Source organism: Cohnella sp. OV330 (assembly GCF_900112065.1).
Classification (GTDB): domain Bacteria; phylum Bacillota; class Bacilli; order Paenibacillales; family Paenibacillaceae; genus Cohnella.
Map to the genome: position 1 here is coordinate 288,358 of NZ_FOKE01000007.1, position 57,671 is coordinate 346,028.

Below are 57,671 nucleotides of genomic sequence, written 5' to 3' on the forward strand. Positions count from 1 at the left end.
ATCTGGACAACCGTCGGATGCTCGAGCTGTCCGGCGCGGTCGGCGCCGACCGCGCCGCGTTGAAGACCGCCCGGCTGGCACGCGCTTCGTTGAGGCGGATCGCCGAGGCGATGGAGGGCGATCCGAGGCTGGCCAAGGTGAAGGGGCTGCTCGGCACGACGCTGCTACACCGCGGACTTGTGCACGGTCTGGGCTTCGAGTGCCGGCCGCTTCCCTCGCGGACGATGGAAAGATGGACCGCCGTTTATTTGCAGACGCTGCTCAGGTTCCTTCATCCTGCCGGCGGACGCCGCACGCGAGGGAGCAAAGGAAAGCTGGTGCCGATGCAGCTCATTCACTCGCGTCAATCGCTCATGCGTTCGATGGGGAGCTTCAAGCCCGCCGCTTCGTGAACGGCCGCCGACAACTTGCGTCCATCATGAATCAAGACTTCGGCAGCCTGACGGCGCATCGCGCGCCGTCAGGTTTTTTGACACGAATTATTTGAATTCGACGGAAGGGAGCGCAGGAAAAATGTCGAATTATGTAGTATTCATCCTCATGCAACTAGATCCGGTAAGCGTGGTGTAAAATGAAAAATAAGCAAAACCGTTATTTCTCCAACCCTTCCTTCGCGGCCATCGAAAATCGGCGCCAGTTCCGGTACGCGCGCGGGTTTATTTGGACCTATTGGTCGGTCATCGGCGCGCATTTTTTGGCCCAGCTTTTCGCGTTTCTTTTCCTCCCTTACGAAGCCGCGGCGAATTATTTTTATTTGCATATCTTGTTCAATCCCACTTTGCTCATGTGCGGCATCACGGCCGTCGCCCATTCGTTTCTCGTCAAAGCCGAACGCTTCTCGTTTCCTTCGATTTTCGTGGCGGGCACGTTGATCTCGATGGTTATCGTCCATTTGAACATGGATATCCGGATTATCGCGGCGGTCATGCTGCTCCCGATTTTCGCCTCTACGCTTTTTTTCAGGCTGAGCTTGACCTGGTTCACCGCAGCGCTTCAAGTCGTCGGCTTCAGCGTCCTGTTTCGGTGGGATATTGGGTTTCGCTCGTTTATGAGCGATTTCGACCTGATTGCGATCGTTCTGTTTTTCGCGCTAAGCACGGTCGCCGCCAGCTTCATCATCGTCAGCGGCCGCGATCTCGTCATCGATCTCGAAGCGGCGATGATCGCTCAGCAGCAGCTGCTGGTAGAAAAAACGGTTATGTCCCAGCGCTCCAAAACGGATGCGTTGACGAACCTGTACAACCATATGTCTTTCCACGATTTTTACGACAAGGCAATCGAGTTCGCGGACAGAGGCGCGCCTTTTCACCTCGCCTTGATCGACATCGACAACTTCAAATCGATCAACGATACGTTCGGGCACCGCGTCGGCGACACGATACTGGCGACCGTAGCGCGCGTCATCAAGGATCGGATCTCCCCTGCGGACATCGCGTCCCGGTACGGCGGAGAGGAGTTCGCCTTGCTGCTGTTCGAGCAATCGTTCGAAGAGGCTTATGCGCTGGTCGACGGGATCCGGGCGGAGCTGGCCGAGTCGTACCATCCCGAATTGGACGGCAGAGCCGTGACCGTGAGCGTCGGGATCAAGAGCTATTCGAACGCGTTCACCAAGGAAAAGCTGTTCGAGGACGTGGATGCATTGCTATACGAAGCGAAGCGGGCTGGGAAAAACAAAGTGGCATCCGAGGCGTTGACCGTCTGATTGGCACGGGTCGACGCCTTTACCGCTTCATTTTCAGCAAACCTTCGTCCTGGATGATGACATGGACCTTGAACTCGATTTTCATGAACGGATAATACTTCGTTCGCCACTGCCGCAGATTTTCCCGTGAGAGCTTGTCGCGGAAATACTGCCCAATTCCTAATATATCGGCTTCTTTGGCTTGTGCGGCCCGGAGCATGGATTGAAAACGCGCCGACAACTGCTCGTCGATTTCCTGCTTGATTTCCGCCTCGGTCGGGGCGCCGACCGTCTCAAGCACGGTCACCTTCAGATGCAGCCGCCCTTTCATCGTCGCTTGGCCTTCTTTCAGCTCGCTGCTGCGGGTCAGCCGATCCGCTACGATTTTCACCGTCGCGTGATTCATGACCTCGATTTTGCCTTGGGTTCCCGTTCCTTTGAACAGATTGTAGAGCAGCGATTCATCCGAATCGATGACGCCGACCATTCTTCCGTTTTTGATTACGGCGGCGCCGTTGCTCTCGATGGTCGTGGAGAGGCCGGGCTGGATGGTCGGGATAACGACATCGCGCGTAAATGAGTCCATGCTTCTGAACACTTCCCAGATTCGGGTTTGCACGACTTCCGGCGACCATCCTGCGTTTTTTTCGAAAAAATCGTACATTTCCGTGCCGTCGCTCGTCGAGGATGACGTCAGCTTATCGAAGAGCGGCTCCAGCGCGCCCACGCTGATCGCGGTTAGCGTCTTGTTGGAGATGTCCCTGGCGCGCATGAAGCTCTCGACGCTCTGGCTCAAACCTTTTTCGGCGACGGACCGTTCGAAAATAATGACCTTCAGATGGAGCAGGTCGACTTTATTTTCCATATTTCTGTCGATTTTATCCAAAATCTCGTCGATCGTGCTTCCCGATTGGGAGATGATCTTCACGTCCGTACGGCTGGGAGTGGCATCCGGAATGAGCAGCAGCACCTTATACGTATCGTCGATCTGTTTAACCCCCATGACGACCGGCAAGGAACGGTGATTGATATCCTTGATGTCCCAACATCCGCTTAGCGCCAACGTACCTGCGAGCACGACCGCGAAGAGGACGAGTCTTCGCGCGCTTATTCTCATGGACGGACGGCCTCCATTCGGCGGCGTCGCGCGCCGAGCGCGAAGACAGCCAGGGGAATGATGAAGGCTGCGTAATAGCGCGGAAGCGTATTCCACCACATCAATCGCTCGACGGCGCTCCAATTCGGTACGAGCAGGCAGACGCTATACACGACCGCAGCCAACAGCAAGCATGCCGTCGGGTCTTTCAAAACGGGAATGCCGCGTTTGATCATGAGCAGGGTCACCCACATTCCGAGCGACAAAAACAAGATGACGAAGCAGAGCATGCTGATCATGAAAAACATCGTGACTCTATCGAACATGAGCCAGCTGACGTCAACCGTATCCACGGCCATAATAAAAGGGAACGGGAACTTGGACGCGGTGTTTTCGCCGAAAGTCAACAGCGGCACGTAAACCGATACGAGAAAAAACGGGATCAGCCCCAAGCTCGCGAGCACGATTTTGCGGCCTTGGAACGGAATGTGAGGCGGAATAAATCCCAAAAACAAAAAACCGCCTACGAACGCGAACAAGCTTTTCAAAAACGGACGGCGAAGCGTATATGCAAACGTAGCGGCATCGCGATCCATCAACGGGAGCATGTAGTGCCAATCCGTGTTTTGAAAAGACAAGACGACAACCAGGATCAGAAACGGGAAAAACAGAAGCGCGACAAGCATGCCCGTTCTAAAAATCGATTCAATGCCTAACAGGCAAATGAAGGTGCTCACCGCGAGAAAAAGCAGCATGATCGTCCAGAGCGGGGTATTGCCCAAAAAGATCACGGTCACGATCTCGGCGTAGGCGCGAATCGTAATAATCATGATCATGATGAAGTAAATCGCCAGCGGGAGCAGCATCGCAAAGGCGAATACGCGACCGACCCCTTGAAAAAGATCGATGACATTGAGCGGCGCGCATTGGCTTAAACCTTTCGTGTACACCGCTAACATGCTGATGTGAATAAGGAAGCCTAACAGCACGGCGCACCAATGCCCGGCGGTTAGGCTGCCGATAATCTCGGTCGGATATAGAAAAAAAATCAGGCCGATGTGAGTGATCCAAAACATCACGATCACTTGGCGGCTTTTATCCATATCGGCGCCCCGCTTTCCAACGCGATAAGTAAGGAACTCCGAACGTGTTGACATGACCGATATACGCGCAGATGACGACGATTCCAACGAACAGCCCGAGGACGCCGAACATCGCCGACAGAACGAGCAGCAAATATTTGCCGAGACGAAGAGCGGTCGCGTTTTGAAATCCGATGACGGTAAAGTTCGCGATCGTCGAAGCGGCCAAAATAATGATGAGCACGTTGCTGACGAGCTTGGCTTGGACGACCGCTTGTCCGAGTATGATGCCGCCGACCATCGTAATCGTCGGTCCGATCGTGGTGGGCAACCGAATCGCGGATTCAAGCGTCAATTCAAGGATCAACAGCAGAAGCAGCGTCTCGACCAGGGCCGGATACGGCACGCCTTCGCGGCTGCCGGCGATCGATAGCGCGATCTCGATCCGCAGAACCTCGGGATTCACCGATACCAACGCGACGTACAACCCCGGCAGCAGCACGTTGACCAATACGCCGAGAACGCGCAAAAGCCGAAAAGAGAACATGATGATCGCAGGGAAATTGCGATCGTTCTGCGAAACGAACATATCGGACAGCAAGCTCGGCAGCACGAGGGCGAACGGAAAACGGTCCAGCAGCAATACCGCCTTGCCGTGTTCCAGCGCGAAGGCGGCTTCCTGAGGCAGTTCGGACGTGTTGTATCGGGTGATCAGCGCCCATTTAGGAAAGCCGAAAAAATCGGACAACGCCTGGAGGTCGGGAATGTCCACGTCGGGCAGCGTCTCGAGCTTCTGCACGATGGATTGCAGGAGCTGCTCGCGAATTTTCCCTTCCGCGTATAGAAGGACGGTCTTTCTGCGCTGGCTTTGTCCTAGCGAATACGATCGAATTCGCAGCGTGTCCGAAGGCAGATGCTTCTTAATGAGTCCGACATTCGTATCGAGATCCTCATTGAAGGCGCTGATGGCGCCCCGAAGCACGTTTTCCGTCGTCGGGGACTCCAGGGCGCGGGACAGCGTCCGGCCGACCGGGATCAGGCGAAGGCATCGGTCGCCGGATTGAGAGCAAATCAGCGCGTCGCCCGCGGCGAGCGCATCCAGTACTTCCTGCTCGCTTGGCTCGCGCATGGGCGTTCCGACGCCGCTATCGCGATCGAACAACGCTTTTCCCGCGCCGGCGGCATTCAGGGCGAGCTGTCTCAGCATTACGATCGACTGCGGCAGATCGATAAGGGATGTGTATCCCGCCAAATAGACCGATTCCCCCGCCAGGAAGAGGCTATGAAGGAACAAATCCGAATCTTTTGCTTGTCTCGATTCCAGGAAAGCAGGCAGTTTCATTAGTCACGCCCCTCGCGATAATTTTCCATTATCCCCCAAGCGAGGGCCGGTAAAACGTTCACGGTCGTAAAAGGGACAAACTAGATCGGTACCTGCCGGGTCGATTAGCGCGATGCCGTGCGCGGGGGAACGGCGGATGTCGTCCTGCGACGCCTGAGCAGCGCAAGGCCGACGTACATCCACGCCGCGAAGGAAGCCGCTGCGACGGCCAATGATGCGACAGCGAAGCGTTTGTATGCGGGCGAACGATCGAAGTGCGCATGCCCGAGCCGCTGCTCCGCTTGCTTCATGAGCGCGACTTGAAGCTCGGGATCGTTGCTCATGCCGCCCGCGTTCATCCGGAAACCGTTCGTCTGGCCGGGCCTGTTCAATCCGCTCTTGACGGTCAGCGTCACGTCGATGCCGCGGTTCTTGCAGATCCGCAGCAGCGGCTTGGAGAAGGCGCCGTAAGGAAAGGCTAGCACGCGGTTGTCTTCGCCCAGCTCCTGTTTAAGCACGTCATTGGCCTGCCGTAGATCCGCGTCCACGCGCGCTTCGTATTCCTTTTCCGTTTCCCTGCGTCCTTTGTCCTTCAGATACAGCCGGCTCGAGAGGGCCGGCTCCGGGTGTTTGCCTCGCGCATCCGTCGGACCATAATAATGTAGATCGTACGTATGGTTAAAGAAGTCGATGCCGCCGCGATGCATCTCTTTGACTTGGTCCCAATTCAGCTTTTCCACGCCCGGCTTCCGCGGGTTGCCGATCGTCCCCACGATCAGGAAGCTGGCGGCCGGCGCCCGATACTTCTCAAGGAGCGGATAAGCGTACTTATAAAAGGATTCATAGCCGTCGTCGAACGTCAGCAAAACCGCGTTATCGGGAACGGAGCTGCCATGAAGGATGAAGTCGCGGTACTGACGCATCGAGATCCAGTGGAAATTGTTGTCCTTCATGAGCCTAAGCTGGCGTTCGAAGTTGGCCGCGGACAGCGAACGGACGTCCTTAGGCGACGCGGTGACGTCATGATACATGAGCACGAGCACGCGATTCCGGTAGTAGTGCCCGTTCGGTTCGTCCGCGCCTGCCTTCAGCCCTGGATAGGGCGAATAATCGGCGTTGGAGGGCTCCCCCGAGCCGCCCGCCGCGGTGCCGTAGAACAGGCGTTGAAGGACAGGATAACGGCTATGATAAGCTTGTACGAAGCTTATATTGAACGTGGCGATCGCCACAATAAGGAAGAGGGACAGAGCGGCAAAACACGTTTTTAGACGCATGGATGATCTCCTCTTGCAGCCGGCCGCTCAAGCGCTCGGCTCCGGCGATTGGGGTACCCGTATAAGACGACGGAACCCGAGAAATGGTTACCGAAAAAAAAGACTTTACATTCTGTCGATCGGCCTATATAATCTTATTTATCGTCTTGCGAGAGAAATTGAACAAGATAGATATGCGGTCGTGGCGGAATTGGCAGACGCGCTGGATTCAGGTTCCAGTGGGCTAACCCCCCGTGGAGGTTCGAGTCCTCTCGACCGCACCACCTTTCATAGGATCAGGCTTCCATTCGCATGATGCGGATCGGAGGCCTTTTTTGTGTCTCATTCGATAATTGAAGTCCGCTCGGCAGGGATTAACCTTCCGGCGCCGTACACCGATAAATAAGCTATATGAATCCTTTGAGGTGAGTCGGGCATGGCGTCGTTTTTGGTCAATCATGTACAGGCCGGCATGAAGGTCGGCATCGATATATTTTCGGACAGCGGGATCAAGCTTCTGGCGAAGGGGACGGCGATCACGGCGCAGCATATCCAGATGCTGCAGAGCCACAAGATCCGGGAGATCGACATCGACGGGGAAGCCCCGGTGGGAGATTATCGCTTGGACAAAGCCCGTCAGATTGATCCTGTCCAACAGGCGAACGAAGAGAAGGCGAAGCTGCGCCAGCTGATGAAGCACATTCCGCTCTTTTCGAGCCTGGCGCCCGAGCATATCGCGCTGTTGGCCGACCGGATGGAAAAGCGGGAGCAAGTAGCGCAGACGATTTTATTTCGGGAGAACGATCCGGGCGATTCGTTTTTTATCGTCCTGTCGGGCACGGTCAAGATCTACAGGACGAGCCCGGAGGGCGACGAGAAAATTTTGGCCGTATTCAATGCGGGGGACAGCTTCGGCGAGCTGTCGCTGATCGACGGCAAGCCGCGCTCCGCCACGGCGCAAACGCTGGAGGACGCGGAGCTGGTCGTCATGTCCCGGGATCACTTTCTGGATATGCTGAAAACCCACTTCGATCTGAATCTCGTCATCATGGCCGAGATCGTCCAGCGCATGCGCGACACGAACGACCAGGTGTCCGACCTGATGTTCTTCGATGTCAGGACGAGAGTCATCAAGAGTCTGGTCAAGCTCGCAAACCGGTTCGGCGAACGGAGCGACCATACGATCGTCGTCCAGATGCCGCTCGACCGGCACGAGCTGTCTCAGATGGCGGGCGTAAAGATCAAGGAGCTGAACGAGGTGCTGTACGATCTGGAAGACCGTCAGCTCGTAAAGATGTACGCAAGCTACTTCGAGCTGAATCTCATCAAGCTGCGCTCGCTGCTCCGTTGACGCAGGACGGAATTTAAGAAATATTTAATATCCGTCCTCCGAATTGTTTAAAATGTTTGTCCTATTCTGTATTCCGGGAATAGGAGGGGATGTAAGAAATGAAATCGCGACTGCTGCTTCTGCTGCTCATCGCCGGATTCGTCTGCGCGGCCATCGAACGCAAAGCCGATCTCGTCCGCGCGGCGGATGCGATTCTGGGCCATCCGACCAAGACGCAAACGGAGCAATTCGGCGCGGCGGACGCCCGCTCGGCGCCGGTTGCAGCGCAGGCAAGCACCTCGGCGGACGAGGCCGGGCCCTCCGCCGAGACCGCGCAGGCCGAAGACGATGCGGCGACTCCCGGCGAGGAGGACGCGGCGGCGAACGAAGGACTGAGCCTCGCCGCCGACAGCTTGCACAGCACCCATGCCATCCTCGTCCGCCTGGACGACGGCCGGGTGCTGATGGACAAAAATATCGAGGATCGCGTATACCCCGCCTCGCTCACGAAGATCATGACGGCGATCCTCGCCATCGAGCGTATCCCCGACCTGAAAAAGACCGTAAAGCTCGAGCCGGACATGTTCGAGACGCTTCGGAAGCAGAACGCCTCGATGGCGGGCTTCCTGCCCGGCGAGCGGGTGAGCGCGATCGACCTGCTGTACGGCGCGATGCTCCCATCGGGCGCGGACGCCAGCGTCGGGCTCGCGACGCGCGTCGCCGGCTCGGAGTCGAAGTTCGCGAAGCTCATGAACGGCAAGGCTAAGGCGATCGGCATGACCGACACGCACTTCGTCAATGCGACGGGACTGCACGATCCCGATCACTATACGACGGTCAAGGATCTGTCGGTATTGCTCGCCTATGCGCTTAAGAACGAGACGTTCCGCCAAGTGTTCACCGCCTCGCGCCATTCGACGGCGCCTACGGACCTGCATCCGGACGGCATTACGCTGCGAAGCTCGATGTTCAAAGAGCTTGGCGAGTCGGGCCTCGCCGGCGAAGAGATCGTGGGCGGAAAGACGGGCTACACCGAAAAGGCGGGACTTTGCCTCGCCAGCCTGGGCCGCCTGCATGGCAAGGAGTATATACTCGTCACGACCGGCGCCCAGGGAGACCGCAAAACGACGGAGGCGTACGATATTGCGGACGCGGTGAACGTCTATAGCGAATTAGGCAACGCGCTGTGACATCCGTTACAATGGGATTGTGAAGGAGCGCGATAGGACATGAATCCCGTCACCATATTGATCGCCGACGACGAAAAGGAAATCGCCGACCTCATCTCGCTGCATTTGCAAAAGGAAGGCTATAAGATCCTGCTCGCGCATGACGGCAAAGAAGCGGTTCGGGCGATCGAAACGCAGGCCGTCGATCTTGCGGTTCTCGATATCATGATGCCCGAACTCGACGGCTTCGAGGTCGTGAGGCAGATCCGCGAGCGGCACCGGCTGCCCGTCCTGTTCGTGAGCGCCAAGACGTCGGACTTCGACAAGATCTCGGGCCTCGTCATCGGGGCGGACGATTATATGACCAAGCCGTTTAACCCGATGGAGCTGGTCGCGCGCGTGCAGGCCTTGCTGCGGCGGTCGACGCGGCTCAATCCGGCGAGGGCGGACGAGCCCGTCACGATCGAGGCCGGCGGACTCGCGATCGTCCCGGACCAGCGGCGCGTCACCATCTACGGCGAGCCGATCGAGCTGACGCCGAAGGAATTCGATATTTTGTGCCTGCTCGCGAGCCACCCCCGCAAGGTATTCGGCGTGGAGCAGATTTTCCAGCAGGTGTGGGGCGAAGCTTACTACGAGGTCGGCAACAATACGGTCATGGTCCACATTCGGACGCTGCGCAAGAAGCTCGGCGAAGACAACAACAAGGACAAGTGGATCAAGACGATCTGGGGAGTGGGATATACGTTTAATGGCTAGCGGCATCAGCTTCAGGTCCAAGATGATCCTGCTGCTCGGACTCAGCATGCTGACGTCCTTCCTCATTACCTATCTCGTTTACAGAGGATTGCAATCCTACTATCGCCAAAATGCCTACTACGGCGATTCTTTGAATGCGTTCCGCAATATCATGCGCAGCATCGGCGACGTCAACGTGTTTTTGATTATTTTTATCCCGTTGTCGGTGTTGTTTTTCTTTTTATACACGAAGCCCTACGCCACGTACTTCAACCGAATCTCGAGCGGCATCCACCGGTTGGCCGTCGGCGATTTCGACACGCCGGTCCGCATCTCCTCTCAGGACGAGTTCCAGGCGATCGCGGAGGACATCAACATGGCCAGCGACAAGCTGCGCCAGGCGATCGCGCGCGGAGACTTCGCGGAGACGAGCAAGGACCAGCTCGTGCTCAACCTCGCCCACGACCTGCGCACGCCGCTTACCTCCGTGACCGGTTACCTCAACTACATGCTGCAAGCCGAAAATCTGTCGGACGATCAAATCCGGCATTTTACGTCGATCGCCTATACGAAGTCCCAACGGCTAGAGAAGCTGATCGACGAGTTGTTCGAGATTACGCGGATGAATTACGGCATGCTGCCGGTCAAGCGCGAGCCGATCAATCTCGGCGAGCTGCTCGTCCAACTCGGCGAGGAGCTGTATCCGATTTTCGAGAAAAACGGGCTGACGCTTCGCTCGGAAGTGATCCCCGACCTGAATATCCAGGGAGACGGCGAGCTCCTCGCGCGGGTGTTCGAGAATTTACTCAGCAACGCCGCGCGTTACGGAGCCGACGGCAAGTACATCGACGTTCGGGGCGAATGGGACGGCCAGGAGGCGGTCATCCGGGTCGACAACTACGGGGATCGCATTCCCGAAGCGGAGCTGCCGCATCTGTTCGAGATGTTTTTCACCGGCGACCGCGCGCGGGTGCAGCGGGAGGGCGGCACGGGCATCGGTCTCTATATCGTCAAAAACATCGTAGAGCGCCACGACGGCACGGTTGAAGCGGAGAGCGGCCCGGTGCTGACGCGGTTTACGGTGCGGCTTCCGAAAGCGTAAACGGCCGGCATCGTTACGCGTGTGGCTTGGGTTGTCGAAGAAGCTGCATCCGCAGAGACGTGGCCCTTTACGCGCCGAAGTCCATGTCCGGATACACGTACGGGTCCTTCGACGGTTCGATCTCGGTTGCGGCGTCAACTTGAAGCATCAGCACTTCGACGCCGTCGACCGTCGTCTTGGCCAGCGTGCCGGAGACGGTCATCCATTTATCGTTCGCATACTTCGCCGCATCCGGCGATTCGACGACGATGCCGTACGGGATCGCGTCGGCCGCGCAGCACTGAACCGCGAACCTGCCGAGCACGAATTGACTTTCTCCGATCGAATCGTCCCGATAGACGAAGCCCGATATCGAAGCGCGCCGTCCCGTGAATGAATCCGGATAAAAAGAAAGCGTCGTCAGCGTTTCAAGATAGCGCCGGTCTGCAATCTCGATCTCGGGCTCGGCGTAGAGCATCTTGCCATAATCCGCATACGGCTTGGTGAGCGAATCGTGCGGGAATAACAGGTCCAGCTCTGCGTCTGTTGCCGACGGTTCGGGGACTGCTTGATTCGCGAGCGCGACGTTGACGCCGCTCAGCTTCATGCCCTTCTGCGCGGCCATCGCGCTGCCGATCGTCGTGTCGGGCGTCAGAAAAAACAAGGCGAGCGGCACGGCGAACAAGACGCCGGCGCGAAGCTGGCGCAGCCAGGAGCCCGCCGGCTCGTGACCGCAAGCCTCCCCGCAGCCGGACGAACGATCGCCGTCCCATGCTTTCAGCGCCTGGTAGACGAGCGCAGCGGCGATGAAGCAGAGTCCGACCGAAGCAAGCTTCGTGTATGCGGCCATGCGCGGCGAGATATAAAGACTAAGGCTTCCGGTCGCGGACAGCCTGGCGATATAGAGTCCGATGCCGGCCAGGACGACGGCGCGCGCTAAATGTCGGGCGATCAGGCTGTATTTCGGACGCTCGTTCATGTTCTTGCATCCCCCATTCCTGTGTCAGCTTGCAGCATTGCGAAGCCACCAGCCGGCCAGCAGCGACAGCGCGAGGACGGCCGCCGTCGCGAGCAAGAGGAGATTCAGCACGAAGCGGGCTTTGAAGGCGGACAACAGCATCAGCGTATTTTTGAAGTCGACCATCGGACCGTATACGAGGAAGGCGAGCAGCGCGCTTGCGGGAAATACGCCGTTAAACGATGCGGCGACGAACGCGTCCGACGTCGAGCAGAGCGAGATGACATAGGCATAGCCCATCATGAGCAGATGAGAACCGAAGACGCCTCCGCCAAGCGCGAGCAGCTCTTCGCGGCTGACGAAGGTCTGGATCAGCGCGGTCAGGAACGCGCCGAGCATCAGGAATTTGCCCATTTCAAAAAATTCGTCGGCCGCGTGCGAGCAAAAGGAGAGAAAACGGGACGACGGTGCGCGGCGGGACGCGCGATGGGCATGCGCTGAGGCCGCTTGATGATGGCTGCCTGGGTGAAGATGGCTACGTACGTGGGGATGGCTATCTGCGAGATGATGGCTGCCAGCGTGTGGATGACTGCCCGTGTCGGCTCTCAGCGGGTAGGCGGTCTTGCCGCTAAACCGATACAGCAGCAGGCCGACGGCGGCCGCAGCGGCGAAGCCGAGCGCGGTTCGGTACAGCGCCATCTCCGGCGCGGCGCGAAAGGCGCTGAAGGTCGCGAGTACCGTGACCGGATTGACGATAGGCGCCGCCAGGATGTAGGTCGTGCCGATATAGGCCGGCATGCCTTTGCGCAGCAGCCTTCGGACGACAGGGATCATTCCGCACTCGCACACGGGCAGCACGATGCCGAGCAGGCAGGCGCAGAGTACGCCGAGCAGCGGATTGCGCGGGATGAGACGAGCGAGCGCCGCCTCGGATACGAACGATTGCAGCACCGACGAGACGAGGACGCCGAGCAGCATGAAGGGGAGGGCCTCCAGAAATAGGCTGACGAACACCGTTTTGACCGAATGCCATTGATCCGCGCCGATGACGGGCGAGCCGAACGGCCAAGACCCTTGCCGCCCCGATGCAACGAAATAGAGCAGCGTCAGCATCAACGCCGCCGATAGCGTCAAAGTCCATTTATTAGCCTCATTCGTCACGTATTTTCACCTCGTTCATGGAATCGCGATTGCTTCTATCAATTTATGCGAGAGTTTGTTTGACAGAACCTGCGCTGCTAGTTTTCTAGATTGATAGCTGATAGCAGGCGGGGGTATGAATTTTTCTCTTGCGTTTGTTAAACGTAATAATTACAATATAGAGGCGGTCACGAGCATTATACATAGCAGGTCGTATTTTTTATACTTATTATCGTAATATTTACGAATAAAGGAGACGGGGATGAACCGCATGAAAAAAAACTTGAAGAAAACGCTGGCGATATCCGCGAGCCTGGCGCTGCTGCTGGCGGCTTGCGGCAAAAGCGAGCCAAACGACGCGAACGAATCGGACGCCAAACTTAGCGTCGTAACGACCTTTTATCCGATGTACGAATTCAGCAGGCAAGTCGCGGGCGATCTCGCGAACGTCGTCGCCTTGATCCCGGCCGGGGCCGAGCCGCACGATTGGGAGCCGAGCGCGCAGGATATGGCGAAGGTAAAGGATGCGGACGTGTTCGTCTACAACGGAATCGTCGAAGGCTGGGTCGATGCGGCGCTCTCGAGCGCGTCCAGCGACAAGCGCGTCGTCGTGCGGGCGAGCGAAGGATTGACGACGCTGGAGGGCGCGGCGGAAGAAGAAGAGGGAGAAGAGGCGCACGAACACGGGCATACGGGAGGCGAACATGCGGAGGATCCGCACGTATGGCTCGATCCGGGACTGGCGCAGCGGGAGGTCGCCGCGATCGAAGCGGCGTTCGAGAAGGCGGATCCCGCGAACAAGGACACGTACAAGAAGAACGCCGATGCCTACATCGCCGAATTGAAGGCGTTGGACGAGGCTTACCGGGAAGGGCTGAAGGACGTGAAGACGATTCAGTTCGTCACGCAGCATGCGGCCTTCGGTTACTTGGCGCATGCCTACGGCCTGGAGCAGGTGCCGATCGCCGGGCTGTCGCCCGAACAGGAGCCTTCCCCCGGCAAGATGGCCGAGATCGTGGAGTTCGCGAAGGCGCATCAGGTCAAGACGATTTTCTTCGAGACGCTGGTCGATCCCCAGGTCGCCAGGACGGTAGCGGACGAGATCGGCGCCAAGACGGACGTGCTGAATCCGCTGGAGGGCCTGACGGAAGAGGACAAGAAAAACGGACTCGATTATATCGGCATTATGAAAAAGAACCTGGAAGCTCTGGTCGAGGCGTTGAACGCGTAATCGGAAGCTAATGAATAGCGGTGGCAGCAAAAGGGATGAAGCAGATTCGTTATCTGCTTTATCCTTTTTTATTTTGGTGAACCGAGTTGGCGGACGGATGCTCCAAACCATTCCTCGCTGATGATTCCGCAAGGCCGCTGCATGGAATGGAATGGAATGGAAGTTACCCGGTAAAACCGTGTAACTCGGTCGAAATCGCCGCCTGGAAGCGCCGTTGCCCGACAAAACCGTGTAACTCTGTCAAAAGTGCCGCCCGGAAGCGCCGTTGCCCGGTAAAACCATGTAACTCCCCATAATCGAACACTTAGCCACGCAGCAAGCGAGAAAAACGCGGTTACGGCGGCTGCGGAAGCACCGACGAGGGCTGTAAGCGCGGAAAGCAACGCTGCTGTGCCGGCGTCGTTCAGCAAGCGACATGTTACATAGTCAAAAATGAATTTACAACATCGATGACGATACGTGATTCTCTTTTTCAACTCTGTCATTCTGGACAATCCGCCCAAAAAAAGGATTGACAAATTGCCCCTGGGTAATTATTTTGTAGTTAACAACAAAAGTTTCCCGTAGGAAACAAAATTGTTGTCGTACAAGTGTTTGACGGGAGGAACGACCAAAATAGGGAGGCCCGTAATGCTGACCAAACGGCTGGAAAGAGTGGTACTGGTATTTTTGTTTTTAGCGATTTTAGTCGTTATCAACACCGCATGCGCGAGCGGCGGGAAGCAGGCAGGCGAAGGCGGCCAGTCAGGCAAAATCCGGATCGTCACGACGATCGCGCAAATCGCGGAGCCGCTCGCCGTTATCGGCGGAGACAAGGTTGAGGTCGACAGCCTAATGGGACCGGGCGTGGATCCGCATCTGTACGCGGCGACGCAAGGAGACATCAAGAAACTGCAGAGCGGCGATATCGTGTTTTACAGCGGGCTCCATCTTGAAGCGAACATGGTGAAGGTTTTCGAGCAGATCGGCAAGGAGCGGCCGGTGCTGGCCATCGGGGAGACGCTGCCGAAGGAGCGGCTGCTGAAGGATCCGAAGGGCGCGACCGACCCGCATATCTGGTTCGACATCGACTTGTGGAAGCAGGCGTTAGGCGCGGCGACGGAGGAATTGAAGAAGTATTCCGCGGCCGACGCGGCGTACTTCGAGACGAATAAGATCGCCTATTTCAAGCAGCTCGACGAGCTGAAGGCAGAAGCGCTGGAAAAGCTGGGGCGCATTCCGGAGGAGCGGCGAGTGCTCGTCACCGCGCACGACGCGTTCGGCTACTTTGGGCGCTTGCTAGGTCTTCAGGTCGTCGGCCTGCAGGGGCTTAGCACGGAAGACGAAATCGGGCTGTCCGACATCGAGGACACGATCGACCTGCTGGTGGATCGCGGCGTGCCGGCCGTTTTCGTAGAGAGCAGCATCAATCCCGCATCGATCGAGGCGGTCATCGAAGGAGCCAAGAAGCGTGGACTCGACGTCCAGCTCGGCGGTCAGCTGTATTCGGACGCGATGGGCGACGGCGGAACGGAGGAAGGCACGTACCTCGGCATGTACCGGCACAATGTGAACACGATCGGCGAGGCGCTTGCCTCGAAGGAGGGTTGATATGGCGGCAGTGCTCGAGGTAACGGATCTGAACGCTTCTTATCGGAAAAACGCGGTGCTGGAACGCGTGACGTTCGAAATCCAGCCGGGGACGCTGACGGCGATCGTCGGACCGAACGGCGCGGGCAAATCGACGCTGCTCAAGACGCTGCTGGATCAGCATCCGCGGCTTTCCGGCGACGTTGCCTTTTTCGGCTCGGCCTTCCGGAAGGTCAAGTCGCGTATCGGCTACGTGCCGCAGCGCGGCTCGGTGGACTGGGACTTCCCGACCGACGCGCTGGACGTCGTCACGATGGGATTGTACGGCAAGATCGGATGGCTTCGCCGCCCCGGGCGGACGCACAAAGAACAGGCGATGCGCGCGCTATCCGAGATGGGCATGGCCGATTATGCGGGGCGCCAGATCAGCCAGCTCTCCGGCGGCCAGCAGCAGCGGGTATTCCTTGCGCGGGCGCTCGCGCAGGATGCCGATCTCTATATGCTCGACGAGCCGCTGGCAGGCGTGGACGCCGTGACGGAGCGGGTGATTATGGATACGCTGCAGCGACTCAAGCGACAGGGCAAGACGGTGATGGTCGTCCACCACGACTTGCAGACGGTAGAGGATTACTTCGACCGCGTGCTGCTGCTGAACCGGACCGTCATCGCGCACGGCACGACGGCGGAAGCCTTTACCCGGGAGAAGCTCAGCGCGGCTTATGGCGGCATGCTCCGCTGGCTGGAGGGGAAATCCGGATGAACACGTTGCTCTCGCACAATGCGCAGTGGGTGCTCTTAAGCACGTTGATCCTCGGGATGGCCGCGGGTATTATAGGCAGCTTCGCCTACTGGAAGCGGCAGAGCCTCATGAGCGATGCCTTGTCGCATGCCGCGCTGCCCGGCGTCATCGTCGGCTTCGTGCTTATGGGCACCAAAAATCTGCCCGTCATGATCGCGGGCGCCGCGGCCAGCGCGCTGCTCGGGGCGCTCCTGATCGATTGGATCCGCTCGTCGACCCGCATCAAGGAAGACGCCGCGATGGGCATCGTGCTGTCGGTCTTTTTCGGTCTCGGCATCATGCTGCTGACCTTCGTGAACCGGACGGCGGGCGGCAGCCAGAGCGGCCTCGACAGCTTCATTTTCGGGCAGGCGGCTTCGATGGTCGGCGACGACGTCAGGCTCATGGCGGGGACCGCAGGAGTCGTGCTGCTCGTCGCGCTCCTCGGATACAAAGAGTGGAAGCTGTTCCTGTTCGATCCCGCTTACGCGGCCGGCCTCGGATTGTCCGTGCGCCTGATGAACGGTATCTACCTGGCCGTGCTGGTGCTCGTCATCGTCGTCGGCATCCAGGCCGCGGGCGTCGTACTGATGGCGGCCCTGCTGATCATTCCCGCCGTCAGCGCCCGTTACTGGACGCATTCGTTCAAGTGGACGGTCGTGCTGGCGGCCGCGTTCGGCGGGGGCGCCGGCGCGGCGGGGACGCTGCTCAGCGCTGCGGGCGCCGGCTGGCCGACAGGGCCGTTCATCGTGCTCGCGGCGTCCGCGACATTTGCGGTATCGTTATTTTTCGGCGCGAGCAAGGGCTTGCTCATCCTCTATATCGGCCAAAGAGCGAGCAGGCGAAGGTTGACGTCTCAAACGGTCGGCCCGGTCGCGGCGCGCGAGGGGGCGGGACGATGAGCTACTCCGGATGGATCCTCCTGACCGCTTCGCTCGTCGGGGTATCCTGCGGGTTGATCGGCGTGCTGCTCATCCTGCGCCGCATGGCGATGATGGCCGACGCGATCAGCCATACGGTGCTGCTAGGCATCGTCGTGGCCTACATGGCGACCCGCGAGCTTAGCGGCGTGCACATGCTGATCGGCGCGGTGTGCGCCGGTTTGCTGACCGCCGTGCTCGTGCAATGGTTCCAATCCCGCGGCGTACAGCAGGAGGCATCGATCGGCATCGTGTTCACGACGTTATTCGCGGTCGGCGTCGTGCTGATCGCCACGCAGGTCGGCAACGCGCACCTCGACGTCAAACATACGCTGATGGGCGAGATTACCTTTATCCCTTGGGAAACGGTGGCACTCCCGCTCGTCGGCGAAGTGCCGGAGGCGGTGGCGATGCTCGCGCTCGTGCTCGCGATCGCGGTCGCCGCGATCGTCGCCTTCTACAAGGAATGGAAGATCACGTCGTTCGACCCCGCGCTGGCCGCAAGCCTAGGCATTCCCGCCGTGCTCATGCACTACGCGTTCATGTCGCTCGTGTCGGTGACGACGGTCGCATCGTTCGACGCGGTCGGCGCGATCATGGTCGTCGCGATGCTAATCACGCCAGCCTCAGCAGCTTATCTGTGGACCGACCGGCTGTCCGTGATGCTGTCGCTGGGCGCCGCTTTCGGCGCGCTGTCCGCCTGGATCGGCTACGGGATCGCGACCTGGCTCGATACGTCGATCTCGGGATCGATGGCGTTCGCGACCGGTATCCTGTTTGCGGCAAGCTTCCTCGGTTCCCCGCGGTACGGCGCGCTCTCGCGGCTTCGGAAGGGAATCGCTTCAAGGCGCGATCCCGCAGCGTCCGACAGCGCAGATTAAACCTGAGAGAAGACAATAATCCTGCGGCTGCGATGCGTCGGAAAAATGACGCGTCGCAGCCGCCTCTTTTTATTAATTTCATTGACACCTAAAATGATCGCTCCTATAATGCTTAATATTGAGAATCATTTTCAAGTGGGATGAATTAAGGCTCATGGAGGCGACTATTTACATTGAAGGGGCATAGATGGTCTTCCGCAAAAACGATCTTCGCGAGGATCTTATTGCTTGCCATGCTCGCCTGGGCGATCGGGCCAATCGCTTCCGTAGCGGCCGCGGCCGAGCCGACGCATGCGGACGAGGCGGCCTTGCAGGCTGGAGCGTTAGTCTCGCACCTCGATGCCGGCGATTCCGATGCGGCTGCCCAGGACCTGGCTGCGATCAAAAAGTGGTGGGCGAAAGACAAAAACGACGTCAAGCAGCAATCGCTCGACCTCGCGCTGGAGATCGACGGGCAGATCGCGGCCCTCTCGCTGGCGATGGTGAGCGGCAAGCTGGACGAAGCATCGTCGCAGGCCGGCAATCTCAGGTTTTCGGTCACCAATCTGCGCGACGGCGCCTTCGCCGACAACGACGGAAATAGCCGGATGACGCTGTCTACCTACATCCTTAAGCTTCGCGAGGCCGGGGACCTGGCCAAGCATCAGCAATGGGACGAGGCGGGACTAAGCGTCAAACAGCTGCAGCAGCAGTGGTTGTCCGTCGAAGGCGACGTGGTGAGCCAATCGCAGCGCGTGTACAACGACACCGAGCGCGATTTGGTGATGCTGGACGGCTACTTGAGCAATCCGGATCAAAGAGAGCTTGCGGCACCTATCATCGACCGGTTGGTCGAGGGGCTGGCGCCCCTTGCGGATGCGCAATATTCGTGGTGGGACGCGGCGCTCATTCCGATCCGCGAAGGGATGGAGGGGCTGCTGGTCGTCGGCGCGCTGCTCATGTACGCCAAGCGAGCCGGCTCCAAGCCGGCAAAGCGCTGGGTCGTCGGCGGCTCCGTCACGGGACTGTTGGCCAGCATCTGCGCGGGGTTCGCGGTCGTTCTGCTGCTGTCTTCAAGCGCCTTCGGGCACAACAACCTGCTCATTAACGGCTGGACGGGCGTGTGCGCCAGCGTGATGCTGCTGTACGTCAGCTATTGGCTGCACCGCCACTCGGATACCAAGCGCTTCAACCGACTGCTCGCCGAGCGGAGCACGCGCGCGCTTTCCGGCGGGCATATGTTTTCGCTCGCGCTGCTCTCATTTTTCTCGATCGTCCGCGAGGGGCTCGAGACGGTCATCTTCCTGATCGGCATGGCCAGCAAGATGTCCGCTACGGAGCTCGTCGCCGGCATCGCCGCCGGGTTTCTTGTCCTCGCTGTCGCGGCCGCGGTAATCGCCAAGGCCGGCTCGAGACTGCCGATCCGTCCTTTCTTTCTGGGGTCCAGCGTGATCGTGTTCTATCTTTGCTTCAAATTCATGGGCTCGGGCATCCACAGCTTGCAGATGGCCGGGGTGCTGCCGTCCACGGTGAACGAAGCGCTGCCGGACTTTACGACGCTCAGCCTGTATCCTTCGTGGTACAGCACCTTGCCCCAGCTCGTTTTCCTGGCTTGCGGCTGCACCGCGGTCGTATGGTCCTTGCTGAGGAGCAAGCGCCGTAGCGCCGTTCAGCTTTCCTAAGTTTCAAAACCTAATTTTGCGCATAGCGCTCGATGATCGGAGATCGTTATAATGATGAAGAAGACGTCCATTGGCATTGTTACTATCGCAGGTATGCTGGCATTATCCGCGTGCAACAGCGGATCGAACAACGACGGCGCATCGGCTACCGCATCGGCTTCCGTTGCCGCTGCGACGACGGCTGCTTCTCCGGCCTCCGCGTCGGCAAGCGCCGACGGATCCAGCGCGATACAGACGGGCACGGCTCAATTGCTCGATCAAACGAAGCAGCTGCAAGGTCTCATCGAGAAGAAAGACGCTGACGGCGTCAAAACCCTCGGCAAGACGATCAACGAAACCTGGCTGTCGTTCGAAAACGCCGTGCGCCAAACGTTCCCGCTCGAGTATACGGACGTTGAAAAATACGAGATGCCGATCTTTTCCGCATCGGCTTACGATAAGATCGATTTCGACGCGCTTAAGGCCAACGCGGACGGCTTGGTCGATGCGCTGACGAAGCTGCAAAGCGCCAAGCCGTCGACGGCGAGCTCATCCGAGCTGTTGAAGGAAGCCGTCAAAAAATATCAGCAATACGTCGTCGACCAGACGAACAAGCTGACCGATCAGACCCAAGCTTTCGTGGACGCCGTCAAGGCGGGCAACGTAGACGCAGCCAAGGCCGAATACGTGAAAGCGCGCGTATATTACGAGACCATCGAACCGATCGCCGAGAGCTTCGGCGAACTGGATCCGAAGATCGACGCCCGTCTGGCCGACGTGGACGATCCGAGCACCTGGACCGGCTTCCATGAGATCGAGAAGGCGCTGTGGGTCGACAAATCGCTGGCGGGCCAGGATAAATTCGCCGATCAACTCATCGCCGACGTGAAGGCGCTGCAGGCCGAGGTTCAGAAGCTCGAGCTCGAGCCTAAAACGGTCGTCGCCGGCGCGATGGAGCTGCTGAACGAAGCGGCTACGTCAAAGATTACCGGCGAAGAAGAACTTTATTCGCACATCGATCTCGTCGACCTCGCAGCCAACGTAGACGGCTCGAAGACGGTTTATCTGTCGATCATCCCGGCGCTGAACGAGAGCAACGTCGAATTGGCCGACAAGCTCGACCAGGCATTTCAGGATATGGAAAAGGCGCTGTCCGCCTTCATCAAGGACGGTCAGTACGTGGCCTATACCGAGTTGACGACGGATCAGATCCGCGAGATCAGCGACCGCCTCAGCGCGCTGTCCGAGCTGATGTCGCAAACCGCCGCCATCCTCTAAATAACGGAGGGAGCCCAAACTTATTATGGAACCGAACCGGACAGGCATGACGCGCAAGGATTTTCTGAAGCTGTCGGCCACCGTCGGTGCCGGAATCGCGATCGGTGCCTCCGGCATCGGCGCGATTCTTGGCATTCCCAAGCCGCAAGCGGATCGCTCGAAGGCATCGGCCCAATCGGAAGAAGACATCGTCCCGCTGTATGCCGATCACCAGCCGGGCATCGTGACGCCGCAGCAGACGTATTTGTACCTGGCGGCGTTCGACATTACGACCGGCAGCAAAAAAGACTTGATCGCGATGCTGAAGGATTGGACGAGATTCTGCGATCTGAGCGCGAAGGGCGGGACGATGAGCCTGGGCGACAACCCGCTCGTGCCGCCGACCGATACGGGCGAAACGCTCGAGCTGCCGCCTTCCAGATTGACGGTCACGCTCGGCTTCGGCCCTTCGTTTTTCGTCAAAGACGGCGTCGACCGCTTCGGCGCCGCGAAAGCTTTGCCGCTGCATCTGAAGGATATCCCGCGCATGGCCCGCGAAAATATCGATCCGGACATTTCGGGCGGGGACGTATGCCTGCAAATCTGCGCGGACGATCAGCAGGTCGCCTTCCATGCGGTACGTAACCTGATCCGGCTGTCGACCGGCCGCGCCTCGCTCAAGTGGATGCAGGAAGGCTTCGCCAGCGGGACGCCGGGCAAGACGCCGCGCAATTTGTTCGGCTTCAAGGACGGCACGGCGAATCAGCTGCACGACTCGGCGCAAGGCTACGACGAGGTCGTATGGGCGGGGGCCGACGAGCCCGCATGGATGCGGGGCGGTTCCTATCTGGCTTATCGCAAGATTCAGATGAAGCTGGAGAGCTGGGATCGTACATCGCTCTCCGACCAGGAAGCGACGTTCGGCAGAAGCAAAGTATCCGGCGCGGCTTTCGGCGCGAAGGGCGAATTCGACGCCGTCGACGCCGCCAAGCTGCCGGAGCATTCGCACGTTCGACTGGCCAAAGACGCCAAGCAGCAGATTCACCGGCGCGCGTACTCTTATACGGATAAAGTGGATCCGCGGACGGGCAACGTCGATGCAGGGTTGCTGTTCATCAGCTATCAGCGCGATCCTGACCGGCAGTTCGTGCCGATGCTTCGTTTGATGCAGAATAACGATGCCTTGAACGCTTATGTTTCCCATATCGCCAGCGCGATGTTCGCCTGCCAGGCAGGCTTGCAGCCCGGACAATATTTCGGACAGCGCATCCTTGAGAGCTAGCCCGCCATTCGGCGGGCTTTTTTTATTGGGAGGGTTGACTCGTCGGCAAACCGTTTGCTATCTTTGTAAATAGTAATAATTACGAATAAGGAGCGTGTGCAATGCTTAACGATCGAATCATTCCCGTTACCGTGCTCAGCGGGTACCTGGGCGCAGGGAAAACGACGGTGCTGAACTATGTAATGAACAACCGGGACGGATTAAAGGTCGCGGTCATCGTCAACGACCTGAGCGAGGTGAATATCGACGCCGACCTCATCAGGGACGGCGGAGGCGTCTCCCGAACGGACGAGACGCTCGTCGAGATGTCGAACGGCTGCATCTGCTGCACGCTGCGCGAGGATCTGCTGCGGGAGGTGGAGCGACTTGCGCGGCTCGAGAAATTCGACTACATACTGATCGAGTCGACCGGCATCGGCGAGCCTTTGCCTGTCGCGCAAACCTTCAGCTACATCGACGAGGAGCTCGGCATCGATCTGACGAAGCTGTGCCGTCTGGATACGATGGTCACGGTCGTGGACGCGAACCGCTTCTGGCACGATTATTCGTCCGGCGAGACGCTGCTCGAACGAAGCCAGGCCGCCGGAGAGGACGACGTCAGAGAAGTGTCCGACCTGCTGATCGACCAGATCGAATTTTGCGACGTGCTGCTGCTCAACAAATGCGACATGCTGGACGCGGACAGCCTGGACGAGCTGGAGAAGGTGTTTCGGGCGCTGCAGCCGACGGCGCGGTTCATTCGCGCGACGAACGGCCAAGTCGAGCCTGCCGCGATCCTGAACACCGGCTTGTTCGACTTCGAGCGAGCCAGCTTGTCGGCGGGTTGGATCCGGGAGCTGGAGAAGCCGCATCATACGCCGGAGACGGAAGAGTACGGGATTTCCTCGTTTGTCTATGAACGCAAGCTCCCTTTTCACCCGGCACGGCTGATGGCATGGATGTCCGAGTGGCCGACTGAGGTCGTTCGGGCGAAGGGGACGCTATGGCTGGCGACCCGCCACGCGATCGCCCAGTCGTTCAGCCAGGCCGGCCCGTCCATTCAGGTCGGTCCCGCCGGCTGGTGGATCGCCGCGCTTCCGGAACAAGAGCGCGAGCAGGTGCTCAGCGAGGAACCTCATCTGGTGCAAGACTGGCATGCCGTTTACGGAGATCGCGTCAACCGGCTGGTATTGATCGGCATCGAGATGGACCGCCGGGCGCTCGAAGAGGAGTTGGACGACTGCCTGCTGACGAACGAGGAGCTGGACGCGGACTGGCGGCTGCTCGCCGATCCGTTCCCCCAAGCGCCGGGAGAGCTGTCTGCGCAGGGCTGACGGCACAGGGCTGACAGCGTTAGAGGGGCCCAGCGCATCCGCGTATAGGCTGACCGGGATGTCAAGTCATGATATCATAAGGTCAAACGGGCCCGGACAGGACAGGAAGGATATCGATGCCATGACGCTTCAGCAATTGCGCTATATTATCGAGGTCGCGAACCGCGGTTCGATGAACGAAGCCGCCAAGCGCCTTTTTATATCGCAGCCCAGCCTCTCCAACGCGATCAAGGATCTGGAGGAGGAGCTTCGCATCACGATTTTCGAGCGCACGAACAAAGGAATCTCGCTTTCGAAGGCCGGCGCGGAGTTCCTAGGCTATGCGCGGCAGGTCATCGAGCAAGCCGAGCTGCTGGAAAACCGCTATCTGGGCGCGAAGCCCGCGCCGCAGCATTTCTCCGTGTCGACCCAGCACTATGCGTTCGCGGTGAACGCGTTCGTCCAGCTCGTCCGCGAGCACGGCCATGACGAGTACGAGCTGGCGCTCCGGGAGACGAAGACGCACGAGATCATCCAGGACGTCAAAAGCCAGCGCAGCGAGATCGGCATCCTGTATATCAACGAATTCAACGCCAAAGTCATCAAGCGGCTGCTGCGCGATGCGAACCTGAAGTTTACGAGCCTGTTTACCGCCAAGGCGCATATTTTCGTCAGCGTGAACAATCCTTTGGCGAGGCATCCGGTCGTGACGATCGACCAGCTCGACGACTATCCGTATCTGCACTTCGAGCAGGGCGAGTACAATTCGTTTCATTTTTCCGAGGAGATTCTGAGCACGCTGTCGCACAAAAAAAGCATCAAGGTGAACGACCGCGCGACGCTCTTTAACCTGCTCATCGGATTGAACGGCTACACGATCTCGACCGGCGTGCTGAGCGCGGACCTGAACGGGAACGAGATCATCCCGGTTCCGCTCGCCAGCGAAGAGACGCTGCATGTCGGCTGGATCAGCCATCAGAACGCCGCGCTCTCGAAGCTTGCCGTAGCCTACGTCGAGGCGCTGGAGCAGGCGATCGCGGTTGAATGAGCCCACGCCCGCATCGGCATCCGCTATAGCCGGCGGCTATAGCCGGCAATAGTATATTGAAGTTACGCTATACCCGGAAGCCTGTGCTATCTTTCAATTAGCAGTCGAAGCGGTCGCCGATAGAACCGGCGAGAGTCGCTTTGCTCCATATTGGAAGGCAGAGGAGAAGGCATATGAAGAGCGGCAATCTGGGGTATCCCCGCATCGGGCAAGACCGCGAATGGAAAAAAGCGTTGGAAGCGTATTGGGCCGGCAAGCTGGACGAAGGAACGCTGCATGCGACGCTCAAGGAAATCCGGCTGGAAAACCTGAGGAAGCAGCGCGACCAAGGCATCGACGTCATACCGGTCGGCGACTTCACGTATTACGACCATATCCTGGACACGTCGGCGATGTTCGGCATCGTGCCCGAACGGTTCGGCTACGCAGGAGGCGAAGTCGACCTGCCGACCTACTACGCGGTAGCGCGGGGCAACCGGGCGTCGGCGGCGAGCGAGATGACCAAGTGGTTTAACACGAACTACCACTACATCGTGCCCGAGCTGGGCGCAGGCGTCAGCCCGCAGCTGACGGTCAACCGTCCGCTCGAGGCCTATCGCGAAGCCAAGTCGGAGCTTGGAATCGAAGGAAGGCCGGTCGTCGTCGGACCTTATACGTACCTGAAGCTTTCCAAGGGTTATGTCGCCGAGGAGCTGGATGACTGGATCGACCGTCTTCTGCCGCTTTATGCGCAGGTGCTGCGCGAGCTCGAAGCCGAAGGCGCCCGATGGGTGCAGGTGGACGAGCCGATCCTGGCGACGAGCTTGACGGAGGACGACCTGACCCGCGTACGGCGCATCTATGATGCCTTGACGAGCGAAGCGCCGGGGATCCGGATCATGCTGCAGACGTATTTCGAATCGGTCGACGCGTACGGCTTCGTCGTCTCGCTGCCGGTCCACGGCATCGGGCTCGACTTCGTTCACGACGGGGGCCGCAACCTCGCGGCGGTACGCGAGCAGGGCTTCCCGGCCGACAAGACGCTCGGCGCCGGCCTGATCGACGGCCGCGGCATCTGGAAGGCCGACCTGCGCGGCAAATGGGCGACGCTCAGCGCGCTACGCGGGGCCGTGCCGGCAGACCGGATCGTCGTGCAGCCGTCGTCGAGCCTGCTGCACGTGCCGGTCAGCGCGGCGCGCGAGACCGCGCTGCCGGCCGAGCTGCAAGGCGCGCTTGCCTTTTCCGACGAGAAGCTCGCAGAGCTCGTCCTGCTCGCGAAGGCCGGCCGTCAAGGCGTCGACGCGATCGCCGCCGACCTGGAAGCGGCCGAGCGCAGCCGCGACGCGCTGCAGCGGTCTTCCGCGCGCACGAACGAGCGCGTCCGCGCGCGCATGGCATCCCTGGCGTCGGAGCCGGCGGCGCGCGCGAGCGCTTTCGACGCCCGCCGCGCGGTCCAGGATGCCAAGTGGCAGCTGCCGCCGCTGCCGACGACGACGATCGGCAGCTTCCCGCAGACGCCTGAAGTGCGCGGCGCGCGGCAGAAATGGCGCAAGGGCGAGTGGTCGCCATCGCAGTACGAGTCCTTCATTCAAGCGCAGATTCGCGAATGGATCGACATTCAGAACGAGATCGGACTCGACGTGCTCGTGCACGGCGAATTCGAGCGCACCGACATGGTCGAGTTTTTCGGCGAGAAGCTTGCCGGGTTCGCCTTCACGGCGAAGGGCTGGGTGCAATCTTATGGTTCACGCTGCGTGAAGCCGCCGGTCATCTATGGCGACGTGGAGCTGCCGGAGCCCATGACCGTCGCCGAGACCGTCTATGCGCAATCGCTGACGTCGAAGCCCGTGAAGGGCATGCTGACCGGACCGATCACGATCCTTAACTGGTCGTTCGTTCGCGACGACAAGACGCGCGAGGAAGTCGCTTACCAGATCGCGCTGGCGCTCCGGGACGAGGTCGAGGCGCTCGAAGCTGCAGGCATCGGCATGATCCAGGTCGACGAGCCGGCGCTGCGCGAAGGATTGCCGCTGAAGCGCGAACAATGGGCGCATTACCTGGACTGGGCGGTGCGCGCGTTCCGCTTGTCCACCTCGACGGTGAAGGACGAGACGCAGATTCACACGCATATGTGCTACAGCGAGTTCCACGATATCATCGAATCGATCAGCGCGCTGGACGCCGACGTTATCTCCATCGAGACATCGCGCAGCCATGGCGAGTTGATCGGCATTTTCGAGGAGCATACGTACGACAAGGGCATCGGGCTCGGCGTCTACGATATTCACAGCCCTCGCGTGCCTTCGGCGGACGAGATGACCCAAATGATCGATCGCGCGCTTCGCGTGCTCGACCCGGGCTTGTTCTGGATCAACCCCGACTGCGGCCTCAAGACGCGCGGTCGTACGGAGACGGTCGAGTCGCTGCGACACATGGTGGAGGCGACCGAAGCCGCCCGCGAACGGTATGCGGTCAAGCAGGTTTAAAGGAATGCATTCACGATTAGTTTAAGGAATGCATTAGCGATTAATATGAAGAAAGACGTTTGAAGAGAGCGCGACGGCGCTCTCTTTTTTGTGCTGTAGCGGCAGCGACATGCATTGACGGAACTCCCTTCGGATAGCTAAGATGAACCTATTCGACCGATGACGGAGGTAGTTCATGAAGTACGGATGGGCGGTCGGCTTGGCCGGCAGCGTCGGCGCTTTGCTTCGGTACGAGGCAGGGCAGTGGACGCATTCTTGGTGGCATTTTACGTTTCCGCTAGCGACGCTTGCGATCAATTTGTCGGGATGTCTCGTGCTTGGCTGGTTTACGGCTTGGGCGACGACGCGCCCGGGCCTGCCGGAATGGCTGCGGCTTGGGATCGGTACCGGCTTGATCGGCGCGTATACGACCTTTTCCACGTTCAGCGTGGAGACGTTGTCGCTGCTTCGCGATGGACGGGCCGGAGAGGCAGCGCTCTATGTCGGCGCGAGCCTGGTCGGCGGGCTGCTTTTCGCATGGGCCGGCTTCAGGCTTGGCGAGCGACGTCCGGCAGCTAAAAACCGCGAGGCGGTGGGACCGTGACGTTCGGGCACGAAGGTTTGGTGGCGCTGGGCGGATTTTTCGGCGCCTGCGCGAGATATGGCATCGGGTTATGGGGAAAAAAGAGATTCCAAGCAAGACTGCCAGTCGCTACGATGCTTATCAATCTATCGGGTTCGTTTCTGCTCGGCATCGTTGCGGCTGCCGGCGGAGCCGAGGTTTCGCTGCTTGTAGGGACAGGTTTCATGGGCGCTTACACGACGTTTTCTACCTTTAACGCGGAAAACGTTCAGCTATGGCGAAACCGGGCGTGGCGCACGCTGACGGTTTACGTGGCCGGCAGCTATGTGCTCGGCATTGCGCTGGCATGGGCCGGTTATGCGCTTGGCGGCCTTATGTAAGGAAGGGGCTTTGGTCGGGATCGCCGACATTTCTTCTGTTTTGCGGGTATGCACAGCTATGCGCACTATTCATAGTTTAGCTTTGGTCCGTGCCGTGCTTTAATGTTGCCGTTCTGATAGATCGACAGAGGAGCGGATGACATGGAGCTTCAATCGGCGCGGGACAACAACCAGATTCGGCAGGCGGCCGCGGCACTCGAGAGCGCGGGTATCCGGATCGCTTTCGTATCCAACCAATTCGATGGCTCGAGCCGGACAGGCATGAGCCGGGCCGACTGGAAAGGACCGGCCAACGAGATCGCGGGAACGGCGCTTGACAGCGGCGCGGGCGGCGAATGGCTGATCCGGACGCACGGCACCGTATTGGCCGGCCCCTACGGCGGATTCGCGCTCGAGACGGACTGGCTGCACTGCGGCGCGTCTCGGGATACGGCGGCCGAAGTGCGCTTCGAGATCGGCGCTTGGTCGCCATCGGCGTACGTGCTCGTACCCGGCGCCGTCTACGGCGGCAATCGCTTCAAGGCGCGCAAGCTCGGTTATGCGCCTTGCTGGACGTCGATCGAGGAGCGGGGACCGAATGCGCCGGCGCTTATCACGGACATCCCGAGGCTCGCGGCGGGCGAAGGACCTTCGTCGCTCCATCTGCTGACCGGAGACGCAGCGACGCCCGCCGTCGCCTATTACGACCCCGAACGGGGGAGAGGCTGCATCCTGCTTGCGGAGCAGCGCACCGATTTCGGGGAAACGTCGATCCATATCGAAGAGTCGCTGGACCGGCGCGCAGCGGCGATATCCTTTCGCGCGCCAGGGGTGCGCGAAGACGCGAAGTACGAGATGTGCACGACAACGGCGGCATCTACCGACAGAGGGGCGGATTACGCCAACGGCGACCGCCTGTCTTTAAAGTTTCACGTCTTTCTGTTTGCTTGCGGCAGCGTGCGGCGATTATTCGCCGCGTTCGCGTCCGTGCGGCATTCGTTGACCGGATGCGCGGAACCGGTCGCTTCGCTGCCCTTTTCCGCGGCCTGGGCGATTCAGGAGGCCAAGTTCAACGCGATGAACTGGAACGAAACCCATGGCTATTATGCGGTCGGCACGGTGGACGAAAAGCACCAGGACTGGCAGCTGGGCTGGGTCGGAGGCGGCATGTCGAGCTATGCGCTGCTGCTGGAGGGGGGCGCTGCGTCGCGGGAGCGGGCGCTGCGAACCCTCGATTTTATATTCGGCGGGCAGACGGCGGCCGGCTTTTTTCCCGGCGTTTTCTATCGGGGCAGCTGGTACGGCGACGAATTCGGGACCGATCCGGGCCGGGAAGCGCCGGAGCGGTGGCATATCGTTCGCAAAAGCGCGGACGCGCTGTATTTCGCAGCCAAGCATGTGATGGCGCTGGAAGCGATCGAACCCGGACGCAAGGCAAGCGATTCATGGCTGCTCGGGCTGAGAAGGCTGGCCGACGCGTTCGTTCGCCTGTGGAATACATACGGCCAATTCGGCCAGTGGGCGAACCACGACACCGGCGAGCTGCTGGTCGGCGGCTCAGCGGGCGGCGCGATGGCCGTCGGCGGCCTCGCGCTCTGCGGCCGGCTGCTGGACGAAGCGCGATACGTGTCGGTCGCGCAGGCGGCTGGCGAAGACTATTACCGGCGGTTCACGTATGCCGGCGTCACGACCGGCGGTCCGGGCGAGATTCTTCAATGTCCGGACAGCGAGTCCGCTTTTGCGCTGCTCGAATCTTACATGGCGCTTTACGAGACGACGGGCGACCGACTATGGATCGGCAGGGCGGAGGAAGCCGCGGACCAATGCTTGACCTGGTGCGTTTCGTACGATTTCGTTTTCCCGGCGTCGTCGACGTTCGGCAAGCTTGGCATGCGCACCGCAGGCTCGGTCATCGCCAACGCGCAGAACAAGCACAGCGCGCCCGGCATCTGCACGCTGTCGGGAGACGCATTATTCAAGCTGTTCCGCGCGACGGGCCGCAGGCGCTTTATGGATCAGCTGACGGAGACGGCGCGGAACATGAACCAATATTTGTCCCGCGCGGACCGTCCGATCATGGGTTGGGACGGCAAGGACATGCCGCCCGGCTATATGAGCGAGCGCGTGAACATGAGCGATTGGGAGGGCGCGGACCTGGTGGGCGAAGCGCTGCCGCTCTCCTGCTGGTGCGAGACGTCGAACATGCTTACGTACGCCGAGGTTCCGGGCATCTACGTTCAGCGCGATACGGGGCTCGTATGGTCGCCCGATCATGTGACGTGCGCGCTGGAAACGACGCCGGAGGGCGCCGCTGCGCTGCGGGTGACGAATCCGACGACTTGGCCGGCTTCGGTGAAGCTGTTGTCGGAGACGTCGGCCGAGGCGGCGCTGCCGCTTAGCGTATGCGCTAGCGCGACCTGGCCGCGCATCCGGCTTGCGCCGGGCGAGACGCGGGTCGTGCGGTTGACCGAATAGCGCGGTTATTGCTTGGCGGTCCTATCGGCGTACGCATGCTCGAACATGCTGAACCATAACGCTTCATCTGGCAGCCGGCTTCCCGGCAGTCCCGATCGCCTCGCGGCGACCGGGGCTTTTCGTCTTTTTCACCCCTCAAATCCTTTCAAAAGGCGGGGATTCCGCGTCTGAGCAGCATTTCGAACATTGTACAGTAGAGCGCCCGGCGGCAGTATGAGATGCTGAATATCGCTGGCACGTACTCGATCCGGTGGGAGGAAAGCGCCCGTGAAGATGCTCCAAGCCTACAAGTCCAAAAAGTATCTGACGCGTTTGCTGCTGTCCGTCAGCGTGCTGATGATCGCCGTGCTGGTCTTCGCTTCGCTGGCGCTGCAGTACAATGCCGAGCGGAGCTCGGTCCGCATGCAGCAGGATTCGTCCCGCAAGGTCATGAACCAGATCCAGTACAACGTCTCGTACATGACGGAGGTGCTGAACAATCTGGCCGTTTCGCTTTTTATGGATCCGAATATTTCGCCGCTCTTTACGCTGCCGAGCTACGACGAGATGACCGTCATCCGTTCGATGAACTCGCTGAAGCAGGCGTATTTGTCTTCGTCTTTTCTCCATTCGATCGTCGTCTATAACGGCTATGACGACCAGGTCTATCCGGTCGGCCAACTCAGCCTGAACAAGCCCGACGCCGCGATGGCGGACGGACTCGTCTCGCTGCTGAAGCGCGAGGATAAGCTGCCCAGGATGAAGCTGCTGCCCATGAATTTTAGCGGCATCGCGGGGAAGGTCGACTTTTTCTCGATCGTGCTCTATCAGAACTTCGGCGCCGTCCGCAGCGGTCGGGAGAGCGCGCTCGTCGTCAATATCAAGCCGCAGTGGCTGTACGACAATTTGCAAACGGTAAACGTCTTCGACGATCCGGCCCGGTCCGGCCTCTATATGCTGGACGGGTCCGGCGATTTGATGATGTCGGGCGGCGGTGCGGCGACGGCCGATACGAAGCGGCTTGCCGAGGCGTTGGCGCAGCGGTCGAATACGGGCCGGACGTCCTTCGGCTCCTTCACCGGCAAGCTTGGTGGTTCGGAAAAGCAACTTGTCACCTATATGAGCATGAAGGATACGGATTGGAAAATCGTCAGCGTGCAGCCCTACGACGTGGTGACCGGCGGCATCCGCGAGATGCGCGCGACTTCTGTCGTCATGATCGCCGTCGTACTATTCTTGGGCGTTCTGCTGTCCTTCTTGATCGCCCACAAGCTGTACCGGCCGATCGAACGAATGTTCAACCAGATCGGGATCAAGCCGGGAGAGCCGCAGGCGAGCGATACCGGCGCGCGGCGGAACGACGAGTTCGAGGCCGTGGCGACCGTCTACAGCTCGATGCTGGAGAAGCTGCACTGGGCGTCTAGCGAGCAGGACAAGCAGAAGCGGATCGTGCGCAACTACCATCTCCGCACGCTCGTCGCCAACAGCCCGTCGCTGTCGCGCGAAGAATTTCAGGAAAACATCGCTTTGAACGGTCTCGATATCGATCCGTCAGGGCCGTACCGGCTGGTGGTCGTCAAGGTGGACGGCTTCGCCGAATACGAGCGGACGACGACGCCCGGTCAACGCGCGCTCCATACGTTCGCGATCGGCAACATCGCGGAGGAGATCATGCGGCCCGGTCCATACCGGTGCGAGATCGCGGACATGCGCGGCGATCATGTGGCGATGCTGGTCAGCCCGGCGGGCGAAGGAGCGGATACGGACACGCTGACGCGGCTGCTGCGCCGCATTCAGGAGGTCGTCGGCAGCTATTACAAGCTGTCCCTGTCGCTGACGGTCAGCGGCAGCTGCGACAGCCATGTCGGCATCACCGAGCGTTATGGCGAAGCGATCCGGCTGTCTCAATATAAGCTTTTGTTCGGCCATCGCGCGATTCTGACGCCGGAGGCGGTCGGCGAGCGGAAGAGGCAGACCGAGTACGATTTTCCCGCGGAAGCGGAAAAGAAGCTCGTCGAAAGCATCCGCGCCAACCATCCCGCAGAGAGCGTCGATGCGGCGGATGCGATCCTTCAGGGACTCGAAGCCTGCCACTTCGACCATATCGTACACGGCATCCTTCATCTCGTCGACCTGCTCAAATCGGCCGTCCGGGATCTCAACCGCAACCGCCTCATCTCGCTGCCCGTCGATCTGGGCTCGCTCAGCCGGGAGGCGCTCGAGAAGGAGACGATGGAAGAGGTGCGCGAGCTGATCGGCGCCGCGATCCGCGAGATCCACGACAAGCTGTCCCGCACGGACGCGGATAAAAACGCTGCCTTGACCGACGCGATCAAGGAAATGATCCAGTCGAACTACAAGGACAGCAACCTGAGCCTTCAGGGGATCGCGGCGATGCTGCACCTGACGCCGGCTTATGTGGGACGCATCTTCAAGACGAGCGAGTTCGTGTCGGTGGGGGAGTATATGAACGAAGTCCGTCTGCGGCACGCGCAGGCGTATCTGGAGACGAAGGGCTTCAGCATCAAGGAAGTGATGGAGATGGTCGGCTACGTGAACGAGAGCACCTTCTTCAAGCTGTTCAAAAAGACGTTCGGCGTGACGCCGAAGGAGTACCGGCTGAAGAAGGTGCTGGAGTAGGGGGAAGGCCGGGTTGGTAAACTGATGGTTTGCCTGGTGGTGTTGTGCCCAGTGAACGCGAACCGCCTTCACTAGAAGAGGCGATGGGCGGAGCGGGGGCGCGAAAAGGCGAATCGCCTTCACTAGGAGAGGCGATGGGTGGAGCGGGAGCGTGACAAAGCAAATCGCCTTCACTAGGAGAGGCGATGGGCGGAGCGGGGGCGCGAAAAGGCGAATCGCCTTCACTAGGAAAGGCGATGGGCGAAACGGGGGCGCGAAAAGGCGAATCGCCTTCACTAGAAGAGGCGATGGGCGGAGCGGGGGCGTGAAAAGGCGAATCGCCTTTACTAGGAGAGGCGATGGGCGGAGCGGGGGCGTGAAAAGGCGAATCGCCTTCACTACGAGAGGCGATGGGCGCGCGACCGTGAGGACCGGCTTATAAAAAATACTTGTAAAAAATTTCAATAATAAGTATGATTACTTTACAAATATCGTTGCCTGAAGCACAGGCCGTTCTTTCCGATTGAATTCGGAGGAGCGGCCTTTTCTATTTCTAAGGAGGTAATGAAGTGTCTGATGTGTTGTTTCAAAAAGCCTACGACGAATGGATGACGCGCGTTATTCGCCAATGCCAAGGTGAAAGGAAAAGGCGATTATTGGAGATGGATTCGTACAATGAGCGATTGCTGCTTAAAAATCTTTGGTGGCCGGCGCTTGGCAGTTTCGATCATCTGCATCCGGAGTGGGAAGTGTCTGACTTTAAGGACGGACAACGATTTGTCGATTTCGCCTACATGCCTTTTGGATTGCATCGAGGTCTAATATTGGAAGCCGATGCTTACGGCACGCATCTCCGCGATGTGAGCCGCTTCCGATTTGGCGATAATCTTGAGAGACAAAATTATTTGCTTATGGACGGTTGGCACATGCTTCGCTTCTCAAGGGACGATTTGCTGGAAAAACCGAAGCGCTGTCAACAGACGCTGTTGGCGGCACTATCGGTATGGGGATACGGAGCGGGATCGGACGTGATCTCACTCACGTTGTATGAGCGAGCTATTCTCCATTGGATTGGAAGGCATTGCAGTGAAATAAAGCCAATAGAAGTAATGGCTGCACTCAAAATTAGCTTTTATCAAACTAGTGCCAGTTTACAGTCGCTGGAGACTAAAGGTTACTTAAGATCAAACCGGTCCGCGCAAGGTAAAGCAATGAGTTATTCGGTTTTGCCGAAGGTGAATAAGGTGAATTGAAATTTGGTTTAATCGGCTACATCAGCAGGGGATGGGCGAAACAATTGTCGAGAAAGAAGTCCATCCAACCAAAACCAACAAGCGACCGTCCTCCCGGACGGCCGCTCGCGCGAATCGGTTTACGCGTTTTCTTTCGATTTCGCTTGCCGTTAACGCATTCCCTTGCCCTTCAAGAAGGCGTCCCATTGCGTGGCGACTTCGGCTTCGTATTTTTCGAGGCCGGAGGCTTTGAGTTTGTTCTCGAACTCGGGCAGCATCTTGGCCGGATCGACGGCGCCGGTCTCGAGCGCGGTCGAATATTCGTTGCCTACCGCATTCAGGTTGGCGCCTTCTGCCTTGATCTTTTCTTCGTTGATCGAGAAGCCGTTGCTGACAGGCACGACGGCGCTGTCGTTCAGCTTGATCGTCTTCTCCCAAGTATCGGGATCCATGCCTGGCTTCAAGAAGGCGTTGAACTGGTTGCCGAACACCCAGTCGCCGTTCGGCGCATAGCCCGAGCCATCGATCGGCGCGATGAACTTGTCGTCCGTCTTCGTGTAGTGCTTGCCTTCGATGCCGTTGCAGATCAAATTATAAAGATACTTGTCAGTGTTGAGCAGATTAATCAGCATGAGCGCGCGCTCGGGGTTTTTAGAGTTTTTGTTAATGACGTGCATGGCGCTCGCGATACCGGTGAAGTAGCTGTCCGAGATCGGAACGTAGACGACGTCGTTGCCGCCGTTGATCGCCTTTTCGCCGATCTCGCCGCCCGGCTTGGACGTGAATTCGAGCGATACGGCGACGTTGCCTTTGCCCTTCAGGTCGTTGATGTTCTGGAGCACGGGCGCGTCCTTGTTGATGTAGCCGGCTTGGTACCAGTTATGCATTGTCGCGTAAAAGTCCTTTTTGGCTTCGAGCGTATCAATCTTGCCGATCATGGCATAAGACGCATCGTCCTTCTTGTAGCCGACTGCCGCGCCGTCCGGCGCCACGGCGTTCGGATCGACGAACAGGCCGTTGGAGTTTTGTGCGAGACCGAGCGGCACGATGCCTTTTTCGTTGTCCTTGAGCGTCTTCAGGAACGGCTCGATGTCTTTGTACGAGTGGATCGTGCTCACGTCAAGGTTATATTTGTCGACGAAGCGCTTTTGGATGATCAAGCTCTTTTGCTTGGCCGCGATTTGATAGATCGGGAAGCCGTATACCTTGCCGTCGGCGGCTTTCATGTCCGGCCAGAATTTGTCGGGGATGTTGGCGCGCGCATCCGGCGCGTACTTGGCGATCATGTCGTCCGGCAGTTCGAGGTAGGCGCCCTTATCGATGTAGGGTTGATAGTTGCCAAGCCAGCCTTTGGAGCTCCAAGCGATATCGAACGCCTCGCCGGCCGCGAGCATCGCGTTCAGCTTCGGCTCGTATTCGTCGAATGTCAGCGGTTTCAAATCGACGGTCGCATTGATCTTTTCTTTCAAATATTTGTTGATCTCGTCGTTGACCAGCTTCTGGTCGGGACCCGGATTGGCGGCGACTGGATAGATAAACGTCAGGTTGACTTCGGGCAGCTCCGCAGGCGTTGCCTCGGCACTGGCGGACGCGCTAGCGGAAGCGCTCGCCGAAGGGGAGGCGCTGTCGCTTGCCGATGCGCTCGGGCTGGCCGTGTTCCCGTTGTTGTTATTGCTGCAAGCCGCCAGCGCGGCCAGCGAGAGTAGCAGCATGTATTGCGGAATCCGTTTTCCTTTTCTCATCTCTTAACCCTCCGTTGAATGGTCCGTTATTATTTAATACGCCGTACTCCCGTGCCTGACCTGCTGCCGCCCAAAAAGCCGATCACCTCCCTCGAATGCAGCAGCAGCGCTTTATCGATTCATGCCGACTCTAGCCCTTGAGCGAGCCGACCGTGATGCCTTTGACGAAGTATTTCTGGAAAAAGGGGAAGACGAGCAGCATCGGCCCGCTGGCGACGATCGCCATCGCCATTCGGACGGACAACGTCGGGAACTGCGCGAACTGGAGCTTGTCGGACACCTGCGCCATCGGCGAATTCGCGAGGAATTCGGCCTGCGACAAAATGCGGACGAGCAGCAGCTGCAGCGGAATGTACTTGTCGTTGTCGATGAACAGCAGCGCGTTGTACCATTCGTTCCAATAACCGAAGGCGATGAACAGTCCGAGCGTCGCGAGCGCCGGCGTCGAGAGGGGAAGGATGATCCGGAAGAAGATCCGGAATTCGCGCGCCCCGTCGATTTTGGCCGATTCGACGATCTCGGGCGAGATTTTGTCCAGGAACCCCTTCATGATCATGATGTTGAACGGGCTCATGAGCGCGGGGATGATCAAGGCGGCGAGCGAATTTTTGAGATGCAGGTATTGCGTCATCAGAATGTAGAAAGGGATCAGGCCGCCGTTGAACAGCATCGTGAAGAACACGTAAAACGTGAGTGGCCGGTTGTACCTGAAGTCGCGGCGCGAAATGGGATAGGCCATGAGCGCGGTGAGCAGCAGCGACAGAAACGTTCCGATGATGGTGATCATGATCGTGACGCCATAGCCGCGCAAAATCGTGTCCGGCTTTTCGAATACGATCCGGTACGCTTCTCCGCTCCATACTCTCGGGATGAACTGGTAGCCGTATTCGAACAGGCTGTCCTCCGAGGAGAGCGAGATCGAGACGACAAGAATGAAGGGCGCCACGATCAACAGGCAGACGACGATAAAGAAAGCATTAATGAACCAATTGTTCGATTTGAGCGTCATAGCGGATTCGCCTCCGGTTTAGAAAAGCGCGTTGTCGCGGTCGATGCGGCGGACGATATAGTTGGCGGACACGACGGTAATGAGGCCGACGAACGATTGCAGGAATCCGACGGCGGCCGCCGAGTTGATGTCGCCGAGCTTCGTTAGCGCGCGATAGACGTAAGTGTCGATGATGTCCGTCGTCGGGAAGTTCGGTCCGACATTGTTCGGGATGAAGTAGTGAAGCCCGAAGTCTCCGCGGAATATGTTGCCGAGTCCGAGAATGAACAGGATGATGACGAGCGGCTTGAGCAGCGGGAGCGTGATCCGGGTCATCATCTGGATGCGGGTCGCGCCGTCGAGCTTGGCGGCCTCATAGTATTCCGTGCTGATGCCCGTCATGCCGGCATAGTAGACGAGCGTAGAGAAGCCTACGCCTTTCCACAGCGCGATTAACGGCAAAATGTAAATCCACGGCGCCGTCTCCAAATACCAGTTGTGCTCGGGCAAGCCAAGAAACGCGAGCACTTTGTTGGCGAAGCCGTTCTCGAAGTCGAGAAACGCGTTGCCGATGTAGCCGACGAGCACCATCGAGAGGAAAAAGGGGAGGAACAGCACCGTCTGGTAGATTTTCATCAGTCGTCCCGACAGCTCGTTCAGCAGCAGCGCCAGCAGCAGCGCCGCGATCGTCCCCGTAATAATGTAGGCGAAGTTGTACAGAAGCGTATTGCGAATGATCCGGTACGCGTCCTCCGCCTTGAACAAAAACTCGAAATTGCGAAACCCTACCCACTCGCTTCCGAAAATGCCGCGGTCATATCTGAAGTTTTTGAACGCCAGAATGAGGCCGATCATCGGCAGGTACGCGATGACGAGCTTGAATAGAATGCCGGGCAGCGCGAGGATGAGCAGCTCCCGGTTTTTGCGGAACAACCGGATCTCGTTGCGAATCCAGCTTGTTCGCCTTGCCTGCGGATCGCCCGGGACGGGGGAATCCGCGGCGCTAAGCTTGACGGGTTGGGTCTTGGCCATGGGGATCACCTCCATCTTGGATATGTCCCCATCATGCCATGCGCCGAATGCCGATTATACGATTCGATGTTCGAATAACTGTTCAGAGGGCGTGTATTAAATGCGAATTCATATGTTTTTTGGGAAAAAGGAAGCGGGATGGGGGAGTGGAGGCGGCAAATTAACGTAAAAAAGAACGAAGCGGCATCGCGCCGGCATCGTTCTTTATGTTTTGATTCATGAACTCAGCGACCGCTTAATTCGATATTCCTTGGGCGTACTTCCGAATTTGCCCTTGAACAGGCGGAAAAAGTAGCTTTGGTTCGAGTAGCCGCATTTGTCCATGATGTCCGCGATCGTATCGTCGGTCTGGAGCAGCAGCATGCGCGCATGGGCAAGCCGCACCTCGTTCATATACTCCGTGACCGTCGTGCCGCATTGGTCCTTGAACAGCTTGCCCACGTAGGCCGAGGTCAGCTTGACGGTGGAAGCGATCGACTGCTGGCTGAGATTCGGATCCTGAAACTTCTGCTCGATGAGCGTCTTGATCGTTCCGACGATCCATTCGTAGCGCTCCGCGCCGGGCGCGCGCTGCGCATCGCAGATTTGGGCGCATGCGGACAGGAAGGACATATAGATGTCCTCTAGCGAACGATCGCCCTCCGTGATCCTCGGGATTTGCTCGGGATCGACGGAGATGGAGGCGAGCCTGTTGTTGATCATGTCTGTCGCCGTATTTTTAACGGCCCACGCGAGATCGGATACGGCGCGCAGCATGTCGTCGTACTGAAAATCAGCGAGCAGGGCGAACGCCTTTTCGAGCTCGCCGCCCGCGTTCGTCAATTGTCCCTTTTTCAGCGCTTCGGTCAATCTCCGCTCGATGTCCGGAGGCAGCGTCCGCCGCCCGCCGGATAGATTGGCGCGCACGTCCTCGGGCAGAATGATCGACTTGTAGCCCTGGGCGAACATATACAAGCAAAGCTGGTAGGACTGGCGGTACGCGGCGGAGAGCTGACTCAGCCTGGAGACGGGCTCGCCGATGCCGCAGGTCACCGACAGTCCGTAATACCGCTCGATCGTATCCTGGATATCCCGCACGATCGGCCGCGCCGCCTCCATGCCCGCATCTACGCCGGGACCGGACAGAATGAGCACCGATTGCCCGTCGTGCATATCGACGGTTTCGCAGCGGTACGCGGCGGATAGCTGTTCATGGGCGATATTGAGGATGGCGAAGGCATGGAGCCTTCGGGCGGAAGGCGTCGTCGCGCGCGCGTAGTCGGCGTACCGGTCGATCCGAAGGACGCAGGCGCAGTAGGGGCCGACGCTAGCGAGCTGCAGACCGTGGCGTTCGATCAGCTGGGCCATGTCCGCTTCGGGGATGCTGCCGCCGTCCGATAGAAACGTCCGCAAATAATGCTTTTCGACGATCTGCTCGGCGCTGATCTCCCGTAGCTTCTCCGACAGCCGCAGCACGTTGTCCCCCATGAGGTCGAGCTCGTTCGCGCCGCCGCCCGTCGCCCCGACCTTGAGGTGCGGACGAATTCGGTGCAGCATCGCGTCGATCGGACCGTACAGCTTGAACGACAGCCAAAAGGATACGGCCGCCGCGATCAACAGAAAAGCGCCCGTCACGAGCAGCGCCTTTTCGCGCGATTCCCGGACTTCCTTCATGAGCGGCGCGTAGGGCTGAATGTACAGTATCGTCCAGTCGCCGATCCCCCGCATAAAGGTGACGATGCTCTTGCCGTCGCCCGCGTTGCCGACGACGAATCCGGACGACGCGTCCCGATCGGGAGCGGTCCCGGCGACCAGCGCCGTCACGGCTTCAGGCTTAGGCGCGTACACGCCGCCCGATTGACCGTCCGACAGCAGTCGGCCGTCCGGCGTACGGATGAAGATCGCGCCCTGGCCGCTGCCGGTCCCGTTCATCCGGCGCAGGCTGTCGAACACCCAATCCGGCTTGATATAGAGGATAAGCGCGGATTCCTTGCCGTCATAGGCTCGGAGCGCGTCCGTGACGATAAACGCGAACGCGTCGACGCCTCCGCTTGCTCGGCCCAGGCTGACGGGGATGAGCCTTGAGGTCGGCAGCGGCTCGGGCGAACGGAGCAGCCAATCGAGCATCCTTCGCTTCGTCTCGCCCCCGTCCACGAGAAATTCGCTCGAGGAGCCGTACAGCTCGCCGCTTCCCGCGTTATAGACGGCCATCGAATGCAGGAAGGAGGAGCTCTCCATCAGCTTTTCCATTTCGTTGTAACCGCGAATGTAATCCATCGGCGGGAGCGGCTCCGAGTACATGAGCGGAATCAGAAAGTTGTCGCCGTATGCGAACGTGGACAGCCGCACGATAATCTCGTTCATATAGGACAGATTGTATTGAATCTGCGTCAACACCTTCAGGTTGGAATCCTCCTGCACGCTTCGGACGGATCGCTCGAGCACGTAGGAATTGACGGCGGACAGGCCTGTCAGGATGAGCGCCATGGCGATCATGATCGAGAACAGGACGCGTTGAAAATATCGCCTGGACTTATAAAACCCGAATCCGAACCCGAATCCTTTCATCGCTTCGCACTCCTTCCCGCCGCGGGCCTGATTTCTCTATTTTTAAATGGAAACGCTTTGAATTGCAACCGGTTGCTTGAAAGAATTTCGCAGGATGCTCGGCAGGCGGAACGGAGTTATTGATGGATTTCATAGCCCCATTGGCTTGCTTTTCCAACTTTGTACAGTTTCTCCGCGGACCGCGCCGTGGCACGATGGAGTCACGGAGGAGGTGAGTGCGGCGCCGTCGAATATAAAGCCCGCAGCGCGGGCTAGCGACACGGAGCGAAGCGAAGCCATGCCATCTTAATTTGAAAAGAGGGATTCGTGAAGATGTCCAAGAGGAACGGTTTGTCGGCCAGATTCAATCGTAAAGCTGCCGGCGTGTTCTGCGCACTGACGATCCTGGCGCCGGTGATTCCGGCACCTGCCGCGTTTGCCGCCACGGTTAATGTAACCGCTTACGGCGCGAACGGAGGAGATTCCGCGGACGATCTGACGGCCATTCAAAACGCGATCAATGCCGCGGCGAGCGGCGACACGGTCTACGTCCCGTCCGGTACCTACTATTTATCCGGGAGCCTCCAAGGCAAGACGGGGATCAAGCTCCTCGGCCAGGGCCGGGACACGACGATCCTCAAGTACAACGGCACCGGCACGGGCGCCATGGTCTCGCTCAATAATACGAGCAACGTCGAGATCGGCGCCTTGACGCTCGACGCCAACAACAGCACGACGCTCGACGCGGGCATCTGGGGCGAGCCGGGGAGCGGGCACAACATCCACGACAATCGCATCAAAAACCTGGCCAAGACGAGCGGCTTCGCGCCGTTCGGCATCCTGATGTCGGCGGCCCCGAACGTAACGATCAAAAACAACGACTTCGTCAACATGGGCACGGGCTCGATGTGGGGCGCGGCGATGCGGGTCGGCTGGGGCTCGAACGCGCCGGTCATCGAAGGCAACACGATCGCGAATACGGGCCGCGGCGGCATCTTCGTCAACGACGGCGTCGACGGCGCGGTCATCCGGAACAACGTCATTACCGGCTCGGGCATTTTCAACGAAGGACTCGGCATCGAGCTGCATACGAACGTCAACCATTCGATCGTAGAGGACAATCAGGTCGACCACTGGCTGTCCGTCGTCCGTTCGGAGTATAACGCGATCCGGCGCAACACGGTGCATACGACCGACAGCACGGTGAAGGGCATCGGACTCGAGATCATGTCCAACCACTCCGTGACATCCGACAATCTCGTCGACGGCGGCCAGCAGGTCGGCATGCAGCAATCGCCGGGCACCGGCTACCAGCTGTGGAATTACAACACGATCAAAAACATCGTCATGTGGGGGATGCAGCTGCAGGGCGAGGGCACGGGCGAGACGGAGCAGTTCCAATACTTCTATAAGAACACGATCAAGGACGGACCGATCGGCAATCCCGCCGCCGCCTATCCCGGCTACGACGGCAACGCGGTCCGCATCCACGGCAACTCGAAGAACATCACCTTCGACAGCAATACGATCACGAACAACGGCCGCAAGGCGATCGAGATTACGACCGCCGCGGGCACGGACCGCATCAGCTTCGTCAACAACATCATCACGAACAACGGCGGCCCGTCCATCGACCAGTATCCGTCGTCCGCGTCGGATCTCGAATGGGCGAACAATACGGTCACGGGCAACGGCACCAACACGCAGCTGACGAGCCGCGGCTACGCGGGCGACGCCAAGCCGACCGCGAACTTCACGGCGCCGACGAGCGTGCAGCTCGGACAGTCCGTGACGTTCACCAACACGTCGTCCGACAACGGCTCGATCGCCGAGAACCTGTGGGACTTCGGCGAAGGCGTGCCGGTCACGACAGTCAGCCCGACCTACACGTACCAGAAGGCGGGCAACTACCGCGTATCGCTCGTCGTATGGGACAACACGGGCCGCGCCAACATCAAGGAGCAGACGATCAACGTCTTCTCGGGACCGCCCGACACGACTGCGCCGAGCGCGCCTTCCGGCTTGACCGCGCCGTCCAAGTCCAACGTGACGGTCAACCTGTCCTGGACCGCATCCACGGATAACGTCGGCGTCATCGGCTACGACGTCTACCGGAACGGCACGCTGCTGGGCTCCACGACCGGTGCGACGACATACAACGTGTCGGGTCTCACGCCGAGCACGACGTACGCGTTTACGGTCAAGGCGAGAGACGCGGCGGGCAATGTCTCCGCGGCCAGCAACACGCTGTCCGTTACGACGGACGCCGGCGATACGCAGGCCCCGACGGCCCCGACCGGTCTGTCCTACACGGCGAAGACCGACACGAGCATCACGCTGACGTGGAACGCGTCCACGGACAACATGGGCGTGACCGGCTACAACATCTACAACGGCTCGACCCAGATCGGCTCCACGACCGGCGCTGTTTCGATCACGCTGACGGGCCTGAGTCCGAGCACGGCTTACACGCTGACGGTCAAGGCGAAGGACGCCTCCAACAATATCTCGGCGGCGAGCGGCGCGATCACCGTCACGACCAACCCGCTCGCGAACTGGGTGAACTGCGCGGGCGAGAACAATCCGTGCAACTTCACCGGCACGAAGGAAGTGCGCTATGGCGCCAACGGCAGCTATGCGTACGGCACTTATACGACGACCGTCATGTGCTCGAACAACGGCTTCGGCGTCGATCCGGCGCCAGGCTATTACAAGACTTGCGACGTGAACATGGCCAGCGGCGGCGGCACAAGCGATACGCAGGCGCCGACGGCACCTACCGGCCTGACGTCGCCGTCCAAGACCGCGAATTCCGTGAATCTGTCGTGGACGGCATCGACGGACAACGTCGGCGTGACGGGCTACAACATTTACAACGGCAGCGCGCTGGCAGGCACGACGACCGGCGCCACGACCTACGCAGTGACGGGCCTCTCGGCCAGCACGGCGTACAGCTTCACGGTCAAGGCGAAGGACGCCGCGGGCAATCTGTCGGCCGCCAGCAACACGCTGTCGGTGACGACGAACGCGCCGGCGGGCGACACGCAAGCGCCGACGGCGCCGACGGGCCTGACGTCTCCGTCGAAGACGGCGAACAGCGTCAGCCTGTCGTGGACGGCGTCGACGGACAATGTCGGCGTGACGGGATACGACGTGTATAACGGCAGTGCGCTGGCGGGCTCTACGACCGGCGCGACGACTTACACCGTGACGGGGCTGTCGGCGAGCACGGCCTACAGCTTCACGGTCAAAGCGAAGGATGCCGCAGGCAATCAATCGGCGGCCAGCAGCGCGCTGTCGGTGACGACCAACGCCTCCGGCGGCACGACGCCGACGGGCTCCATCGTCCGCGAGTACTGGACCGGCATCACGGGCCCGACCGTTGCCAGCATCCCGGTATCGACGACGCCGACGGGCACGGCGGTACTGACCAGCTTCAAGGGTCCTACCAACTGGGGCGATAACTACGGCGACCGGATTCGCGGCTATATCGTCCCGACCGTGACCGGCACGTACCAGTTCGCCATCGCGGGGGACAACAACAGCCAGCTGTACCTCAGCACGGACAGCACCGCAGGCAACAAGGTCATGATCGGCGAAGTCGTCGACTGGACCAATGAAGAAGAATGGGGACGAAACGCGTCGACGCAGCAGTCCGGCTCCATTACGCTGACGGCGGGCCAGCGCTACTACGTCGAAGTGCTGCACAAGGAAGAGGGCGGCGGCGACCACGTGGCGGTCGGCTGGAAGACGCCGGGCGCCAGCTCTTTCGTCGTCATCGACGGCGCGTATCTGGCGCCGCTTCAATAATCGAATCGGACTGTCCTGACGGAGGCAGCCGGCAAGCGGAGCGTTACGAGCCGCCTGCCGGCTGCCTTAGGACGGCGAAGGGGCATGACGGCATGCGCCGGAGAGGAGACGGACGACCGATATGGATGAACGGGAAAAAGGAATCGCGGACGGCGGGAGCGTTCGGACGGTTCGAGAGTATGGCGGGTTGGAAGGAGCCGTCGCTGAGATCTACGTCGACGCAGACTTCGACGCCGGCGTCGAGGCTGGCGGCAACGGCGTGGCGGCGGACGGCAGCGCCGCGCGTCCGTACACGACGCTGCAAGCCGCGCAGGCGGCAGCCCGCGCACTGGCGGCCGCCGGGTACGAAGGGCGAATCGTCGTCCGCATTCGCGCGGGGACGTATACGCTGTCCGAGCCGCTGCGACTCGGCAGCGCGGATACGGGCGGCGGCCGCTGCCAGGTCGAATATCGCGGCGAGGAGAGCGGCGACGAACTGCCCGTTCTAAGCGGAGGCGTCGCGATCGCGGGCTGGACGCCGTGGCAAGACGGCATCTGGCGGGCGCCGGTGCCCGCAGGCTTGCGGCCGCGCACGCTTTACGCCGACGGCGCGCGTATCGCCAAGGCGCGGCTCCCAGCCGTCGGTTACTACGAGACGGGGCATGCGGCGGAGCCCGGAGGCGAGCGGGACGGCATCTACGTCGGAGAGCTGCCTGCGGGCGACGCGGCCGCGTTCGAAAAGGCCGCGCAAGACTGCGCAGGCATGCAGGCTTTCGTATGGCCAGGGGAAGGCGAGTGGAACTGGTTTTCCGAGACGATCCCCGTTCGCGAAGCGAAAGCCGAGACGCGGCGCATCGTCTTCGCGCGCCCGGCCACCTGGGGCATCGGCGGCGGTTCGCGCTATTACTTGCAAGGCTCGCTCGCGTTTCTAAGGGAGCCGGGCCAATTTCATTTCGACGAAGCCGCCGGTATGCTCTATTACCGCCCCGTCACGGGAACGCCGCTCGAGCAGCGCGTGGTCGCGCCCGTACTCCATCGGGTCGTCGAGATCGTCGGGGACGGCGGGGAACGTCCGGTGTCAGGCATCGCCTTGCGCGGGCTGGAGCTGGCGCATACCGACTTTTACGACGACTACCGGATCGTCTCGGACGAAGAAGCCGCCAACACCGAGCCGGACGAACAGCGCAACGGGCTCGTCTACATTCGCGACGCCGATGCCGTCGAAGTCGACGGCTGCCGGCTCCGTTCTTCCGGTTCGTCGGGCGTGTTTCTCGATCGCTGCGCCTTGAACGTCAAACTCACGCGCAACGTCGTCGAGCACGTGGGCCATCACGGCATCTACGCGGTCGGCTACGCGCCGGGAGAGGGCGTTTTCCGCGATCCCGCATCCGCGAACCTGAACAGGGGGCATCTGATCGCGGACAACGTGATCCTGCACGGCGGCGAGCTGATCGGCCATGGCGCGGGCATCCAGCTGTATCAATGCGGCGGCTGCGACATCGCGCACAACCGGATCGCCCACATGCCGCGGTACGGCATCTCGATGAAGGGCGTCCGCCAAGGGGCGATGCCGCCGACGCTATGGGGCATTCCCGTTACGTGGGATAATCATTACGACTTTCTTTTCGCGCGGGACAATCTGATCCGATACAACGACATTTCGGACGTCATGACCGACAGCCAGGACGGGGGCTTGATCGAATCGTGGGGCGTCGGGCTCGGCAATCGGATCCATGGCAACAGGCTGCACCACAGCGGCATCCGTTTTTCGTTCGGCTTCGGCATTTATCTCGACGACGCATCGGACGGCTTTACGGTTACGCACAACGTACTCGATCATCTCTACGGCGCGAATACGGGCAAGCTTTGGATGGCGATTTTCGCCAAGGGCATCGGCAACGCGATCGCGAACAACCTGATCGTCGACAACGCGGACGCCGTGAACGCGATCGGCACGCAGGAGATGGTCGGGGAGGCGAACCGGGACCTGACGATCGAGCGCAACATCGTATCGAATTCCGGTCGGATGTTCTGCTTCGTCAACTGGAGCCCGGATCGTCTTGCGCGCGCGGACCGCAATTTGTATTGGAACGGCGGCGCGCCGCGGACGGTATCGGGCGAGCTGCCGGCGCCCGCCGTATCGCTCGGGGAGAATCCCGCATGGGGCTTCGATTACGATTGGGAGACATGGCTCTCCGTCTCCGGGGGCCGCTTCGAAGCGAATTCGCTCGTCGCCGATCCTTTGTTCGCCGCAGGCGAGGAAGGCGGCTACCGGCTGCGGCCGGATTCGCCCGCCTACGGCTTGGGTTGGGAAGACATCGACTGGTCGCTGATCGGGCCCAGGCGCCGCCAGCGCGATTGAAATGCAAGAGTGAAGTGTTATCGCCATTGGCACGCCCAAACGCCGCCGGACCTTTTCCGGCGGTTTTTGGCATTCCCGGCTTTGTCGGCGCCGTCGCACGGACCGTCTATGATTTTTATCACATCGCGATTTCCCGAGGGGGTATAAGATGAGAGCAGGAAAAACGCCAATTGCCCAGCCGATCGGCCGCGAGCGCAGTCGCGATCGTCGCCGTTCACGCTGTCGCAGCGAAAGGAAGTCAGGCCATGCAGCAACATAGCGATCGTCAGCGCCTCATCGTCGTCGGCAACGGAATGGCAGGCATCAATACGGTCGAACAGATCCTGAAGCTTGCTCCCGAAGCCTACCGGATCACGGTGTTCGGCAGCGAGCCCTATCCGAATTACAATCGCATCCAGCTCTCTTACGTGCTCGAGAAAAGCAAGTCGATCGACGAGATCATCCTGAACAGCCGGGAGTGGTACGCGGAAAACGGCATCGAGCTCCATACCGGAACGACGGTGACGCAAATCGATACGGCGGCGAAAACGGTGGAGACGGCGGACGGAGCGATCGCGCCTTACGACAAGCTGATTCTCGCGACCGGCTCCAAGCCGTTCATGCTCCCCGTTCCGGGGGCGGACAAGGAAGGCATCGTCGGCTTCCGGGACATCGCGGACTGCGAGACGATGCTCGAAGCGGCCGGCAAATACCGGAAGGCGGCGGTCATCGGGGGCGGATTGCTCGGCCTTGAAGCGGCCAAAGGCCTGCTCAAGCTCGGCATGGACGTCACGGTCGTGCATCTGCTCGGCGAGCTGATGGAACGCCAGCTCGATCCGACGGCTTCGCATCTGCTGCAGCAGGAGCTCGAGCTGCAGGGACTGAAGTTCGCGATGGGGAAAAAAACGGAGGAATTCCTCGGCGGGGAGCGCGTGAGCGGGATCCGGTTCGGAGACGGCTCGACGCTCGAGGCGGAGTTCGTCGTCATGGCGGTCGGTATCCGGCCGAACGTCGAGCTGGCGCGCGAGAGCGGCATCGCGACGAACCGCGGGATCGTCGTAGACGACCTGCTGCGCACCTCGGCCGACGGCGTATATGCGGTTGGCGAGTGCAACGAGCACCGCGGCGTGAGCTACGGTCTCGTCGCGCCGCTCTTCGAGCAGGGCGCCGTGCTGGCGAAGCATCTGTGCGGCGTCGATACTGCGCCTTTTGCGGGATCGGTCGTGTCGACCCAGCTGAAAATCTCGGGCGTCGAAGTGTTCTCGGCGGGCGAGTTCATGGACGCGACCGACCTGACGGTCGTGCGCATGCATGACGAATGGCGCCGGATTTACAAGAAGGTGCTCATCCGCGGCGGCGTCATCGTCGGCGGCGTGCTCGTCGGCGACAGCAGCCAGTCGGCGCGGCTCCAGCAGTGGATCCGCACGGGCGCGGTCATGAACGACGAATACCATGCCATCGTCATGGGGACGGCCGCCGCTCCGGCGGGCTCGGGCGCGGCGGAGCTCGCCGACGAAGAGATCGTCTGCGGGTGCAACGGCGTCACCAAGAAGATGATCGTCGACGCGATCCATGAGCGCGAGCTGACGACGGTCGACGAGATCAAGCTCGCCACGGGCGCGACGCGTTCTTGCGGCGGCTGCAAGCCGGTCGTCGAGCAGATTCTGAAGCTGACGCTCGGCGACAAGTACGATTCGGCGGCGGCCAAGCAGGCGGGCATCTGCGACTGCACGCCGCTCAGCCGGGACGAGGTCGTCGCGGCGATCAAGGAGAAGGGGCTCATCACGACCAAAGAGGTCCGCTACGCCCTCGATTGGAACAACAAGGAGGGCTGCTCCAAGTGCCGCCCGGCGCTGAACTATTATCTGGGCATGATCTGGCCGCAGGAGCACGCGGACGAGAAGGACTCGCGGTTCGTCAACGAGCGGATGCACGGCAACATCCAGAAGGACGGCACGTTCGGCGTCGTGCCGCGGATGTACGGCGGCGTCACGACGCCCGAGGATCTGCGGCTGATCGCGGACGTCGCGGTGAAGTACAACGTCAAGCTCGTCAAGGTGACAGGCGGCCAGCGGCTTGACCTGCTCGGCGTCAAGCGGGAGGATCTTCCCGCGATCTGGTCGGATCTCGGCATGCCCTCGGGCTATGCGTACGCCAAGGCGCTGCGCACCGTCAAAACCTGCGTCGGCTCGCAGTTCTGCCGCTTCGGCACGAAGGATTCGATGGGCATGGGCATCGTGCTGGAGAAAAAGTACGAGCGGCTCGACATGCCGGCCAAGTTCAAGATGGCCGTCAACGGCTGTCCGCGCAACTGCGCCGAGTCGTCGACGAAGGACATCGGCATCGTGGGCAACGAAGGCGCTTGGGAAATCTATGTCGGCGGCAACGGCGGCATCAAGGCCCGGCTCGCCGAACTGCTCTGCAAGGTGAGGACCGACGAAGAGCTGATCGAGATCGTGTCGGCGTTCATGCAGTATTACCGGGAAACGGGCAAATATCTGGAGCGCACTTCGGATTGGATCGAGCGGATCGGCCTTGAGAAGGTCAAAGCGGTCATCGTCGAGGACGCGCCGGGCCGCAAGGCGCTGGCGGACCGGATGGAAGCCGCGCTAGAGCAGGTGAAAGAGCCTTGGCAGGAGATCCTCGACAATCCGAATCTCCGCGAGCGGCTTTTCGGAGAGATTCGCGTTCCGGCCGTCGGACCGAAGGAATAGGAGGTGCGGGGATGACAAGAGAACAATTGGAGGCAGAGGGATACCGCCTGGCGGGAACCGTCGAGCAATTTCCGGAGCGCATAGGCAAGCTCTTGAGGCTGGGCGCTATTGAGATCGCCGTATTCAAGACCACGGAGGGGGAGATCTTCGCGCTGGAAAACCGGAGCCCGGGCCCGCGCGGAGGCACGATCGTCGACGGCATCGTATCCGGCGAGGTGCTGTACGATCCAATCTGCGACTGGCGCATCGGCCTGGCGGACGGCGCCGTACAGGCGCCGGACCGCGGGCAGGTCGCCGCGTTCCCCGTCCGCATCGTAGACGGGGACGTCTATATCGGCCGTCCTTAAGGATATTTGACGACCGGCCACTTCACCTTGCGCAGCGCATGTGTACACCTGGCTGTCCGGACGGCCGTCGAAAGCGGATTCGGGCACGCCGAAGTTCGCCGCCAGAACGTCCTTCGGCGTGTGCGCGAACCAGTCCGAGATCGACAGCGTATTGAGGTCGGAGAAGCTGCCGTCGTCGAAGACGAGCAGGAACTCGCAGCCTTCCGCGAGCGCCTGGATCGAATGGGGGAGTCCGGCGGGGAAAAACCATAGATCTCCCTTTTCTACGTCCGCGATGAAGTTGCGGCCCTGCGCGTCGACCGACGTGATGCGGGCGCAGCCCCAGATCATGTACGCCCATTCGGACTGCTGATGCCAGTGCAGCTCGCGCACGCCGCCCGGGACGAGGCTCATGTTGACGCCGGCCAGCGTCGTCGCGATCGGCAAATCCCGCACGGTAATCTCCCGGGACCATCCGCCGTGGTTCAGCTGCATGTGCGTATCCGAAAACGAGAACTTCATGTTGGGCAGCAAACCGGCGTCCGTGGCGGGCGGCACGAGCATATCCGGATTTTCCAGATCCCTCAGCACGTCGCGGGGTCCGAAGTCGGGACCGCCTGCGCCGTCCTTGCGGACAGGTTGGGGCACTTTAATGGGACCGGCCTGTCGGCGGGGGACGTTTTCCATCGTCGTCAGCTCCTTCATGATACTGCCGGACTACCGTCCTGCTTCATATGTATGAATGCCGGCTTGGGCCGTATGTGCGGGCCCGAGTGTCCAATGGCGCGATTCAAATTTCGCATTCGGCGACCGTCGCCGCAGTGGAGGAAAGTGCAGATCTTGCACTTTCCTTTCTTTGCGTTCCTGCTATGTTCTGGGTGTAGTTAAAAATGAATACCAGAGGAGGCAGTATGATGTCGGTTCGATCGAATTGGGTTCGCACGCTTGGCATTTCTTGTGTCTTGGCGTTAGCGGCGGGTTTCTTACCTCCGCCAAGCGCGAGCGCCGCCACGACGTACCATGTGTCGGCCGCAACAGGAAGTCTTACGGGTAACGGCACCACCACGCCGTTCAAGACCATCGGCCAGTGCGCGGCGGTCATGACTGGGGGAGACACGTGCGTCATCGAGTCGGGCACGTACCGGGAGACGGTCACGCCTACGAACTCGGGCACATCGACCGCGCCGATCCGGTACGAGGCTGCCGCCGGCGCGACCGTCGTCGTGAGCGGCACCGAGCCGCTTAGCGGCTGGAGCGTGTACAGCGGCAATATCTACTCCGCGAATTTCACCGGGACGTTGCCGGGGAATGAAAATCAACTGTTCATTAAAAACGGCACGGCCGTAACGCAGCTGTGGGAGGCGCGGTGGCCGAACATTAACGCCTACAGCCTGCCCGAATTGAAAAACGGCGTAGCCGTTGCCGACGCCGGCGCGCAAAATACGATTACCGACGCCGCGCTGGTCTCGACCGGCGTGAACTGGAACGGCGCTAAAGTCTGGGTTCGCGGGGGCAGCGCCTATGTAGGGATGACGAGCCAGCTTACAAGCTACAATGCCACCGCGGGCGCCTTTACTTACTCGGCGATTACCGGGGATTTCGATGCGCTGTATCCGAAGACCGGCAGCACTTATTTCCTCAGCGGCAAATTAGAAGCCCTGGATGCGCCCGGCGAGTGGTACGTGGACGCGGCCGCCCAGAAGGTGTATTTATGGGCGCCCGGCGGAGGCGTGCCCGCAAACGTCGAGATCAAAAAGCGCAAGACCGCTTTTAATCTGAACGGAAAAAATTACATCCAGCTCGCCGGCATCCAGACGTTCGCCGCCAACATCACGATGAATGGCTCGAACAACAACGTGATCGACGGCGTAAAGGCCGAATACGTATACTTCTCGAACTACTCGCAGAGCACGACCAATGCCGACCAGCTGAACGGCGGCATCTCCATCGTCGGCAACGACAACGTGGTCAAAAACAGCACGATCGCCTATTCTTCGGGCGCGCTCGTCAACATCAACGGCAACAACAACCGGATCGTGAACAATTCGATTCATGACGGCGCCTACATGGCCTCCTATGACCCGCTTCTAAAACTGTCCAGCGGCACGGGCAATATGATCAGCCGCAACGAAATGAAAAATTCCGGCCGGTACATTATTTACTGGGATGTAGGCGTAGGCGAAATTTCGTACAACGATATCTCGAACGGCATGTGGCTGTCCCGAGACGGCGCTTTAATCTATGCCTGGGGCACCGATCTCGGCAACAGCAACATCCACCATAACCTGATTCACGACAGCGTCCACGACACCGTTCCGGACGATACGCGGGTCGGTCTCTATTTCGACAACTTTACCGAGAATGTCGTCGCGCATCACAATGTCATCTACAACAACGACGTGGGCATCCAGATGAACACGCCGGGCAACTACAAGCTGATCTACAACAATACGGTCGTGGGCAACCCGGTCAGCAGCGTCGCTTACTGGGGCGATTCGACCAACGCTTACAAAGAAGAACTTTACGGCACCCGCGTGTTCAACAATATTTTCACCAATAAAGTATCCCTGCCCGCCGACGTGGTACGGGGATTCAATACGATCACGGACGAAGGAATTAACTTCTGGAACCCCGCAAGCGGGAACTTCCGGCTGAATGCCAACTCGACCGCCGTTGATATGGGATCGTTCATCCCGGGCATTACGGACAACAGCATCGGCGCCGCGCCGGATGCCGGCGCTTACGAGTACGGGGGAACGGACTGGACGGCTGGAACTTCCGGTACGGCGCCGGCATCGTACGTGCCGATCGCGACGCCGTATATGAACCTCGTCTCCAACAGCGGCTTCGAGAAGAATCTGCAAGGCTGGACGCCTTGGACGACATCGCCGTCGACGGCCACCGTTACGGAAGGCAACGTGAACGCTTTTGCCAACTCGGACTTCCGCAAGCGCGGCGTACGGACGCGTCTGAAGCTAGGAGCCGGAGGCGGCGTCGAACAGCTCGTGACGGGGCTTGCGCCGAATACCAAGTACAAGTTCGTCGCGTGGGTATATACCGATACGGGCGGCCAGGCCATTAACGTAGGCGTGCTGAATTACGGCGGCGCCGCGATCGACGTCTCTCAGAGCACGGCGAACCAGTACGTGCGCAAGGAAGTCGAGTTCACGACCGGCGCGACCGATACGTCGGCCAGAGTGCGCATCTGGAGAGCGGCCGGCGCGACAGGCACTGCTTATGCGGACGATGCCGGCCTATTCGTGATGACGGATTACGATCCGGGCGTCTATAAAAACCAAGCTTTAGGCAAGACGACGATTACGGCGAGCGGCGCCCTAAGCTTCCCCGAACGGCTGACGGACGACTCCACGACGGCTTACTCCAACATGGACAATACCGGACCGCAATGGGTCAAGATCGACCTGGGCCGAAGCTACGAGCTGGATAAGATCAATTTGCTGCATTATTACACCCCGACGGACGTACGGACCTACCATGACGTCATCGTGCAGCTGTCCAACGATTCGACCTTCGCGACCAAGACGACCGTCTTCAACAACGACGCCAACAACTCGGCAGCCCAAGGGACGGGCACCGATGCCGAGTACGCGGAGACGGCGGCTGGAAAAGACATCGCGTTTGCGAAAACGAACGCCCGTTATATCCGGCTGTGGACGAACGGGAATACCAAGTACGACACGCAGCACTACACGGAAGTCAAAGCCTACGGCGTACCGGCGGTCACGCCGACCACGCCGCGGCAGGGCTACAAAAATGTGGCATTTAAACTAAGCGATTCGCGAATCACGTTCAGCAAAAACGTAGGTAACGTATTCAGGATCACGGACGGCGACAAAAGCGGACCGTTCGCCAATCAGGATGGTCCTGTAGGCGGACCCTCCAACCCGGAATGGATCCAACTCGACCTGGGTCAGAAATACAGGCTCGACCAGGTGAAAGTATGGCATTTTATCCCTTTTGACAGAATCTATTACGATGTCATTATTCAGGTGTCCAACGATCCTGCGTTCCCGGCATCGGCAACGACGACCGTTTTCAACAACGATGCCGACAATACGGCCGGCCAGGGCGCGGGTACGGACGCGCTGTATCCGGATAACGCCAACGGCAAAACGGTTAACTTCCCGTTGACCACGGCCAGGTACGTCCGCTTGTGGGCGAACGGGAATCAGAACAACCCGTCGCAGCATTACGCGGAAGTCGAGGTCTACGGATCGCCGGATTACGGCATGGGGACCTGAATAATCAACACTAATTCAAAGAAAAGTGCAGATTTCTGCACTTTTCTTTTTTTATATCCGCTATATATGTTGCACTATTTAATTATTAGAGTGTATTATATATAAAAAATACACACGAATAGAATTCGGAGGCTGGGAACATGGAGAGAGAGCTGGCGCTTGAGATCGTACGGGTAACGGAGTTGGCCGCGCTGGCGTCCGCGCCGTGGATGGGCAGAGGGGACAAGCATCACGCCGACGGCGCGGCTACGTCCGCCATGCGCGCGATGTTCGATTCGGTATCGGTCCGGGGGACGGTCGTGATCGGCGAAGGGGAGATGGACGAAGCCCCGATGCTATATATAGGCGAAGCCGTCGGCAGCGCGCAGGGACCCGAGGTGGACGTCGCTGTCGACCCGCTCGAGGGTACCGAGATCGTGGCGCGCGGGCTGAACAACGCGATGTCCGTCATCGCCGTTGCCGGCAAGGGCAGCCTGCTGCATGCGCCGGACATGTATATGGAAAAGCTGGCGGTCGGCCCCGAGCTCGCAGGCAAGGTGAGCTTGTCCGATCCGCTGGAGAAGACGCTGAATACGGCGGCCGAACAGCTTGGCAAGCCCGTGCGGGAGCTGACGGTCATGCTGCTCGATCGCGATCGTCATGCGCATATCGTGCGGACGCTTCGCGAGGTCGGCGTGCGCATCAAGTTCCTCTCCGACGGGGACGTCGCCGGCGCGCTGGCACCCTCTTTTCCGGAAGCCGGCATCGATCTGTACGTCGGCTCCGGCGGCGCGCCCGAGGGCGTGCTGGCCGCCGCTGCGCTGCGCTGCCTGGGCGGCGAGATTCAAGGCCGGCTCATGCCTGCCGACCGGCGCGAATACGAACGCTGCCTCGAGATGGGGTTGTCCGATCCGGAGAAGGTGCTGACGATGGACGACATGGTCGGCACCGGGGACGTCATCTTCGCCGCGACCGGCGTCACGCCGGGCGAATTCATGGGCGGCGTGCGGTACTTGCCGGGCGACCGGGCGGAGACCCATTCGATCGTCATGCGGGCGAAGACCCGGACGATCCGGCATATCCGTTCGCTCCACCATCTGCCGAGCAAGCCGCTCCTGCTCGATTTGGCGGCGCGCGCCGCGGAAACGTCTCTATCGCCCAATATTGCGGCTTATTAATCAATCCTGTACACTATTCATAGCTTCGCTCCGAAAAGGCCCTGACGGAAGCCGACGGGGGCAAAGGTCCAAGAGGAGAAGCTCTCGCAATAGTTAGGACAGCCGGGAGGGAGCACCAATCGAACTGACGCCAAGACAGCTTGCCATTATCGAGCGCGTGCGCAGCCATGCCCCGATCACCGGGGATCAGATCGCCGAATCGCTCGGCATCAGCCGTCCGACCATCCGGTCGGACTTATCTGTGCTGGTCATGCTCGGGCTGATCGACGCCAAGCCGAAGGTCGGTTATTTTCCCGGACGCCAGCTGTCGGCCGACGGCCGGGCGAGAGACCGGCTGGTCGCGCTGAAGGTGAGGGACATGATGAGCAGGCCCGTCGTCATCCAGGAGACGGCCAGCGTGAACGACGCCGTCATCTCGCTGTTCGTGGAAAATACCGGCATCCTGTCGGTGACGGACGGCGAAGGCTATCTCGCGGGGCTCGTCACCATCAAGGATTTGCTGAAGGTGACGTTAGGCAATCCCAATGCGGCTTCGATCCCGGTGAGCATGGTGATGACCCGCTTTCCGAGGATCGTCACGGTGACGCCGGAGGATTCGCTCTGGGATGCCGCGAAGAAGCTGCTGCACCACCAGATCGGCGGGATGCCGGTCGTGCGGCCGGCGGGCGAAGACGGCGCGGGACGCCGGACGCCGCTCGAGGTCGTGGGCCGGGTGTCCAAGACGACGATGACGCAAGCGCTGGTGGACCTGACGGAAATTACATAGAAGGCTAGGATGGAGGAGACGAGATGGCTGATCATGCGGAGCATACGATATTCGTGTGCTCGGATGCACTCGGGGATACGGCCGAAGCGGTCGCGCGGGCGACGCTGCGCCAATTCGCGACGGATAAGGCGGTCATTCGGCGCTTCGGTCATATCAAGACCGAAGACGAGGTGAAGGCCATATTGAAGGAAGCGGTCGGCGGGCGCGTGCTTATCGCCTATACGCTGGTGCAGCCCGAGCTTCGGGATACGATGCGCGAAGAGGCGCTCAGGCTCGGCATTCGCGCCGTCGACGTCATGGGGCCGATGATGCAGGCGTTCATCGATACGTTTAACGACGCGCCCAAATACCAGCCGGGATTGCTGCACGAGATGGACGAATCGTATTTTCGCAAAATCGAAGCGATCGAATTCGCCGTCAAGTACGACGACGGCAAAGACCCGCGCGGCCTGCTCAAGGCGCAGGTCGTTCTCGTCGGCGTGTCGCGGACATCCAAGACGCCGCTTAGCATCTACCTGGCGCACAAAGGCATCCGAACGGCCAACTACCCGCTGACGATCGAGGTCAAGCCGCCCGAGGAGCTGTTCATGAAGGGGAAGAACCGCCTCTTGATCGGTTTAACGATGGATCCCGAGCGGCTCACGCGCATCCGTTCGGAGCGGCTCAAGGCGCTCGGCTTGCCCAGTCAAGCGCACTATGCTTCGCCGGACCGGATTCGCCAGGAGATCGAATTCGCGGGAAGGATCATGGACCGTCTGCAGTGTCCGGTCATCGACGTGACGGAACGGGCGATCGAGGAGACGGCCGGACTCATTTTGGAGATGTTGTGAACGATTCGACCAAATGCGCTAATTAAGCTTGATAATCATTATCAGCCCTGTTATAATTCAAAAAGAAAAGAAGGAACCGGCGAAGTTCCTTCTCCTCAAGCGAATTTATAGGCTTAACTTACTTTACTTCAAAAGTACCGCAGTCCGTCTCTTCGGACTTGGAAGGCTCCTTGCGGCTGTGCATCGTGACGAAAATGCTTTCCGCTTTGCAATGGTTCTCTTCTGCCCAGAAGCGGCAGGAATTGACTTCGCAGCGAACGTCCTTTGCCATGTTGTTCACCTCGCTTTCGCGAGCCGAGCATCGAATAACCGAGACGGTCAAGTTGGCGCTTGACGCGGTCTCCACCTCTTTCCAATTCGGGAAGGGGTTATTTGATTTTCGGCGTGTTTTATTCTTTTATATACTACCAGATATGCTTGTCTGAATCAATGTATGACACATTTATGGAGGGGCGGCAAGAGGTTGACATCCATCGTTTCGCATGATATCTTTAATTTAAGATAAATGATATTGAGATAAAACGAATCGGAGTGATCGACAATGTCGGATCCTAACGCCTCGGATCAAAATATATCGCTGAAGCTGTTCGTCGTGCTGTCGAAGGCGTATCGAAGCCTCATGGACCAAGCGATGCGCGACATGCGCGAGCAAGGTCTCAGTCCCTCGGAGTTCGGTATCATGGAGGTGCTGTATGCCAAAGGGAGGACGCCGATTCAGCAAATCGCGGGCAAGATGCTGCTGACGAGCGGCACGATGACC

Annotated in this window: 41 protein-coding genes, 1 tRNA gene and 2 pseudogenes (2 of these 44 only partly in view); 32 read left to right on the top strand and 12 right to left on the bottom strand. The window is 59.8% G+C overall.

Going from position 1 to position 57,671, the window contains the following annotated elements:
* Window positions 1-392 carry the 3' portion of a YkoP family protein gene (locus BM235_RS18395; RefSeq protein ID WP_090115679.1) on the top strand. It extends 247 nt beyond the left edge of the window, so 392 of the gene's 639 nt are visible here — the last part of the coding sequence; its start codon lies off the left edge, out of view; it ends in the stop codon at window positions 390-392.
* A gap of 179 nt (window positions 393-571) precedes the next feature.
* On the top strand, window positions 572-1,702 hold the full coding sequence (locus BM235_RS18400; protein ID WP_255374458.1) for a GGDEF domain-containing protein: 1,131 nt from the start codon (window positions 572-574) through the stop codon (window positions 1,700-1,702).
* Window positions 1,703-1,721: 19 nt separating this feature from the next.
* On the opposite strand, the gene BM235_RS18405 is transcribed toward BM235_RS18400, so the two are convergent.
* The 4 genes from BM235_RS18405 to BM235_RS18420 form a co-directional block, all read right to left on the bottom strand.
* A complete protein-coding gene (locus BM235_RS18405; protein WP_090115680.1) occupies window positions 1,722-2,798 on the bottom strand; it encodes a Ger(x)C family spore germination protein in 1,077 nt (358 codons plus the stop codon).
* Window positions 2,795-3,880: a GerAB/ArcD/ProY family transporter gene (locus tag BM235_RS18410; protein WP_158544017.1), complete on the bottom strand. Its 1,086-nt coding sequence runs from the start codon at window positions 3,878-3,880 to the stop codon at window positions 2,795-2,797. The genes BM235_RS18405 and BM235_RS18410 overlap by 4 nt, the downstream gene beginning before the upstream one ends.
* Window positions 3,873-5,201 (bottom strand): spore germination protein, encoded by a 1,329-nt coding sequence (locus tag BM235_RS18415; RefSeq protein WP_090115682.1) that lies wholly within the window; start codon window positions 5,199-5,201, stop codon window positions 3,873-3,875. The genes BM235_RS18410 and BM235_RS18415 overlap by 8 nt, the downstream gene beginning before the upstream one ends.
* A 104-nt stretch (window positions 5,202-5,305) precedes the next feature.
* Window positions 5,306-6,454 (bottom strand): polysaccharide deacetylase family protein, encoded by a 1,149-nt coding sequence (locus BM235_RS18420; protein WP_090115683.1) that lies wholly within the window; start codon window positions 6,452-6,454, stop codon window positions 5,306-5,308.
* Between the two features lie 175 nt (window positions 6,455-6,629).
* Here BM235_RS18420 and BM235_RS18425 point away from each other — a divergent pair.
* From BM235_RS18425 to BM235_RS18445, 5 genes are all read left to right on the top strand, one after another.
* Window positions 6,630-6,717, top strand: a tRNA-Leu gene (locus tag BM235_RS18425).
* 152 nt (window positions 6,718-6,869) lie between these two features.
* The gene (locus BM235_RS18430; RefSeq protein ID WP_090115684.1) at window positions 6,870-7,784 is read left to right on the top strand and encodes a Crp/Fnr family transcriptional regulator; all 915 of its coding nucleotides are present in this window, start codon (window positions 6,870-6,872) and stop codon (window positions 7,782-7,784) included.
* A gap of 98 nt (window positions 7,785-7,882) precedes the next feature.
* Window positions 7,883-8,953 (top strand): D-alanyl-D-alanine carboxypeptidase family protein, encoded by a 1,071-nt coding sequence (locus BM235_RS18435; RefSeq protein ID WP_090115685.1) that lies wholly within the window; start codon window positions 7,883-7,885, stop codon window positions 8,951-8,953.
* A gap of 39 nt (window positions 8,954-8,992) precedes the next feature.
* Window positions 8,993-9,691 carry a response regulator transcription factor gene (locus BM235_RS18440; RefSeq protein WP_090115686.1) on the top strand — a complete coding sequence of 233 codons (699 nt, stop codon included), beginning with the start codon at window positions 8,993-8,995 and terminating at the stop codon, window positions 9,689-9,691.
* Window positions 9,684-10,772: a sensor histidine kinase gene (locus BM235_RS18445; protein ID WP_090115687.1), complete on the top strand. Its 1,089-nt coding sequence runs from the start codon at window positions 9,684-9,686 to the stop codon at window positions 10,770-10,772. The genes BM235_RS18440 and BM235_RS18445 overlap by 8 nt, the downstream gene beginning before the upstream one ends.
* A gap of 67 nt (window positions 10,773-10,839) precedes the next feature.
* Here BM235_RS18445 and BM235_RS18450 read toward each other — a convergent pair whose 3' ends face one another.
* Window positions 10,840-11,730, bottom strand: a complete 891-nt coding sequence (locus tag BM235_RS18450) for a TIGR03943 family putative permease subunit (protein ID WP_090115688.1) — start codon at window positions 11,728-11,730, stop codon at window positions 10,840-10,842.
* 24 nt (window positions 11,731-11,754) lie between these two features.
* Window positions 11,755-12,870: a permease gene (locus BM235_RS18455; RefSeq protein WP_090115689.1), complete on the bottom strand. Its 1,116-nt coding sequence runs from the start codon at window positions 12,868-12,870 to the stop codon at window positions 11,755-11,757.
* A gap of 250 nt (window positions 12,871-13,120) precedes the next feature.
* On the opposite strand from BM235_RS18455, the gene BM235_RS18460 reads away from it, so the two are divergent.
* The 16 genes from BM235_RS18460 (at window position 13,121) to BM235_RS18535 (ending at window position 34,459) form a co-directional block, all read left to right on the top strand.
* Complete coding sequence (locus tag BM235_RS18460; RefSeq protein WP_090115755.1) at window positions 13,121-14,080, top strand: metal ABC transporter substrate-binding protein; 960 nt, start codon at window positions 13,121-13,123, stop codon at window positions 14,078-14,080.
* 630 nt (window positions 14,081-14,710) lie between these two features.
* A complete protein-coding gene (locus tag BM235_RS18465; protein ID WP_090115690.1) occupies window positions 14,711-15,670 on the top strand; it encodes a metal ABC transporter solute-binding protein, Zn/Mn family in 960 nt (319 codons plus the stop codon).
* A gap of 1 nt (window position 15,671) precedes the next feature.
* Window positions 15,672-16,409 (top strand): metal ABC transporter ATP-binding protein, encoded by a 738-nt coding sequence (locus BM235_RS18470; protein ID WP_090115691.1) that lies wholly within the window; start codon window positions 15,672-15,674, stop codon window positions 16,407-16,409.
* Complete coding sequence (locus BM235_RS18475; protein WP_090115692.1) at window positions 16,406-17,329, top strand: metal ABC transporter permease; 924 nt, start codon at window positions 16,406-16,408, stop codon at window positions 17,327-17,329. Before BM235_RS18470 ends, BM235_RS18475 begins: the two co-directional genes overlap by 4 nt.
* Window positions 17,326-18,228 carry a metal ABC transporter permease gene (locus tag BM235_RS18480; protein WP_090115693.1) on the top strand — a complete coding sequence of 301 codons (903 nt, stop codon included), beginning with the start codon at window positions 17,326-17,328 and terminating at the stop codon, window positions 18,226-18,228. Before BM235_RS18475 ends, BM235_RS18480 begins: the two co-directional genes overlap by 4 nt.
* A 173-nt stretch (window positions 18,229-18,401) precedes the next feature.
* A complete protein-coding gene (locus BM235_RS18485; protein ID WP_090115694.1) occupies window positions 18,402-19,889 on the top strand; it encodes an FTR1 family iron permease in 1,488 nt (495 codons plus the stop codon).
* A 51-nt stretch (window positions 19,890-19,940) separates the two neighbouring features.
* The gene (efeO, locus tag BM235_RS18490) at window positions 19,941-21,146 is read left to right on the top strand and encodes an iron uptake system protein EfeO (RefSeq protein WP_255374461.1); all 1,206 of its coding nucleotides are present in this window, start codon (window positions 19,941-19,943) and stop codon (window positions 21,144-21,146) included.
* 25 nt (window positions 21,147-21,171) lie between these two features.
* Window positions 21,172-22,407, top strand: coding sequence for an iron uptake transporter deferrochelatase/peroxidase subunit (efeB, locus tag BM235_RS18495; RefSeq protein WP_090115695.1), 1,236 nt, complete (start codon window positions 21,172-21,174; stop codon window positions 22,405-22,407).
* Window positions 22,408-22,508: 101 nt separating this feature from the next.
* Window positions 22,509-23,720, top strand: coding sequence for a GTP-binding protein (locus tag BM235_RS18500; protein ID WP_090115696.1), 1,212 nt, complete (start codon window positions 22,509-22,511; stop codon window positions 23,718-23,720).
* A gap of 121 nt (window positions 23,721-23,841) precedes the next feature.
* Window positions 23,842-24,747: a LysR family transcriptional regulator gene (locus BM235_RS18505; RefSeq protein WP_090115697.1), complete on the top strand. Its 906-nt coding sequence runs from the start codon at window positions 23,842-23,844 to the stop codon at window positions 24,745-24,747.
* Between the two features lie 173 nt (window positions 24,748-24,920).
* Entirely contained in the window at window positions 24,921-27,212 is a 2,292-nt protein-coding gene (gene metE / locus BM235_RS18510; protein ID WP_090115698.1) for a 5-methyltetrahydropteroyltriglutamate--homocysteine S-methyltransferase, read from the top strand.
* A 175-nt stretch (window positions 27,213-27,387) separates the two neighbouring features.
* A complete protein-coding gene (crcB, locus tag BM235_RS18515; protein ID WP_090115699.1) occupies window positions 27,388-27,795 on the top strand; it encodes a fluoride efflux transporter CrcB in 408 nt (135 codons plus the stop codon).
* Window positions 27,792-28,154 carry a fluoride efflux transporter CrcB gene (gene crcB / locus BM235_RS18520; RefSeq protein WP_255374462.1) on the top strand — a complete coding sequence of 121 codons (363 nt, stop codon included), beginning with the start codon at window positions 27,792-27,794 and terminating at the stop codon, window positions 28,152-28,154. Before crcB (BM235_RS18515) ends, crcB (BM235_RS18520) begins: the two co-directional genes overlap by 4 nt.
* Before the next feature lie 141 nt (window positions 28,155-28,295).
* Window positions 28,296-30,608: a hypothetical protein gene (locus tag BM235_RS18525; RefSeq protein ID WP_090115700.1), complete on the top strand. Its 2,313-nt coding sequence runs from the start codon at window positions 28,296-28,298 to the stop codon at window positions 30,606-30,608.
* A 273-nt stretch (window positions 30,609-30,881) separates the two neighbouring features.
* The gene (locus tag BM235_RS18530; protein ID WP_255374470.1) at window positions 30,882-33,227 is read left to right on the top strand and encodes a helix-turn-helix domain-containing protein; all 2,346 of its coding nucleotides are present in this window, start codon (window positions 30,882-30,884) and stop codon (window positions 33,225-33,227) included.
* Between the two features lie 548 nt (window positions 33,228-33,775).
* A complete protein-coding gene (locus BM235_RS18535; RefSeq protein ID WP_090115702.1) occupies window positions 33,776-34,459 on the top strand; it encodes a hypothetical protein in 684 nt (227 codons plus the stop codon).
* A 149-nt stretch (window positions 34,460-34,608) separates the two neighbouring features.
* On the opposite strand, the gene BM235_RS18540 is transcribed toward BM235_RS18535, so the two are convergent.
* The 4 genes from BM235_RS18540 to BM235_RS18555 form a co-directional block, all read right to left on the bottom strand.
* Window positions 34,609-36,180: an ABC transporter substrate-binding protein gene (locus BM235_RS18540; RefSeq protein ID WP_090115703.1), complete on the bottom strand. Its 1,572-nt coding sequence runs from the start codon at window positions 36,178-36,180 to the stop codon at window positions 34,609-34,611.
* 130 nt (window positions 36,181-36,310) lie between these two features.
* Window positions 36,311-37,189 carry a carbohydrate ABC transporter permease gene (locus BM235_RS18545; RefSeq protein ID WP_090115704.1) on the bottom strand — a complete coding sequence of 293 codons (879 nt, stop codon included), beginning with the start codon at window positions 37,187-37,189 and terminating at the stop codon, window positions 36,311-36,313.
* Window positions 37,190-37,207: 18 nt separating this feature from the next.
* On the bottom strand, window positions 37,208-38,200 hold the full coding sequence (locus BM235_RS18550) for an ABC transporter permease (protein WP_090115705.1): 993 nt from the start codon (window positions 38,198-38,200) through the stop codon (window positions 37,208-37,210).
* 216 nt (window positions 38,201-38,416) lie between these two features.
* The gene (locus BM235_RS18555; RefSeq protein ID WP_090115706.1) at window positions 38,417-40,747 is read right to left on the bottom strand and encodes a helix-turn-helix domain-containing protein; all 2,331 of its coding nucleotides are present in this window, start codon (window positions 40,745-40,747) and stop codon (window positions 38,417-38,419) included.
* Window positions 40,748-41,059: 312 nt separating this feature from the next.
* On the opposite strand from BM235_RS18555, the gene BM235_RS32620 reads away from it, so the two are divergent.
* The 4 genes and pseudogenes from BM235_RS32620 to BM235_RS18585 form a co-directional block, all read left to right on the top strand.
* Window positions 41,060-44,536 (top strand): fibronectin type III domain-containing protein, encoded by a 3,477-nt coding sequence (locus tag BM235_RS32620; RefSeq protein ID WP_304441410.1) that lies wholly within the window; start codon window positions 41,060-41,062, stop codon window positions 44,534-44,536.
* 121 nt (window positions 44,537-44,657) lie between these two features.
* Entirely contained in the window at window positions 44,658-46,877 is a 2,220-nt protein-coding gene (locus BM235_RS18575) for a right-handed parallel beta-helix repeat-containing protein (RefSeq protein ID WP_090115707.1), read from the top strand.
* A gap of 245 nt (window positions 46,878-47,122) precedes the next feature.
* Window positions 47,123-49,570 carry a nitrite reductase large subunit NirB gene (gene nirB, locus BM235_RS18580; protein ID WP_090115708.1) on the top strand — a complete coding sequence of 816 codons (2,448 nt, stop codon included), beginning with the start codon at window positions 47,123-47,125 and terminating at the stop codon, window positions 49,568-49,570.
* 11 nt (window positions 49,571-49,581) lie between these two features.
* Window positions 49,582-49,845, top strand: a pseudogene (locus BM235_RS18585) (nitrite reductase); the annotation flags it as partial.
* A gap of 75 nt (window positions 49,846-49,920) precedes the next feature.
* Here the strand turns inward: BM235_RS18585 and BM235_RS18590 are convergent.
* A pseudogene (locus BM235_RS18590) lies at window positions 49,921-50,583 on the bottom strand (cupin domain-containing protein); the annotation flags it as partial.
* A gap of 227 nt (window positions 50,584-50,810) precedes the next feature.
* Here BM235_RS18590 and BM235_RS18595 point away from each other — a divergent pair.
* The 4 genes from BM235_RS18595 (at window position 50,811) to BM235_RS18610 (ending at window position 56,911) form a co-directional block, all read left to right on the top strand.
* Window positions 50,811-54,158: a galactose-binding domain-containing protein gene (locus BM235_RS18595; RefSeq protein ID WP_158544015.1), complete on the top strand. Its 3,348-nt coding sequence runs from the start codon at window positions 50,811-50,813 to the stop codon at window positions 54,156-54,158.
* 140 nt (window positions 54,159-54,298) lie between these two features.
* Window positions 54,299-55,315 carry a class II fructose-bisphosphatase gene (glpX, locus tag BM235_RS18600; RefSeq protein WP_090115711.1) on the top strand — a complete coding sequence of 339 codons (1,017 nt, stop codon included), beginning with the start codon at window positions 54,299-54,301 and terminating at the stop codon, window positions 55,313-55,315.
* Between the two features lie 118 nt (window positions 55,316-55,433).
* A complete protein-coding gene (locus tag BM235_RS18605; protein ID WP_090115712.1) occupies window positions 55,434-56,081 on the top strand; it encodes a helix-turn-helix transcriptional regulator in 648 nt (215 codons plus the stop codon).
* Between the two features lie 23 nt (window positions 56,082-56,104).
* Entirely contained in the window at window positions 56,105-56,911 is an 807-nt protein-coding gene (locus BM235_RS18610) for a pyruvate, water dikinase regulatory protein (RefSeq protein WP_090115713.1), read from the top strand.
* A gap of 118 nt (window positions 56,912-57,029) precedes the next feature.
* Here the strand turns inward: BM235_RS18610 and BM235_RS18615 are convergent, their stop codons facing one another.
* A complete protein-coding gene (locus tag BM235_RS18615) occupies window positions 57,030-57,182 on the bottom strand; it encodes a DUF1540 domain-containing protein (RefSeq protein WP_090115714.1) in 153 nt (50 codons plus the stop codon).
* 270 nt (window positions 57,183-57,452) lie between these two features.
* Between BM235_RS18615 and BM235_RS18620 the strand changes: the two genes are divergently transcribed.
* Window positions 57,453-57,671: the 5' portion of a MarR family winged helix-turn-helix transcriptional regulator gene (locus BM235_RS18620; protein WP_090115715.1), read on the top strand. Its footprint extends 228 nt past the window's final position; 219 of the gene's 447 nt are visible here — the first part of the coding sequence; it begins with the start codon at window positions 57,453-57,455; its stop codon lies off the right edge, out of view.

Excerpts from the sequence above, each read along its gene's own strand:
- BM235_RS18465 (WP_090115690.1), top strand. The coding sequence starts at position 14,711 with ATGCTGACCAAACGGCTGGAAAGAGTGGTACTGGTATTTTTGTTTTTA.
- BM235_RS32620 (WP_304441410.1), top strand. The coding sequence starts at position 41,060 with ATGTCCAAGAGGAACGGTTTGTCGGCCAGATTCAATCGTAAAGCTGCC.
- BM235_RS18440 (WP_090115686.1), top strand. The coding sequence starts at position 8,993 with ATGAATCCCGTCACCATATTGATCGCCGACGACGAAAAGGAAATCGCC.
- nirB (WP_090115708.1), top strand. The coding sequence starts at position 47,123 with ATGCAGCAACATAGCGATCGTCAGCGCCTCATCGTCGTCGGCAACGGA.
- BM235_RS18475 (WP_090115692.1), top strand. The coding sequence starts at position 16,406 with ATGAACACGTTGCTCTCGCACAATGCGCAGTGGGTGCTCTTAAGCACG.
- BM235_RS18610 (WP_090115713.1), top strand. The coding sequence starts at position 56,105 with ATGGCTGATCATGCGGAGCATACGATATTCGTGTGCTCGGATGCACTC.
- BM235_RS18540 (WP_090115703.1), bottom strand. The coding sequence starts at position 36,180 with ATGAGAAAAGGAAAACGGATTCCGCAATACATGCTGCTACTCTCGCTG.
- BM235_RS18430 (WP_090115684.1), top strand. The coding sequence starts at position 6,870 with ATGGCGTCGTTTTTGGTCAATCATGTACAGGCCGGCATGAAGGTCGGC.
- BM235_RS18505 (WP_090115697.1), top strand. The coding sequence starts at position 23,842 with ATGACGCTTCAGCAATTGCGCTATATTATCGAGGTCGCGAACCGCGGT.
- BM235_RS18405 (WP_090115680.1), bottom strand. The coding sequence starts at position 2,798 with ATGAGAATAAGCGCGCGAAGACTCGTCCTCTTCGCGGTCGTGCTCGCA.
- metE (WP_090115698.1), top strand. The coding sequence starts at position 24,921 with ATGAAGAGCGGCAATCTGGGGTATCCCCGCATCGGGCAAGACCGCGAA.
- BM235_RS18530 (WP_255374470.1), top strand. The coding sequence starts at position 30,882 with ATGCTCCAAGCCTACAAGTCCAAAAAGTATCTGACGCGTTTGCTGCTG.
- BM235_RS18445 (WP_090115687.1), top strand. The coding sequence starts at position 9,684 with ATGGCTAGCGGCATCAGCTTCAGGTCCAAGATGATCCTGCTGCTCGGA.
- BM235_RS18575 (WP_090115707.1), top strand. The coding sequence starts at position 44,658 with ATGGATGAACGGGAAAAAGGAATCGCGGACGGCGGGAGCGTTCGGACG.
- BM235_RS18615 (WP_090115714.1), bottom strand. The coding sequence starts at position 57,182 with ATGGCAAAGGACGTTCGCTGCGAAGTCAATTCCTGCCGCTTCTGGGCA.
- BM235_RS18450 (WP_090115688.1), bottom strand. The coding sequence starts at position 11,730 with ATGAACGAGCGTCCGAAATACAGCCTGATCGCCCGACATTTAGCGCGC.
- BM235_RS18595 (WP_158544015.1), top strand. The coding sequence starts at position 50,811 with ATGTCGGTTCGATCGAATTGGGTTCGCACGCTTGGCATTTCTTGTGTC.
- BM235_RS18500 (WP_090115696.1), top strand. The coding sequence starts at position 22,509 with ATGCTTAACGATCGAATCATTCCCGTTACCGTGCTCAGCGGGTACCTG.
- BM235_RS18435 (WP_090115685.1), top strand. The coding sequence starts at position 7,883 with ATGAAATCGCGACTGCTGCTTCTGCTGCTCATCGCCGGATTCGTCTGC.
- BM235_RS18550 (WP_090115705.1), bottom strand. The coding sequence starts at position 38,200 with ATGGCCAAGACCCAACCCGTCAAGCTTAGCGCCGCGGATTCCCCCGTC.
- glpX (WP_090115711.1), top strand. The coding sequence starts at position 54,299 with ATGGAGAGAGAGCTGGCGCTTGAGATCGTACGGGTAACGGAGTTGGCC.
- BM235_RS18460 (WP_090115755.1), top strand. The coding sequence starts at position 13,121 with ATGAAAAAAAACTTGAAGAAAACGCTGGCGATATCCGCGAGCCTGGCG.
- BM235_RS18415 (WP_090115682.1), bottom strand. The coding sequence starts at position 5,201 with ATGAAACTGCCTGCTTTCCTGGAATCGAGACAAGCAAAAGATTCGGAT.
- BM235_RS18420 (WP_090115683.1), bottom strand. The coding sequence starts at position 6,454 with ATGCGTCTAAAAACGTGTTTTGCCGCTCTGTCCCTCTTCCTTATTGTG.
- BM235_RS18545 (WP_090115704.1), bottom strand. The coding sequence starts at position 37,189 with ATGACGCTCAAATCGAACAATTGGTTCATTAATGCTTTCTTTATCGTC.
- efeO (WP_255374461.1), top strand. The coding sequence starts at position 19,941 with ATGATGAAGAAGACGTCCATTGGCATTGTTACTATCGCAGGTATGCTG.
- crcB (WP_090115699.1), top strand. The coding sequence starts at position 27,388 with ATGAAGTACGGATGGGCGGTCGGCTTGGCCGGCAGCGTCGGCGCTTTG.
- BM235_RS18555 (WP_090115706.1), bottom strand. The coding sequence starts at position 40,747 with ATGAAAGGATTCGGGTTCGGATTCGGGTTTTATAAGTCCAGGCGATAT.
- efeB (WP_090115695.1), top strand. The coding sequence starts at position 21,172 with ATGGAACCGAACCGGACAGGCATGACGCGCAAGGATTTTCTGAAGCTG.
- BM235_RS18480 (WP_090115693.1), top strand. The coding sequence starts at position 17,326 with ATGAGCTACTCCGGATGGATCCTCCTGACCGCTTCGCTCGTCGGGGTA.
- BM235_RS18470 (WP_090115691.1), top strand. The coding sequence starts at position 15,672 with ATGGCGGCAGTGCTCGAGGTAACGGATCTGAACGCTTCTTATCGGAAA.
- BM235_RS18525 (WP_090115700.1), top strand. The coding sequence starts at position 28,296 with ATGGAGCTTCAATCGGCGCGGGACAACAACCAGATTCGGCAGGCGGCC.
- BM235_RS18410 (WP_158544017.1), bottom strand. The coding sequence starts at position 3,880 with ATGGATAAAAGCCGCCAAGTGATCGTGATGTTTTGGATCACTCACATC.
- BM235_RS18400 (WP_255374458.1), top strand. The coding sequence starts at position 572 with ATGAAAAATAAGCAAAACCGTTATTTCTCCAACCCTTCCTTCGCGGCC.